At 36.1% G+C, this 57,671-nt stretch carries 53 protein-coding genes (2 of these 53 running past the window's edge); 8 read left to right on the plus strand and 45 right to left on the minus strand.

Annotation, left to right across the window (positions count from 1 at the left end; all coding sequences use genetic code 11):
* The 13 genes from H8S40_RS07175 to rho all read right to left on the minus strand — a co-directional run.
* Nucleotides 1-2,051 carry the 5' portion of a PolC-type DNA polymerase III gene (locus tag H8S40_RS07175; protein ID WP_366482336.1) on the minus strand. 2,500 nt of this gene lie to the left of the window's left edge, so the window shows 2,051 of its 4,551 coding nt (coding positions 1-2,051); its start codon is at nt 2,049-2,051; its stop codon lies beyond the left edge, outside the window.
* Nucleotides 2,024-3,079, minus strand: coding sequence for a flavodoxin-dependent (E)-4-hydroxy-3-methylbut-2-enyl-diphosphate synthase (gene ispG, locus H8S40_RS07180; RefSeq protein WP_118723636.1), 1,056 nt, complete (start codon nt 3,077-3,079; stop codon nt 2,024-2,026). Before ispG ends, H8S40_RS07175 begins: the two co-directional genes overlap by 28 nt.
* A gap of 81 nt (nt 3,080-3,160) precedes the next feature.
* Nucleotides 3,161-3,613, minus strand: a complete 453-nt coding sequence (locus tag H8S40_RS07185; RefSeq protein WP_118737248.1) for a hypothetical protein — start codon at nt 3,611-3,613, stop codon at nt 3,161-3,163.
* 70 nt (nt 3,614-3,683) lie between these two features.
* Nucleotides 3,684-4,193, minus strand: a complete 510-nt coding sequence (locus tag H8S40_RS07190; RefSeq protein WP_022075398.1) for a COG2426 family protein — start codon at nt 4,191-4,193, stop codon at nt 3,684-3,686.
* Nucleotides 4,194-4,196: 3 nt separating this feature from the next.
* Nucleotides 4,197-5,273 carry a histidinol-phosphate transaminase gene (gene hisC / locus H8S40_RS07195; RefSeq protein WP_186864928.1) on the minus strand — a complete coding sequence of 359 codons (1,077 nt, stop codon included), beginning with the start codon at nt 5,271-5,273 and terminating at the stop codon, nt 4,197-4,199.
* Between the two features lie 15 nt (nt 5,274-5,288).
* On the minus strand, nt 5,289-6,479 hold the full coding sequence (locus tag H8S40_RS07200; RefSeq protein ID WP_186864929.1) for a pyridoxal phosphate-dependent aminotransferase: 1,191 nt from the start codon (nt 6,477-6,479) through the stop codon (nt 5,289-5,291).
* A 12-nt stretch (nt 6,480-6,491) separates the two neighbouring features.
* A complete protein-coding gene (locus H8S40_RS07205) occupies nt 6,492-7,388 on the minus strand; it encodes a DUF2156 domain-containing protein (RefSeq protein ID WP_186864930.1) in 897 nt (298 codons plus the stop codon).
* Between the two features lie 107 nt (nt 7,389-7,495).
* Complete coding sequence (locus H8S40_RS07210) at nt 7,496-8,062, minus strand: flavodoxin family protein (RefSeq protein WP_022075402.1); 567 nt, start codon at nt 8,060-8,062, stop codon at nt 7,496-7,498.
* A 52-nt stretch (nt 8,063-8,114) separates the two neighbouring features.
* Entirely contained in the window at nt 8,115-9,188 is a 1,074-nt protein-coding gene (prfA, locus tag H8S40_RS07215) for a peptide chain release factor 1 (protein ID WP_118723632.1), read from the minus strand.
* Nucleotides 9,189-9,234: 46 nt separating this feature from the next.
* Complete coding sequence (gene prmC / locus H8S40_RS07220; protein ID WP_186864931.1) at nt 9,235-10,092, minus strand: peptide chain release factor N(5)-glutamine methyltransferase; 858 nt, start codon at nt 10,090-10,092, stop codon at nt 9,235-9,237.
* 43 nt (nt 10,093-10,135) lie between these two features.
* Entirely contained in the window at nt 10,136-11,071 is a 936-nt protein-coding gene (locus tag H8S40_RS07225) for a DUF1385 domain-containing protein (RefSeq protein ID WP_186864932.1), read from the minus strand.
* Nucleotides 11,072-11,273: 202 nt separating this feature from the next.
* Nucleotides 11,274-11,474, minus strand: a complete 201-nt coding sequence (gene rpmE, locus H8S40_RS07230; protein WP_022075962.1) for a 50S ribosomal protein L31 — start codon at nt 11,472-11,474, stop codon at nt 11,274-11,276.
* A gap of 100 nt (nt 11,475-11,574) precedes the next feature.
* Nucleotides 11,575-12,924, minus strand: coding sequence for a transcription termination factor Rho (rho, locus tag H8S40_RS07235; protein ID WP_118723629.1), 1,350 nt, complete (start codon nt 12,922-12,924; stop codon nt 11,575-11,577).
* 265 nt (nt 12,925-13,189) lie between these two features.
* On the opposite strand from rho, the gene H8S40_RS07240 reads away from it, so the two are divergent.
* Genes H8S40_RS07240 through H8S40_RS07250 form a run of 3 tightly spaced genes read left to right on the plus strand, consistent with a single transcriptional unit; the run spans nt 13,190 to nt 15,769 of the window.
* On the plus strand, nt 13,190-14,338 hold the full coding sequence (locus H8S40_RS07240) for an NAD(P)-dependent malic enzyme (protein WP_186864933.1): 1,149 nt from the start codon (nt 13,190-13,192) through the stop codon (nt 14,336-14,338).
* The gene (gene mnmL / locus H8S40_RS07245) at nt 14,338-15,264 is read left to right on the plus strand and encodes a tRNA modification radical SAM protein MnmL/YtqA (protein ID WP_022075959.1); all 927 of its coding nucleotides are present in this window, start codon (nt 14,338-14,340) and stop codon (nt 15,262-15,264) included. Before H8S40_RS07240 ends, mnmL begins: the two co-directional genes overlap by 1 nt.
* Nucleotides 15,257-15,769 carry a DUF4364 family protein gene (locus H8S40_RS07250; RefSeq protein WP_022075958.1) on the plus strand — a complete coding sequence of 171 codons (513 nt, stop codon included), beginning with the start codon at nt 15,257-15,259 and terminating at the stop codon, nt 15,767-15,769. The genes mnmL and H8S40_RS07250 overlap by 8 nt, the downstream gene beginning before the upstream one ends.
* Here the strand turns inward: H8S40_RS07250 and H8S40_RS07255 are convergent.
* The 3 genes from H8S40_RS07255 to H8S40_RS07265 all read right to left on the minus strand — a co-directional run bounded on the left by H8S40_RS07255 (nt 15,746) and on the right by H8S40_RS07265 (nt 18,775).
* Entirely contained in the window at nt 15,746-17,062 is a 1,317-nt protein-coding gene (locus tag H8S40_RS07255; RefSeq protein ID WP_118737242.1) for a replication-associated recombination protein A, read from the minus strand. The two genes, H8S40_RS07250 and H8S40_RS07255, sit on opposite strands and share 24 nt — an antisense overlap.
* Nucleotides 17,063-17,114: 52 nt before the next feature.
* Nucleotides 17,115-17,858 (minus strand): polysaccharide deacetylase family protein, encoded by a 744-nt coding sequence (locus H8S40_RS07260; RefSeq protein WP_118723625.1) that lies wholly within the window; start codon nt 17,856-17,858, stop codon nt 17,115-17,117.
* An 83-nt stretch (nt 17,859-17,941) separates the two neighbouring features.
* Complete coding sequence (locus H8S40_RS07265) at nt 17,942-18,775, minus strand: AraC family transcriptional regulator (protein ID WP_186864934.1); 834 nt, start codon at nt 18,773-18,775, stop codon at nt 17,942-17,944.
* A 194-nt stretch (nt 18,776-18,969) separates the two neighbouring features.
* Here H8S40_RS07265 and H8S40_RS07270 point away from each other — a divergent pair, with 194 nt between their 5' ends.
* Entirely contained in the window at nt 18,970-20,139 is a 1,170-nt protein-coding gene (locus H8S40_RS07270; protein WP_022075954.1) for a galactokinase, read from the plus strand.
* Nucleotides 20,139-21,632 carry a UDP-glucose--hexose-1-phosphate uridylyltransferase gene (galT, locus tag H8S40_RS07275; protein ID WP_186864935.1) on the plus strand — a complete coding sequence of 498 codons (1,494 nt, stop codon included), beginning with the start codon at nt 20,139-20,141 and terminating at the stop codon, nt 21,630-21,632. Before H8S40_RS07270 ends, galT begins: the two co-directional genes overlap by 1 nt.
* A gap of 73 nt (nt 21,633-21,705) precedes the next feature.
* On the opposite strand, the gene H8S40_RS07280 is transcribed toward galT, so the two are convergent.
* Nucleotides 21,706-22,293 (minus strand): flavin reductase family protein, encoded by a 588-nt coding sequence (locus H8S40_RS07280; RefSeq protein ID WP_186864936.1) that lies wholly within the window; start codon nt 22,291-22,293, stop codon nt 21,706-21,708.
* An 18-nt stretch (nt 22,294-22,311) separates the two neighbouring features.
* Nucleotides 22,312-23,964 (minus strand): putative manganese-dependent inorganic diphosphatase, encoded by a 1,653-nt coding sequence (locus tag H8S40_RS07285; protein WP_186864937.1) that lies wholly within the window; start codon nt 23,962-23,964, stop codon nt 22,312-22,314.
* A 235-nt stretch (nt 23,965-24,199) separates the two neighbouring features.
* Here H8S40_RS07285 and H8S40_RS07290 point away from each other — a divergent pair, with 235 nt between their 5' ends.
* Entirely contained in the window at nt 24,200-24,886 is a 687-nt protein-coding gene (locus H8S40_RS07290; RefSeq protein ID WP_022075997.1) for a S1 RNA-binding domain-containing protein, read from the plus strand.
* Between the two features lie 63 nt (nt 24,887-24,949).
* On the opposite strand, the gene H8S40_RS07295 is transcribed toward H8S40_RS07290, so the two are convergent.
* On the minus strand, nt 24,950-25,099 hold the full coding sequence (locus H8S40_RS07295; protein ID WP_022075996.1) for a FeoB-associated Cys-rich membrane protein: 150 nt from the start codon (nt 25,097-25,099) through the stop codon (nt 24,950-24,952).
* 158 nt (nt 25,100-25,257) lie between these two features.
* Here H8S40_RS07295 and H8S40_RS07300 point away from each other — a divergent pair, with 158 nt between their 5' ends.
* Nucleotides 25,258-25,623, plus strand: a complete 366-nt coding sequence (locus tag H8S40_RS07300; protein ID WP_022075995.1) for a metal-dependent transcriptional regulator — start codon at nt 25,258-25,260, stop codon at nt 25,621-25,623.
* 97 nt (nt 25,624-25,720) lie between these two features.
* On the opposite strand, the gene H8S40_RS07305 is transcribed toward H8S40_RS07300, so the two are convergent.
* The 26 genes from H8S40_RS07305 to H8S40_RS07430 all read right to left on the minus strand — a co-directional run bounded on the left by H8S40_RS07305 (nt 25,721) and on the right by H8S40_RS07430 (nt 56,689).
* On the minus strand, nt 25,721-28,240 hold the full coding sequence (locus tag H8S40_RS07305; RefSeq protein ID WP_118723622.1) for a heavy metal translocating P-type ATPase: 2,520 nt from the start codon (nt 28,238-28,240) through the stop codon (nt 25,721-25,723).
* Nucleotides 28,241-28,278: 38 nt separating this feature from the next.
* Nucleotides 28,279-28,584, minus strand: a complete 306-nt coding sequence (locus H8S40_RS07310; RefSeq protein WP_022075993.1) for a metal-sensing transcriptional repressor — start codon at nt 28,582-28,584, stop codon at nt 28,279-28,281.
* 150 nt (nt 28,585-28,734) lie between these two features.
* Nucleotides 28,735-29,565: an Mrp/NBP35 family ATP-binding protein gene (locus tag H8S40_RS07315; RefSeq protein ID WP_118723621.1), complete on the minus strand. Its 831-nt coding sequence runs from the start codon at nt 29,563-29,565 to the stop codon at nt 28,735-28,737.
* A gap of 52 nt (nt 29,566-29,617) precedes the next feature.
* On the minus strand, nt 29,618-30,121 hold the full coding sequence (locus H8S40_RS07320) for an NUDIX hydrolase (protein ID WP_186864938.1): 504 nt from the start codon (nt 30,119-30,121) through the stop codon (nt 29,618-29,620).
* 113 nt (nt 30,122-30,234) lie between these two features.
* Nucleotides 30,235-30,579 carry an Hpt domain-containing protein gene (locus H8S40_RS07325; RefSeq protein ID WP_186864939.1) on the minus strand — a complete coding sequence of 115 codons (345 nt, stop codon included), beginning with the start codon at nt 30,577-30,579 and terminating at the stop codon, nt 30,235-30,237.
* A 12-nt stretch (nt 30,580-30,591) separates the two neighbouring features.
* Nucleotides 30,592-31,791 (minus strand): molecular chaperone DnaJ, encoded by a 1,200-nt coding sequence (gene dnaJ / locus H8S40_RS07330; RefSeq protein ID WP_022075989.1) that lies wholly within the window; start codon nt 31,789-31,791, stop codon nt 30,592-30,594.
* Nucleotides 31,792-31,977: 186 nt separating this feature from the next.
* Complete coding sequence (gene dnaK / locus H8S40_RS07335) at nt 31,978-33,843, minus strand: molecular chaperone DnaK (RefSeq protein ID WP_022075988.1); 1,866 nt, start codon at nt 33,841-33,843, stop codon at nt 31,978-31,980.
* A gap of 49 nt (nt 33,844-33,892) precedes the next feature.
* Complete coding sequence (gene grpE, locus H8S40_RS07340; protein ID WP_118723619.1) at nt 33,893-34,528, minus strand: nucleotide exchange factor GrpE; 636 nt, start codon at nt 34,526-34,528, stop codon at nt 33,893-33,895.
* Between the two features lie 17 nt (nt 34,529-34,545).
* The gene (hrcA, locus tag H8S40_RS07345; RefSeq protein WP_118723618.1) at nt 34,546-35,601 is read right to left on the minus strand and encodes a heat-inducible transcriptional repressor HrcA; all 1,056 of its coding nucleotides are present in this window, start codon (nt 35,599-35,601) and stop codon (nt 34,546-34,548) included.
* A gap of 211 nt (nt 35,602-35,812) precedes the next feature.
* Nucleotides 35,813-37,003 carry a radical SAM family heme chaperone HemW gene (gene hemW / locus H8S40_RS07350; RefSeq protein WP_186864940.1) on the minus strand — a complete coding sequence of 397 codons (1,191 nt, stop codon included), beginning with the start codon at nt 37,001-37,003 and terminating at the stop codon, nt 35,813-35,815.
* A gap of 1 nt (nt 37,004) precedes the next feature.
* Complete coding sequence (gene lepA, locus H8S40_RS07355; protein WP_118723616.1) at nt 37,005-38,819, minus strand: translation elongation factor 4; 1,815 nt, start codon at nt 38,817-38,819, stop codon at nt 37,005-37,007.
* Nucleotides 38,820-38,888: 69 nt separating this feature from the next.
* Nucleotides 38,889-39,869, minus strand: a complete 981-nt coding sequence (holA, locus tag H8S40_RS07360; protein WP_186864941.1) for a DNA polymerase III subunit delta — start codon at nt 39,867-39,869, stop codon at nt 38,889-38,891.
* A gap of 5 nt (nt 39,870-39,874) precedes the next feature.
* On the minus strand, nt 39,875-42,181 hold the full coding sequence (locus H8S40_RS07365) for a DNA internalization-related competence protein ComEC/Rec2 (RefSeq protein WP_186864942.1): 2,307 nt from the start codon (nt 42,179-42,181) through the stop codon (nt 39,875-39,877).
* A 2-nt stretch (nt 42,182-42,183) separates the two neighbouring features.
* Complete coding sequence (locus H8S40_RS07370; protein WP_118723613.1) at nt 42,184-43,113, minus strand: GerMN domain-containing protein; 930 nt, start codon at nt 43,111-43,113, stop codon at nt 42,184-42,186.
* Between the two features lie 29 nt (nt 43,114-43,142).
* Nucleotides 43,143-44,597 carry a sensor histidine kinase gene (locus H8S40_RS07375; protein WP_366482344.1) on the minus strand — a complete coding sequence of 485 codons (1,455 nt, stop codon included), beginning with the start codon at nt 44,595-44,597 and terminating at the stop codon, nt 43,143-43,145.
* Nucleotides 44,575-45,264 (minus strand): response regulator transcription factor, encoded by a 690-nt coding sequence (locus tag H8S40_RS07380; RefSeq protein WP_186864944.1) that lies wholly within the window; start codon nt 45,262-45,264, stop codon nt 44,575-44,577. The genes H8S40_RS07375 and H8S40_RS07380 overlap by 23 nt, the downstream gene beginning before the upstream one ends.
* A 77-nt stretch (nt 45,265-45,341) precedes the next feature.
* Entirely contained in the window at nt 45,342-45,968 is a 627-nt protein-coding gene (locus H8S40_RS07385) for a helix-hairpin-helix domain-containing protein (protein ID WP_186864945.1), read from the minus strand.
* Nucleotides 45,969-46,079: 111 nt separating this feature from the next.
* Entirely contained in the window at nt 46,080-46,511 is a 432-nt protein-coding gene (locus H8S40_RS07390; RefSeq protein WP_186864946.1) for a DMT family transporter, read from the minus strand.
* Between the two features lie 63 nt (nt 46,512-46,574).
* Nucleotides 46,575-47,759, minus strand: coding sequence for an aspartate aminotransferase family protein (locus tag H8S40_RS07395; RefSeq protein ID WP_186864947.1), 1,185 nt, complete (start codon nt 47,757-47,759; stop codon nt 46,575-46,577).
* Nucleotides 47,746-48,648, minus strand: a complete 903-nt coding sequence (gene argB, locus H8S40_RS07400; RefSeq protein WP_118723609.1) for an acetylglutamate kinase — start codon at nt 48,646-48,648, stop codon at nt 47,746-47,748. Before argB ends, H8S40_RS07395 begins: the two co-directional genes overlap by 14 nt.
* Nucleotides 48,649-48,664: 16 nt before the next feature.
* Nucleotides 48,665-49,888, minus strand: coding sequence for a bifunctional glutamate N-acetyltransferase/amino-acid acetyltransferase ArgJ (argJ, locus tag H8S40_RS07405; RefSeq protein ID WP_186864948.1), 1,224 nt, complete (start codon nt 49,886-49,888; stop codon nt 48,665-48,667).
* Nucleotides 49,889-49,916: 28 nt separating this feature from the next.
* Nucleotides 49,917-50,366, minus strand: coding sequence for a GNAT family N-acetyltransferase (locus H8S40_RS07410; RefSeq protein WP_118723607.1), 450 nt, complete (start codon nt 50,364-50,366; stop codon nt 49,917-49,919).
* A gap of 11 nt (nt 50,367-50,377) precedes the next feature.
* The gene (gene argC, locus H8S40_RS07415) at nt 50,378-51,418 is read right to left on the minus strand and encodes an N-acetyl-gamma-glutamyl-phosphate reductase (protein WP_022075972.1); all 1,041 of its coding nucleotides are present in this window, start codon (nt 51,416-51,418) and stop codon (nt 50,378-50,380) included.
* Between the two features lie 209 nt (nt 51,419-51,627).
* Nucleotides 51,628-52,878, minus strand: a complete 1,251-nt coding sequence (locus H8S40_RS07420) for a glutamate-5-semialdehyde dehydrogenase (protein WP_186864949.1) — start codon at nt 52,876-52,878, stop codon at nt 51,628-51,630.
* Nucleotides 52,850-53,830, minus strand: a complete 981-nt coding sequence (proB, locus tag H8S40_RS07425) for a glutamate 5-kinase (protein ID WP_186864950.1) — start codon at nt 53,828-53,830, stop codon at nt 52,850-52,852. The genes H8S40_RS07420 and proB overlap by 29 nt, the downstream gene beginning before the upstream one ends.
* 132 nt (nt 53,831-53,962) lie before the next feature.
* Nucleotides 53,963-56,689, minus strand: coding sequence for a translation factor GTPase family protein (locus H8S40_RS07430; RefSeq protein ID WP_186864951.1), 2,727 nt, complete (start codon nt 56,687-56,689; stop codon nt 53,963-53,965).
* A 254-nt stretch (nt 56,690-56,943) separates the two neighbouring features.
* Here H8S40_RS07430 and H8S40_RS07435 point away from each other — a divergent pair, with 254 nt between their 5' ends.
* Nucleotides 56,944-57,671, plus strand: the 5' portion of a protein-coding gene (locus H8S40_RS07435; protein ID WP_118723603.1) for an argininosuccinate synthase. It continues 499 nt past the right edge of the window; the window shows 728 of its 1,227 coding nt (coding positions 1-728); it begins with the start codon at nt 56,944-56,946; its stop codon lies off the right edge, out of view.

Below are 57,671 nucleotides of genomic sequence, written 5' to 3' on the forward strand. Positions count from 1 at the left end.
TTGTAACGCCCAATATCATTTTTTGCCAGAATGATGATATGATGTGTTGGAAGCTTTCGAATCGCATTTGGATTCATATCACCGAATTGATTAATTCCTTTTAATGTTGTTATATTGCGCTCTTTCAACATTTCAACAAACTTTACAAAGATTTCTGCGGTTGCTCCTGCATCATCTACTGCTCGATGATGATTTTCTAAAGAAATTCCAAGTGCTTTTGCCACAATATTTAGTTTATATTTTGATAAAGTTGGAAGGAGCACTCTGGCAAGAGCCACTGTATCTACAGATATAAACTTTGGTTCAATATCCTGATAACGGCAGTTTTGTTCAATGAATCCAACATCAAAGCTTGCATTGTGGGCAACAAGTACTGCGTCTTTTGCAAATTCCAGAAATTGTGGGAGAATCACTTCAATATTTGGATACTCCATAACCATATCATCTGTAATACTTGTTAGTTTAGTGATTTCAAAAGGAATTGGTCTTTCAGGGTTTACAAAAGTACTGAATTTATCAACAATTTTTCCGTTGACAACCTTTACAGCTCCAATCTCGATGATTTTATCTTTTATGGCACTAAATCCTGTGGTTTCAATATCAAACACAACATAAACATCATCCAGTGTTTCATCTCCTGCTCCAACAGCAATTTCTGTTAGATCATCTACAACATAGCCTTCTACACCATACAGTATTTTAAATGGATCATCTTTATCCAATCGTTCTATAAAGTGATTTGCATCAGGGAAAGCTTGTGCAATACCATGATCTGTAATGGCAATTGCAGCATGTCCCCAATCGTGGGCACGACGGACAATATCCTGTGTTTCAGATACCCCATCCATATCACTCATTTTTGTATGGCAATGCAATTCTACACGCTTCACGGGACTTAAATCTTCTCTTTTCGTGGTAAAATCACCGATTTTTTTAATTCCGGTAACCGAACCGATAGATAATTCGCCATCATAACGATCAATTGTTGTTACACCTTTGATTTTTATATATGAACCCTTTTTTAAATCTCCAAGCAAATCTGAAAGTTGATCGTTACGAATAAACATTTTTACCATAATAGTATCGGTAAAATCTGTTACAGCAAACATTAAAATAGATTTTTCATTTCGGATTTCTCGAGTTTCAAAAGTAATAATCTTTCCATGAAATGTAATTTCACCCATTTCTGTCTCGACGACATCCAATCGGATTGGTTCATCCTCAAAATCCTTACCATAGATGAGATTTGGATCATTCCCTTGTTTTAACGGACGTATATAACCTTTCTTAAAATCAGATTTAAAGCTTTTACGTTCACCACTATCATTCCCATTGTCCTTTGGTTTCTTATCAACAACAGACTTTTGAGAAACAGGTGTGGCTTTCTTTTCAGGACTGGATTCACCAGACTCTTTTTCCCTCTCTTCTCCATGAAGTTTGCGGTTTCTTGCAAAGATAGCATCTATTTCCCTCTGAATACGCTGTTCATCATATTCCAGGTTTTGGTCTTCTTTTTCTTTTTCCCGATATTCTATACGAATATCCGTCGGAATATGAAAACGTTGATTAAAAATCTCATCCAGTAACGATACAATTTCCTCTTTTCGTCCTTCTGAAACAATTGTATTTAATAATTCAAGACGCATAATTGAATTTGCTTCAAAGTGAATTTCTGCCTGTTCAAACATGCTTGCTGCAAGCACACTGACTTCTTTTAATTCTAATAAAATACTGTCATGGTATTCTACCATTAGTGCTTCTGGCGTATATTGTTCAGAAAGCTGATAATCCTCCTCAATTTTTATCGCTACAGAGGTCTTCCCAAACAGCTGCTTTTTAATGTGTTCTTCCATTCGTTTGATATAACGTTTTTGAATTAGATGCAGACTGAATAGATGAATATTTAAAAATTCTCTTGAAGAATTTGTTGTAATTTTTTTAATCTGCACATCTGCAAATAATTCTTGTATATCTTTTTCAACTTTTAACGTTGGAAATACCTCAAAAAATCTTTTGGCATTACTTACTTGTTCCAATTGTCTAACTCCCATCGAAGTGTATTCAAAAGTTCTGTTTCCGGCACTTTCTTTATAATTTCACCTTTTTTGATCAACAAGCCTTCTCCGATACCACCGGCAATGCCAAGATCAGCCTCTTTTGCTTCTCCTGGTCCGTTTACAACGCATCCCATAACTGCAACTTTAATATCAAGCGGATATTCTGAAACCATGGTTTCAACTTGATTTGCCAATTCAATCAAGTTGATTTTTGTACGTCCGCAGGTTGGACAAGATACAACTTCAATTCCGCCTTTACGAAGTCCTAAGGTACGAAGAACTAATTTTGCAGTTTTAATTTCTTCTACAGGATCTCCAGTCAATGAAACACGAATTGTATTTCCGATGCCTTCGTGTAATATAATACCAAGTCCTACAGAAGATTTGATATTTCCTGAGTAAAGTGTTCCCGCTTCAGTAATTCCGACATGTAAAGGGTATGGGCACTGACTGGCAATTAATTCGTGTGCTTTCACGCACATTAACACGTCCGAGGATTTAATGCTGACAACGAGATTGTCATACCCCATATCTTCTATCATTTTTACTTTATCTAAAGCACTTTCAACAATTCCTTCTGCTGTAACACCGCCGTATTTCTCTATTAATGGCTTTTCAAGTGAGCCACTGTTTACACCTACACGAATGGGCACATGATATTCTTTTGCCTTGTCGACAACAGCTTGTACACGATCTCTTGACCCAATATTTCCAGGATTGATTCGTATTTTATCTGCACCATTTTCAATGGCCGCAATTGCCATACGATAATCAAAATGAATATCCGCTACAAGTGGAATATGGATTTGTTTTTTTATTTCCTTGATAGCCGCTGCTGCTTCTAATGTTGGAACCGTACATCGAATAATCTCACATCCTGCTTTTTCCAGACGTAAAATCTGTGCTACAGTTGCTTCTACATCTTCAGTAGGTGTATTGGTCATAGACTGAATTGCGATTGGGTGATTTCCACCGATTATTACATCTCCAATTTTAATTTCCTTTGTCTTTTCTCTTAACATAGTTCCTCCTTTTTGAAATATCCCTCGTTTTATTTCACGATAGAAAAAACAGGGACGTTTCATATTCATCCCTGTTTATCTTTACTCTTTTTCAAATATTAACTGGCTGCCATATTCCCGGTCTGTCAGTGTCAGTTGATTCTGTTCCATATTGTAATCATAGGTTCCATCTAACCGATCTAACGCCTGAGTAATCACATCTTCTGATATGCCTTCCGAATCAGCTGCCTTTTTTACAGCATCTGTATTGAGACGTAAACTAAAAGTTTTGGTTTTAGAATCAATATCATAATCCATGGAAACTGCAATTTGATTGTCATCAAATTCATCCGGCCATTTTATAATTGCTGTGTTATTCCCTTTGATTGTCATAATTAAATCACTGTCCTCGTAATCCCATGTTCCTTCCAATGGATTCATTGTGAACATACGAACCAGGAAAAATACTGCAATCAAAATAATTACAACAGATGTGACAGACATTACGCTTCGCCAAATAATACTTCTTGTATGATCATCATTTTTTGCGAGCATGTTTTCTTCTCCTCTAATTTGTTCTTCTTTAATTATACGGATTCTCGTATTTTATGTCAATCTAATTTCATTAAGCAAATATTGTTCCGAGAACGGTATAGGATAATATAGTCATAATAACTGTTGCCACTACAAGACCAAGAACAATGGCAGGAAAAGCCTTTCTAAAACGAATTCCCAATAATGCAGCAATCAAAGCTCCTGTCCACGCTCCTGTTCCCGGAAGTGGAATGCCTACAAATGCTACTAGTCCCCAAAATTCATATTTTTCAATATTGGCACTCTGGTTCATCGCTTTATGTTCCAGTTTTTCAACTAAAGGTTTTAGTTTCTTTGTTCCTTTCATCCAATCAAAAATCTTTGTGATCAATAATAAAATGAATGGTATTGGAACCAGATTCCCAATAAAGCAAATAGGAATAGCCTGCCACATAGGTACATCTAAAAGTGCCGGTCCTGCTGCAAGGAGTCCACCTCTAAGTTCAAGAATTGGTACCATAGAAATCAAAAAAATGATGAATTCTTTCCCGACCTTTCCGCTAAGCCCTGCAATTAATCCATTTATTAATGCTTCTTTCATCTACTATCTTCCTCCATGTTCGGCAATATATTGTCTTAAGAAAGAAAAGAAAGTTTCCATCTCTTCTTTCGTACCAATTGTCACACGCAAATATTGTTCAATTCTCTCGCTTCCCCAGTATCTGACGTAAATATTGGCTTTTTTCAAAGCTGTAAATAGTTGTTTTGCATCCAGCTTTGGGTGAGTTACAAAAATAAAATTGGCTTGAGATTCTGGATATTCAAATCCTAACTCTTTAAACTGCTCTTTGGCCCATTCTCTTGTTTCAACAATTTTATTTACAGTTTCTTTGAAATAAGTTTCATCTTTTACTGCTTCTGCTCCGCAAACAAGAGAAGTCTGGTTCATTGTATAAGAGTTAAACGAATATTTCACATCATTTAAATATTTAATCAAAGTCGGGTTACTGATGGCATACCCAATTCTCATACCAGCCATAGAACGAGATTTTGAAAATGTCTGAACAACAATCAAATTATCGTATTTTGAGATTAATTCCAATGCAGACTTTCCGGCAAAATCAATATATGCTTCGTCTACAATTACAATGACATCCTGATTATGTCTAATGATATCTTCTACAAAATCCAGATTTTCATAAATTGCTGTAGGTGCATTTGGATTTGGGAAAATAACGCCCCCGTTTTCTTTATAATAATCTTCTTTGCAAATATGAAAATCAGCATCTAATTTCTGACATTCATATGGAATGCGATATAAATCAGCCCATACTTTATAAAAAGAATAGGTAATATCCGGAAAAAGAATTGGCTTATCTGAATTAAAAAAAGTCAGAAAACACATGGATAATACATCATCTGAGCCAACCCCTACAAATACCTGATCTTTATCCACTTTGTATCGATCAGCCAGAGATTGTGTAAGTAATTCTGCTGTCGGATCCGGATATAAGCGAAGTCGATCTAAATCCATTGACTGAAGTGCCTGTTCAACTCCTGGTGCAGGAGCATAAGGATTTTCATTTGTATTCAATTTAATTACTTTATTTTGTGGCTGTTCGCCTGGAATATAAGGCTCTACCTGGCGAATATTATTTCGTATATTTTCATTTAATCCCATGATTCTTTCCCTTTCCTATAGATTATATTGTTTAGCGAGTTCGGCAAATTTAGGTAGTGAATTAACAATTGTCTCGTAGGATACACAATAAGCCATTCTTACATATCCAGGACATGCGAATGAAGACCCTGGTACAATCAGTATATTATATTTTTGGGCTTCATTACAAAATTCTTTTTCATCAGCAATCGGAGATTTTACAAATAAATAAAAGGCTCCTTCCGGTTTGATACAATCAAACCCTAGATTTTTTAATCCGTTATATAATGTTTCACGATTACGGTCATAGTAAGAAATATCTGTTTTTTCATTTAAACATGCTTTTACAACTTTTTGTTGTAAAGTCGGAGCATTTACAAAACCAAGAATACGTGTTGCCACATTAACCGCCCCGATTAGCTTTTCGCTGTCAGATGCTTCATCTGGAATTACAAGATAGCCGATACGTTCTCCTGGAAGAGAAAGAGATTTACTGTATGAATAACCTACAATTGTATTTGCATAGTATTTTGTAAGGTAAGGTACTTCAATTCCGTCATATGCTAATTCACGATATGGTTCATCTGAGATTAAATAAATGTCTGTTCCATATTCCTTCTGTTTTTTCTCTAAAATAGCGGCCATTTTCTGAATTGTTTCCTCTGAATAAACAACACCCGTTGGATTGTTTGGGGTATTTACAATTATGGCCTTTGTTTTTGGAGATATTTTCTGCTCGAATTCATCTAGCTTAGGTTGAAAATCAGTAGTATTAGGAGAAACTTCTACAAGGACACCATCATAATTATCTGTATAACTGCGATATTCTCCAAAATATGGAGCAAATGCGATGACCTCATCGCCTGGATTGATCAAGGATTTCAAAATAACATTTAGTCCACCGGCTGCTCCTACGGTCATGGTAATATTCTTGCTACAAAAATGTGTGCCAAAGCGCTCATTCAAAGAATCTGCGATAGCTATTCTAACATCTTCATATCCGGCATTACTGTTTGTATAACCATGTAAAACTACAGGATCTTCCTCGTCTAAAAGTTCTTTGATCGCATATTTAACTGCATCCGGAGCCGGAACATTTGGATTGCCAAGGCTAAAATCAAATACATTTTCAGATCCGTATATCTTTGCCAATCGGTTACCTTCTTCAAACATTGCCCGGATTGCAGAACTATTTGCAACCATATTTTCCATTTTTTTTGAAATCATCTTTGTATCCTCCTATTTCTTTGTGACGAATCCTTTTTGTACCATAAATGCAGGCTGATAAGATAATTTAGCTTTTCGAAGTCCGGCAGAACCGGCATCGTCTTCTCTATTTATATATGCATAATCTGTACATTCATGCTGAACAAACTGCTGATTGATCATTGGATAAGCACCATCTACATCCGCAAAAGCTTTTTCGATATGAACAACAAATGTATCTTCACACATTGGCTCTCCAATTGTAAATGCTACAATATTTCCTTCTGCACGAAGAACACCACCTATAAGACCAAGTTCTTTATACAGGCGTAAGGAATTTAATGTTACACACATTTCTGCATTTTTCTCCATATCCTCATCGCATCCATTTTGCGTACGCCATTTTAAAGCCATTTGAAAACATTCTTCCACATTATCGTCGTTTAATTGTTCATAGCTCCAGTCTTCATGCAGGGATTTAAATTTATTAATATGATTTCTTTTCCCATGTAGTTTCTTCCCTGCAAGGGTCATAAGTTTTTCTGAATCATATACATAATCAGCCTGATCTGGGTCGTATTGTATTTTATATACACCTGGATACCAGCATTCTAGCTGTGCAAAGTTTTCTTCTGTTACATTATAAAACATAAGTGGAGCATTTTTGGTATCACTATATTGATTTAACCATTCAATTGCTTTGTGAATAGAGTCATCATCTCCTGCAGGATAGGCAAAAAGAGCCTTTTCGGAATTATCCTTGAAAACTAATGCGCCTTCAATAATGGCATACTCTACTTTATAGTGTCTGGACCAAAGATAAACATTTGCAAAAGTACGTTCACAGCTTCGGCTTGGTGATTTCTCAAAATAAGAGTGAATAATTTCCTGGTCTTCTAATTCAGGTCGTTTAAATTGGATTTTATCCATTAAAAAAATCCTTTCTTTTTGTGATAGCCACAAAATTTGTGGCCGGTAGTTGTTTAGTTTATTGTCAAGTGCAAAAAGCAGCGGAATTTCCGCTGCTTAAAATGAGCTTATCGGATAAAGTTTGTTTTGATTTTTTCTTCATCCACCGGCATTTCAATACCTGCTTTTTTTCCGGCCTCAAGGCATTTCAAAAGCCATGCCATATTATTACCTAAAGTTCTCATAATCTGAATTCCCTCGGCATCCTGCTGTACTTCATCCGGTGTATTACCATGTACCATTGTCCAATAATTAGACGATACGACCGGCATCTGATGGTATGTAAAATATTTCATGATCACATCCAATGTAGCAGTTGTTCCGGCTCTACGTGCAGATGTAACGGCCGCAGCTGGTTTGTGCAACATATCTTTTCCGGCACACGAACATAATTTATCCATAAATTCAATAATCTGGCCAGATGGAGATGCCCAATAAACCGGAGAACCAACAACTAAAGCATCTGATTCAGCCATCTTCACTGCTGCTGCTTTTACATTTTCCATATCAGGATTGCCTGCCTGAAAAATTTCTGTCTCAATTCCCTGTTTCTCAAGTGCTTCTGCAACAACTGTCAGAGCTGTATATGTACAGCCTGCTTTTCTTGGACTTCCGTTTAATAATAATACTTTCATTCTAGTTCCTTCTTTCCAGTCTTATTTGTTTATTCCGATTTAAGTTGTTTGTTTAATCTTCATTCATTTTTGCAAGTTTTGCAGTCTGGTCTGCAGCAATCAGACTATCAATGATTTCATCAAGATCTCCATTTAAAATGGAATCTAATTTATGCAAAGTTAATTTGATTCTGTGGTCTGTTACACGTCCTTGTGGGAAGTTATAAGTACGGATCTTCTCAGAACGATCTCCTGTACCTACCTGGCTTTTACGTGCTTCTGCTTCAGCATCATGCTGTTTTGCAAGTTCAAGTTCATAGAGACGGGCACGAAGTACTTTCAATGCTTTATCTTTATTTTTCAACTGTGATTTTTCATCCTGGCATGAAATTACAATTCCTGTCGGGATATGTGTCAGACGTACAGCAGAGTCTGTTGTATTAACGCACTGTCCACCATTACCTGAAGCACGGAACACATCGAATTTACAGTCGTTCATATCCAATTCTACATCCACTTCTTCTGCTTCTGGCATGATTGCAACTGTAATAGTAGATGTATGGATACGCCCGCCACTTTCTGTCTCTGGAACACGTTGTACACGGTGTACACCACTTTCATATTTTAATCTTGAATATGCACCCTGTCCTGAAATCATAAATACACATTCTTTAAAGCCACCGATTCCATTTTCATTAAGTGAGATCATCTCCACTTTCCAACGGCGTCCTTCTGCATAATGTACATACATACGATAAATCTCAGCTGCGAATAAAGCCGCTTCATCCCCACCGGCACCGGCACGGATTTCCACGATAACGTTCTTTTCATCGTTTGGATCCTTTGGAAGAAGTAAAATCTTCATCTCTTTTTCCAGTTCTTCTATTCGATTCTTTGATTCATTCAATTCTTCTTTTGCAAGTTCACGCATCTCTTCATCTGATTCTTCTTCTAACATCATCAGACTGTCTTCTACATTCTGCTTGCACTGTTTATATTCTTTAAATGCTTCAACAATAGGAGCCAGATCACTTTGTTCTTTCATTAAATTGCGGAAACGAGTTGCATCGTTTGCCACATCCGGTTCCTGAAGTTCTCCCATTACTTCTTCATATCGGATTACAAGATCCTCTAATCTATCAAACATAATTTCCTATATCCTTTCTAACTTCTATCATATCTATACAGATAATTCACCTCTTCGTATCATACACGCCTAATACAACCCGGTCAAGACCCGCAAGGTCTTTTTTTATCAGGACATCTCTAAATCCGGCATCTTTCATCATATTTGACACGTCTAAGCCTTGATCATGTCCAATTTCAAATATCAAATATCCATCGGCTTGTAAATATTTTTCACTTTCAGAAATGATTTTCCGATAGAAATATAATCCATCTTCCATTCCATCTAACGCAAGCATCGGATCATGTTCTCTTACTTCTTCTTGAAGTGTTTTAATTACATCACTTCGAATATATGGTGGATTCGATACGATCATCGAATATTTGTCTGTTATTTTGTCAAACAGATCGCTTTGAAGAAAATCGACAGACAAACCCAGCGATTTTGCATTTTTCCTTGCCACTTCAAGTGCTTTATCAGAAATATCAACACCGGTTCCTGTAATTTGTTTCTTATTTTTCATGTAATACAAAATGCTAAGTAAAATACAGCCCGAACCGGTACACATATCCAATAGATTTACGGGGGACGAGATTTCTTTTAGTTTTTCTAAAGCAGTTTCCACGAGTATTTCAGTATCTTGTCTTGGAATTAATACATGTTCATTTACATGAAATTCCAACCCCATAAACTCCTGAACACCTGTTAAATGTTGAAGTGGAATATGCTCTGCACGTTTTTGAATCAGTTGCAGATATTGTTTTTGATGATTTTTGGGTACTGTCTGCTGTGAATCAACAAAATAGCGTGCACGGGTAATACCTGTAACATATTCTAATAAATACCATGCATCCAGAGAACTTTCTTGAATGGATGCATTTTTTAGTATGTCAGTTCCTGTGTTATACAGCTCTTTTAATGTCATCTTTTTTCTCCAATTGTATCTCTCACTGTTATTTTCATCAATTTTACTTTAAATCCATTTTAAAGTTATCTTTCAAATATGCTTTCCAGTCAAAGACAGCTTCTACAGCCTGAATCGCAACCTCGATCATGCTGTCATCCGGCTCCTTTGTTGTCAGATTCTGTACCCACATGCCAGGACGACTGAGAAGATTTATAATCGGATTCTCACTATTGCCTGCCAGACGGATGATTTCAAATGAAACACCGGCAATTACCGGCATCAATGCGATTCGAATTATGACACGAAGAACCTGGGATTTTGCAGTAATAAAAAAGCAAAAAATGATACTGACAATCATAACAAAAAACAAAAAGCTTGTTCCGCAACGTTTATGTTGCTTGGAACTCTTTCTAACATTATCAACATTTAGCTCCATACCGTGTTCTATACAGTTGATACATTTATGCTCTGCTCCATGATACATAAATGTGCGTTGAATATCTTTCATATGTGATACGAGTGATATGTACGCAAGAAATATAGTCAGGCGGATAATTCCTTCAATTACGGTCATCATAAAATGTGAGGTAATATAATTTTTCAAAAAATTGCTGAGAAAATATGGAAGAACCATAAAAATAGCAACCGCGAGTACAACTGAAATAATGATTGTCAGGTTCATAAAAATCTGGTCTTTTTTTTCTTGTTTGCGAATTTCTTCTGCTGTCATTACTTTTTCATCTGTCTCTTCATCTTCATAAAAAGATGCTGAATAAGTAAGAGTTTTCATTCCTAAAACCAGTGAATCAACAAAACTAAAAATTCCTCGTATAAATGGAATCTTCTTACCTGTTTCCCAGGGAATCACGCTTTTATATTTTTCTACGTTTACTTCAATTTCCTGATTTGGCTTTCGGACAGCAACCGCATATTTATCTCCGTTTCGCATCATAATCCCTTCAAGAACGGCCTGCCCGCCGATATTGGATGATTTCATATCATTTCTCCTGTCTGTTCTGTTGCTGTTACTTATATTATTGATTAAAATAAACAACACGACTGATAAATTTTGAAAAAGTCAGTCGCTTCTATGGAAGCCGCTGACCATAAGGGCTGTTGTTTACAAAACACTTGCAACAAATTATTTATAAAATGATAAGAGGCTGAGATATATCTACCTCAGCCTGCATAACAAATTCTTATTTCATACCATATTTCTTGTTGAACTTGTCTACACGTCCGCGAGCCTGTGTAGCTTTCTGCTGACCTGTGTAGAATGGATGACATTTAGAACAAATTTCTACGTGAATGCTTTCGTTTGTAGATCCTGTTACAAATGTATTACCACAGTTACAAGTTACTGTTGCCTGATGGTATTCTGGATGGATTCCTTCTCTCATGATTTTCACCTCTCTATTTAAAATATAGTTATTTACTCTCTAAACAGCTATCTCAGTATAACATAACCTTTTTGCTGTTGCAAGTTTTTTTTGTAAGTTTTTAAATAAATTTCTGACGGATTACTTTTTGTACTAATTCGGCGTTATTCGCTGTTCTGTCAAATGTATTTAGCAGGTTGTCCACTGCCTCATCTGCTTTTAATCCATTTAAGGCTTTTCTTATAATATATACGGCATCCTGTTCTTCTTTTGTAAGTAAAAGATCTTCTCGTCTTGTTCCTGATTTTGGAATGTCAATTGCAGGGAATACACGTTTTTCCTGAAGCTTACGATCCAAAACCAATTCCATATTACCAGTTCCTTTAAATTCTTCGTATACAACATCATCCATTTTACTTCCTGTTTCGACCAATGCTGTTGCAAGAATTGTAAGACTACCGCCCTCTCTCATATTTCTGGCAGCACCAAAGAAACGTTTTGGCATATGCAGGGCAGCAGGGTCAAGACCTCCTGACAGTGTTCTTCCTGATGGCGGTACTGTAAGGTTGTATGCTCTTGCAAGTCGTGTAATACTATCAAGAAGGATCATAACATCTTTTCCGTGTTCTACTAATCGTTTCGCACGTTCAATTACCATTTCGGATACACGTTTATGGTGCTCCGGCAACTCATCAAATGTAGAGTAGATTACTTCAACATTTGGTCCGGCAATTGCTTCACGTATATCTGTTACTTCCTCAGGACGTTCATCAATCAATAAAATTAACAGGTGCATATCTGGTTCTGATTTCTGAACAGACAGAGCAACTTCTTTTAATAATGTTGTTTTTCCGGCTTTTGGTGGAGATACAATCATACCTCTTTGTCCTTTTCCTATTGGAGAAAGAAGGTCAACAATTCGCATTGCGGTGCTGCTTGTTGCTTCCTCTAACTGGATTCGTTTATTTGGAAAAATCGGTGTTAAATCTTCAAAATTCGGACGCTTTGCAGCTTCAGCAGGTCGAATTCCATTAATTGTGGAAACATAAAGCAGGGCACTGAATTTTTCTCCCTGTGTTTTAATTCGTGTGTTTCCAGTTAGAATATCTCCGGTTTTTAAATTGAATCTACGTATTTGGGATGGAGAAACATAGACATCATTTTCACCTGGAAGATAATTTTCGCAGCGAATAAATCCGTAGCCATCCGGAAGCACCTCTAAAATTCCATTGGCGGCTTTTCCGCTATCCAGCTGTTCAATGTCGGTTGTTTCCTTTTTCTCTTTTAGTTCTTCTTTGATTTCCTCTTTTGCCTCTGTGTTTGCAGCCTCTTGTTTATCCGCAACATCCTGTGAAAGCATAGCGTCAATCAAATCACTTTTCTTCATTGTAGAAATACCTTTCATATTTCTGGCTTTTGCAAGTTCTTTTAACGTTGCCAACGGCAATGATTCGTATTTTTCTCTTGTCATAAATACAATCCTTTCTTTTCATATAAAGTATAAAAATATGTTTTAAAAATACGTCTTTTGTATTAAATATTTGCTTTTGTAAATTTTCGGGAACTTTGGTCTGAATCGACTCAAATGAATTAAAGCTATTGTTAGTATACATCAACTGTTGCAAAAATAAAAGAGTTTTTTCAAAATTTAGAAAGGATTCATCTCTTGCGTCTATTCTATAAGAGTGATATGATAATTTTCAGATACTATTATAATAAAGAAGAGGTACAAAAATATGACAAACAGCGAAAAAGCATTACAGATGCATGAACAGTGGAATGGTAAGATTGAAACAATAGCAAAATCGCATGTAAATTCAAGAGAAGATCTTGCCATCGCTTATACTCCGGGTGTTGCAGAACCTTGTAAAGTAATCGCACAAGATCCGGAAGCTGCATATAAATACACGATCAAATCCAATACGATTGCCGTTGTTTCTGACGGAAGCGCAGTACTTGGACTTGGTAATATCGGTGCTAAAGCTGCTATGCCGGTTATGGAGGGAAAAGCAGTTTTATTCAAAGAATTCGGTGGAGTGAATGCAGTTCCTATATGTCTTGATACACAGGATACAGAAGAAATCATTCGTACAGTAGTAAATATTGCACCTGCTTTTGGAGGAATCAATTTGGAAGATATTTCTGCTCCTCGTTGTTTTGAGATTGAGGAACGTTTAAAAGAACTTCTTGATATCCCTGTTTTCCATGATGATCAGCATGGAACAGCTATCGTTGTACTTGCAGGTATTATAAATGCGTTGAAAGTAACCGGTAAAGAAAAAGAGAATTGCCGTGTTGTTGTAAATGGAGCAGGTTCTGCAGGAGTTGCAATCACAAAACTTCTTTTAACATATGGTTTTCCTAATATCACAATGTGTGATATCAATGGAATTATCGGAAAAGACTCACCGAATTTAAATTGGATGCAGAAAAAAATGGTTGAAGTTACAAATTTGGAGAATAAAAAAGGAACTCTTGCTGATGCTTTAGAAGGTGCTGATATCTTTGTCGGAGTATCTGCTCCTAATATTGTTACAAAAGATATGGTAACTTCTATGAATAAGGATGCAATTCTTTTTGCAATGGCAAATCCTGTACCTGAAATTATGCCTGATATTGCAAAAGAAGCCGGTGCAAAAGTTGTTGGAACCGGACGTTCTGACTTTCCAAACCAAGTAAATAATGTTGTTGCTTTCCCTGGAATCTTTAAAGGTGCTTTAGAAGGTCGTGCAACACAAATTACAGAAGAAATGAAACTTGCAACTGCTAATGCAATTGCAGGACTTGTTGCGGATGATGAATTAAATGAAAATAATATTTTGCCAGAAGCTTTCGATCCACGTGTGGCAGAAGTTGTAAGTAAGGCTGTAAAGGACTTGATTTAATGAATCGCTGGGGTGAAAAACGTTATCATTCTATGGATTATGATTTAAAAGAACTTTATGGAGAAAAAGTATATAAGATTACACTTAATGGTGGAATGACTTGTCCAAACAGAGATGGAAAAGTTGGGCATGGTGGCTGTATTTTCTGCAGTGCTGCAGGCTCAGGTGACTTTGCCGGGTCTGCCACCTGCTCTATCACAAAACAACTTGCCATGGGAAAAGAAAATTTAACAAAAAAAAGACCGGTTCATTCATATATTGCCTATTTTCAGGCATTTACGAATACGTATGCTCCTGTAGAATATTTGAGACAGATTTATATGGAGGCAATTCAAGATCCGGATGTTCAAATTCTTTCTATTGCAACGAGACCGGATTGTCTGCCAGATGATGTACTTCAATTATTAGAAGAAATCAATCAGATCAAACCGGTTTGGGTTGAACTTGGGCTTCAGACAATTCATCCACAAACTGCAACCTATATTCGTCGTGGATATCCGTTAGAAGTATTTGAAGAGGCAGTAAATAATTTGAGAAAACGAAATATTTCTGTGATCACACATACAATTTTAGGACTTCCGGGAGAAAATGAAGATATGATGCTTGAGACAATAGATTATCTTAACAAAATGGATATACAAGGGATTAAGCTTCAATTGCTTCACATATTAAAAGGAACAGATCTTGCCCTCGACTATGAAAAACAACCGTTTTGGAGTCCTACTATGGAGGAATATATTTCTCTGCTTGGAAAGTGTATTGCAAGCCTTCGTCCGGATATAACCATCCACAGGTTAACTGGTGACGGGCCAAAAGAATTACTTATAGCACCATTATGGACAAGTCAGAAAAGGACCGTATTAAATACGCTGCATCGTTATCTGAAAGAACAAGATATCTGGCAGGGAAAGGAGTATCATGTCTGAATCATTTACATTATACAAATTAATCATTCTTTATATGTTGGAAAAGGTAGATTTTCCATTAACCACATCCCAAATATCTGAATTTATTTTGGATAAGGGGTATACGAATTATTTCAAACTTCAAAGTACGATTTCTGAAATGCTGGATTCACAATTGATTTTGGCAGAGAATACTCACAATCGTACCTTATATCACTTAACAGAAGAAGGCAGTAAAACAATCGAATTTTTCCGCAATAAAATTTCACCGGAGATTCAACATGATATTGATGATTTTCTGGAAGAAAAAAGTTATGATTTGAAAGAGGAAGCTGCGGTAAAAACAGAGTATTATCTGACACCGAACCACGAATACGAGGTGCGATGTCAGATTGTAGAAAATGATTCCAGCCTCATTGATCTGAAATTGACTGTTCCCACAAAAAAAGAGGCTGAAACCATTGCAAATAACTGGAACATGCAAAGTCAGAGTGTTTATGCATCATTGCTCGCGAAGCTTTTGTAACCATTCTTTTGTTTGCTTTTCATGACCAAGATTGCCGGGTTCATAGAACCTGGCATTTTTTATCTCATCTGGTAGATATTGTTGATGCACATAATGATTTTTATAGTCATGTGCATATTGATAGCCTATACCATGTCCCAATTTTTGAGAACCTTTATAATGAGCATCTTGAAGGTGTGTCGGTACTGTTGTTTTTATATTACGCACAGATTCATTTGCCAGCATAATAGCATTCACTGCAGAATTACTCTTTGGTGCAGATGCCACATATAAAACAGCTTGTGAAAGTATAATCTGGGATTCCGGCATTCCGATCCTTTCCACCGCCTGAGCGGCAGACACTGCAACTGTCAAAGCCATTGGATCAGCATTTCCCACATCTTCTGCTGCGCAGATCATAATTCGTCTGGCAATGAATTTAACATCTTCACCTGCGTAAAGCATTTTTGCAAGATAGTAAACAGCGGCATCAGGATCCGATCCACGCATACTTTTAATAAATGCTGAAATTGTATCATAATGATTATCCCCGGTTTTATCATAACGCACTACTCTCTTTTGGATGCATTCTGATGCGACATCTAGTGTAATATGGATCAACCCATCTTCACTTCGCGGAGTTGTCAAGATACCAAGTTCTACTGCATTCAAAGCACTTCTCGCATCACCACCGGCAATGTCAGCTAAAAACTCAATTGCATCTTTATCAATATCTGCTTTATAGCTTCCCATTCCTTTTGTTTTATCATACACGGCGCGATGAAGCAGTAATTTGATATCTTCTTTTTCTAAAGCATGTAATTCAAATACACTTGATCTGGATAAAAGAGCTCCATTTACTTCAAAATAAGGATTTTCTGTCGTTGCCCCTATCAAGGTAATGGTTCCATCTTCTACAAAAGGCAACAGATAATCTTGTTGACCTTTGTTGAAACGATGAATCTCATCGATAAATAATATTGTTTTCTTTCCATACATGCCGAGTAAATCTTTGGCTTCTTTTACTACCTCTTCCATGTCTTTTTTACCAGCTATTGTTGCATTGATCTGTTTAAATTCAGCACTGGTGGTATTAGCAATTACTTTGGCAAGTGTTGTCTTACCTGTTCCGGGTGGCCCATAAAAAATAATTGAACCTAATTTATCAGCCTTGATCGCTCGGTATAATAATTTGTCTTTACCGATGATATGCTGTTGTCCGACTACTTCATCTAATGTTGTCGGACGCATTCTGGATGCAAGAGGAGATTCTTTTTCTTGTTTGTTTTCTCTCATATAATCAAATAAATCCATATATATCTTCCTTTCACTTCTATACAGATGAATTTCTAAATGCAGAAATGTTTTAGTTTAGAAGTAATTTATCTACAGTAACAAACTGATATCCTTCTGCCTGAAGCAAATCTACAATTCGAAGTGCTGCGATTACAGAACTGTTGTAACAGTCATGTAACAAGATAATATCATTTTCTTTTGTTTCCGTCACTACTTTGTTTACAATTTCATCCACATTTTCTGTAGTCCAATCTAACGGATCTACAGTCCACAACACTGGAATAATCATCAATTTTTTCTCTAAATTTCTTTGCCAGCTGCCGAAAGGAGGTCTCATATATTCCGGTGCTTTTCCTATAATACTTTCGATAAGATCATTTGTGCTTTTTATTTCTTCATAAGCTTCTTCATCACTTAGCTTTGTAATCTCTAAATGACGATATGTATGATTTCCTATTAAATGTCCTTCCTCATACATTTGTTTTACAAGGTTTCGATTACTATTTTGTTCAATATTTTCGCCAATCAAAAAGAAAGTGGCATGCACATTTCTCTGCTTTAACCCTTCTAATAATTTAGGTGTAAACTGAGCATTTGGTCCATCATCAAAAGTTAATGCAATCATGGGCTTCTCCATCTGTTCTTGTAAGGCTGCTTTGGTTTCCTCAAATTGTTTTGGAATTTCTCCTTTAGTTTCACTTGACTTTAAATTGAATTGTATAACGCCAAAATATTGTGAGATAAAAAGTACAGTAATAAAATAGCTGATACTGATTATTTTCGAAAAAATTTTTTCATATCTATTTATATGCATACATCGTCCTTCTCGAACACATCTGTTGTAATTATATGCAAGATATTTGGCAACTCATGATTCATATTGGTGTAAAGCAGTTGTTATATTTGATTTTTTCTATACTCAGATGGTGTCATTTTCATTTTACTTTTAAATGCCTTGGAAAAATAGAGATTATTTTCAAAGCCTACGGAATAGGCAATACTCGCAATAGACAATGATGTTTCGCGTAGTAAATGTCTGGCCCGCTTAAGTCGATATTCAATTAAATACTCTTTCGGAGACTGATTTTGTATTGCCTGAAATGAACGGAAAAGATAACTTCTGCTAATTCCAACATAAGATGCAACATCTTCTACGGTAACTGGATAAGAATAGTTTGTCGAAATATAATCTTTTGCCTGTTCTACATAAACCATTTGGCTGTTTTGTACGTCTTCTTCATGTTGCGCATAATGCATAAAGGTAGACAATAATGTGTAAAGTGCTCCGGTCATTGCAACTGCTGATTCATAATCACTTCCTTTTACATCATAGATAATACCAAGTTGTTCCTGGATTAGATTATTTGGAAGTGTACCCTTTTTTATCCAGGGATGCTTTCGCCTGAAATCAGTTGCTCTGATAATGGTGTCTGCATCTTCTCCCATAAATCCAACCCATGCATATTCCCAAGGATTTTGGCTGTCAGCATAATAACGTACTTCTGTGTCGGGATATAGTATAAAGGTATCTCCTGCCGATAATTGAATAACTGTTCCATTTACTTCATACCAACCGGTTCCTGAAATGATATGATGGATACAATAATGGTTTCTTACTCCGGGACCCCACTGGTATTCCGGTTCGCACAACTGATGACCTACATTATATACAGATAACGATCCCAGTAACTTTTCTCTTGCTTTAAAAGAATATTTATATGTGTTTAACATTTTAACACCTCTTTCTACTACTTCTTATTATAAACGCTCTCCTCCTGCCAAAGCAACATTTTTACATATTTTTGCACGGATTTTTTATATACTTTTTATCGATAGACCAGTATAATAAAATTAACACGAAAACAGAAAATATATGTTTTGTAAAACGATTCTATCTGTTATAACGAAAGTGAGGATACTATATTATGCAGGAAAAACTTTTTGAAAAATTTGAAGAACTTTTTGGGGATACATCGGATGCACACCTTTACTTTTCTCCAGGACGCGTTAATCTCATCGGAGAACATACAGACTATAATGGGGGACATGTATTCCCATGTGCATTAACAATTGGAACCTACGGTGCTGCAAAAAAAAGAAACGACAACAAAATTCATTTTTATTCTATGAATCTGGATAATTTTGGTGTGATTGAAGTAACTCTTAAGGATCTTTCATATCATGCAGAATACAATTGGGCAAACTATCCTTTGGGTGTTGTATGGGCGTTTGCAGAGAAAGGATATACGCTGGATACAGGATTTGATATGGTAATCTGGGGAAATATTCCAAATGGTTCAGGATTATCCTCTTCCGCTTCTTTGGAAGTCCTTACAGGAGTTATTTTAAGAGATTTATATAATATCGATGCATTAACAATGACAGATCTTGCACTGATCGGACAATACTCAGAAAATAATTTTAATGGATGTAATTGTGGTATTATGGATCAGTTTGCTGTTGCAATGGGTAAAGCCGATAACGCAATATTTCTTGATACAAGCACATTGAAGTTTGAATACGCTCCAGTTAAATTAAAAGATGCTAAAATCATTATTACGAACAGTAAGGTGAAACATAGTCTGGTTGATTCAGCATATAATACACGTCGTCAGGAGTGTGCTGATGCACTTGCTGCATTACAGACAGTAGTTTCTATCGAGTCTCTTGGAGATTTGGATATGGAAACATTTGAAAAATATAAATCTGTGATTGGTGATCCAATTAAAGAGCAGCGTGCGAAACATGCGGTTGCTGAAAATCAACGTACGATTGATGCAGTTGCAGCGTTAAAAGAAGATAATATAGAATTATTTGGTCAATTGATGAATCAGTCTCACATTTCTCTTCGTGATGATTATGAAGTTTCATGTGAAGAAATAGACATTCTTGTAGATCTCGCATGGAATACTTCCGGAGTGATTGGTTCTCGTATCACAGGAGGCGGATTTGGCGGATGTACTGTCAGCATTGTTAAAAATGATGCTATCGACACATTTATCGAAACAATTGGTACAGCATACAAAGAAAAAGTAGGACACGAAGCCGAATTTTATACTGTAGAAATCGGTGATGGGGCAAGGAGGCTTGTATAATGGCTTTATATGAAAACATAAAAAAATTGGTACAATATGGTATTAATACTGGAATCACACCAGAGTGCGAACGAATTTATACAACGAATTTAATATTAGATTTATTTCATGAGAATAATTATGAAGATATGGATTGTGATTTAAGCAATCTAAATCTCGAAACAATTTTAAAAGAGCTATTAGATGAAGCATGTTCTCGAGAAATAATTGAAGACAGTATTACATATCGAGATTTATTTGACACAAAACTTATGAATTGTCTTCTTCCGCGTCCGGCACAGGTTCAACAGACATTTTGGCAGAAATATCAGATTTCTCCTGAAACTGCAACTGATTATTATTATAAATTCAGCCAGGATAGTGACTATATTAGAAGATATCGTGTATCAAAAGATATGAAATGGACTGTAGATACAGAATATGGTACTTTAGATATTACAATTAATTTATCCAAACCGGAAAAAGATCCAAAAGCTATTGCCGCTGCTCGCAATGCTGCTACTGTTTCTTATCCGAAATGTCAGCTTTGTATGGAAAATGAAGGATATGCCGGACGTACAAACCATCCTGCGCGTGAAAATCATCGAATCATTCCAATAACAATAAATGATTCAAAATGGGGATTCCAATATTCGCCATATGTATATTACAATGAGCATTGTATCGTATTTAACGGGGAACATACACCAATGAAGATTGATAAAAATGCGTTTATCAAATTATTTGATTTTATTAAGCAATTCCCTCATTATTTCCTTGGTTCAAACGCGGATCTCCCAATCGTTGGCGGTTCTATCTTAAGTCATGATCATTTTCAGGGAGGTCATTATACTTTTGCAATGGCAAAAGCTCCAATTATTAAGCATTTTACAGTTGCCGGATATGAGGATGTGACGGCGGGAATTGTTAAATGGCCATTGTCTGTCATTCGTTTACAGTGTGCTGATGAAAAACGCATTATTGAGCTTGCTGATCATATTTTGAACGTATGGAGAGGTTATACAGATGAAGATGCATTTATCTATGCCGAAACAGAAGGACAACCACACAATACGATTACTCCGATAGCTCGTAAACGCGGTGATTTGTATGAACTTGATCTTACTTTGAGAAATAATATTACAACAGAAGAGCATCCTCTGGGTGTATACCATCCACACGCAAATCTTCATCATATTAAAAAAGAAAATATTGGATTAATTGAAGTAATGGGACTGGCTGTCCTTCCTGCAAGATTGAAGGGGGAACTTGAAACTTTAAAACAATATATTTTAGAGGGAAAAGATATTCGTTCGAATGAATCAATTGAAAAACATGCAGACTGGGTAGAAGAATTCCTTCCTAAATACACAGATGTTAATAAAGATTCAATTGATGAAATTTTACAGCAGGAAGTTGGAAAAGTCTTCTGTCAGGTTCTTGAAGATGCCGGTGTTTACAAGTATAATGAAGATGGATTAATGGCATTCCATCGTTTCATTGAAGCGTTATAAACATTAAATAGTACTGTGATATCATAAAAATATCCGGATAATTTGTGAACAACAGATTATCCGGATATTGATTTTATTTCTTTTTATTTTTTTTTGCTTTTTTTCTTATGCTATATCCAAATGTTCCGAGTTTTTTACCTAACCCGAGATATTCTCCATGTGAATATGCCAACAGACCGGTATTATTCAGTTCAAACTTATTTTGTTCATTTAGATATGCCTCGTCTGCATGAACTGCTGTAACATTTGCTAAGAACATATGATGGCTTCCCAATTCTTTGATTTCAACTACTTTACATTCAATATTTACAGGTGATTCTAAAATCAAAGGACTATATTCCAGTGTTTCGGCCTTTACTTGATGTAGATTCATTTCCTTCCATTTCTCTACATCGCGTCCAGATTTTACTCCACAATAATCCGTAGCTTTTACCAATTTTTCTGTTGTCAGGTTGATGACAAACTCTCCGCTTTCTTTAATCATCTGATACGAATAACGTTCCGGTCGTACCGAAATATATACCATTGCCGGATTCGTGCAAATTGTGCCCGTCCATGCAACAGTAATAATATTTGTTTCGCCTTGTTTATTTCCAACACTAACCATAACAGCTGGAAGTGGGTAGAGCATATTCCCAGGTTTCCAAAGTTGTTTACTCATTATTATGTCTCCTTTTATTTACTGTTGCAATGCCTCAACAATTGCAGGTACGAGTTGTTTCTTTCTTGACACAACCCCTTTTAAATATAATGTATCTGATTTTCCGTTTAAGTCAAAAGCACTGATTGCCTTCTCTCTCGCTTCTGGACCCACACACAGCAATTCTGATGATTCTGTCATAATATTGGTAAGCATGAAGAAAATCATATCCAGGCGATGATTTTGCCTGATTTTATCTAATTCGGATTCAATTTGTGTTTTAATCTCCGTCAGCTCTTTAGCACTCATAGAGTTCACCTGACCAACGCCAAATACAGTGTCATTTACTGTAAACTGTTTGAAATCAAGGAAACAAATTTCTTCTGCACTTTTGCCCTGAAGATTGCTTCCCGCCTTAAACATTGCCTGAGCAAGCTCTTCCATGTTAATGCCGGCAACCTCTGCAAGTTCTTTTGCCGCATCTTCATCTAATAAAGTACAAGTTGGAGAACGGAATAATAAAGTATCAGAAATAATTGCAGAACAAAGTAATCCGGCAATTACAGGATTCACAGGTTTATTATATTCTTGGTACATCTGATAAATTATGGTTGCAGTACATCCTACCGGCTGATTACGGAAAACAACAGGACCGATTGTCTGAATACTGTTTAATCTGTGATGATCGATAATCTCCAATACATCAGCCTGCTCAATTCCATCGACAGCCTGGCTTTCCTCATTGTGATCGACGAGGATCACCTGTTTTTTACGGCAATTTAACAATCGTCTACGAGAAATAAATCCTTGAAAATCTCCATTTATATCTACGACAGGGAAATCACGATATTTTTTACGTGCCATAACTTCTTTTACATCATCCACATAATCTTTTGGATAAAAAGTAATCAATTCATCTTTTGTCATAAACTGGCGAACAGGAATACTTTGATTGATTAAACGTGCAACAGTAAATGTATCATGAGGGGATGCGATTACAACAATTTCTTTTTCTTTAGCCTGTTTGAGAATTTCATTTGGAATTCTGGCATCACCACAGACCACCATACAGCTTACATTGATATCAATAGCAAGCTGCTGTGCTTCGATACGATCTCCAAGGATTACCAAATCATCTTCATCAACAAAATCTGACATCAACTGGCGACTTGATGCTGCGATAGCGACTTTTCCCTTTGATACATAACTGTGTTCATTTCCGGAAATAATCTTGCCATCTATCGTTGATGCAATATTCCGATATTGTGTCTTTGATCTTGCAAGAATATTACTATCATATACATCCATATAAGATCTGGCAATATCTCCTACTGTGATCAAGCCTTCGAGTTTATTATTACGGCCAATAGGAAGGGTTTTGATATTCAGTTCTTTCATTTGTGCCCAGGCTGTTTTTATAGATACTGAACCATTTAAATTCTCAGCTCGTCTTAAATCTACATCTCTTACCTGTACACGCAGATCAGAAAGCAACTTAGGAACTTCAACTCCAAAATATTCTAATACATATTGTGTTTCTTCGTTTAAACGTCCTGCTCTTCTTGCAACATAATGCTTTCCTGTCAATTCTTTTTTTAATGCTGCATATGCAATTGCAGAACAAATAGAATCTGTATCCGGGTTTTTATGCCCTACGACATAGATTTTGTTTTCATTCACTTCTTGTGACATAAAATTCCTCCAGTTTTTACGTTCTTTTATTCATATTCTATCACGATTTTTTTACTACAACAACCGGAAGACATAAATCTGAGAGATGTTTTTCATTAGGTACAATCCGTTACAAAGAAGTTGTAATAATTGAAATAGCTTATTCACAGAGATTGTATTTTCTTTTATAAATATGATATACTTAAGATAATCTAATCGTATTTATTGCGAATTTAAAGAAAAAAGAGGTGCTACAATGAGTGAAGAAATGAAAGTAAATGAAGTGCAAACAGAAGAAACAATGGCTGATTACGAAGAGCATTTTGATGATGCCAATCCATGGAATCGTGTTTATAATTATTTGGAAAATAAAACCGTACTTCATGTAAAAGTAGAAGGAATTGTTAATGGTGGCGTTATCGTTATGATAGAGGGACTTCGTGGATTTGTTCCTGCATCAAGACTTTCTTTATCTTATATTGAAGATTTGGAAACATTTTTATTAAAAGACATTGATGTTCAGGTGATTGATGTTGATCAGGCAAATAATCGTCTTGTTCTTTCTGCCCGTGAACTGCTTAAAGCAAAAGAGAAAGAGGAACGTGAAGCACAACTGGCTTCTGTGCAAATAGGATCTGTTATGAAAGGTGTTGTAGAGACACTTCAGAATTATGGAGCTTTTGTTAAATTAGAAAATGGTTTGTCCGGATTAGTTCACATTTCTCAGATATCACAAAAGAGAATCAAGCAGCCTTCAGATGTCCTCAGTATTGGCGATGAAATCGAAGTGAAAGTAATTGGCATTAAAGATGGAAAAATTAGTTTAAGTAAGAAGGCTTTAGAAGAGATTGAAGAGGAAGAAGTGGAGGAAAATGTAGAAATTCCAGAAGCAGAAGAAATCGGAACCAGTCTCGGTGATTTATTTAAAAACATTCAGTTATAGGCATAGCCCTAAAAAGAGATACCCATATTTGTACAGTGTGTACTAATATGAGTATCTTTTTCTTTATTCATGTTTATGATTGCAGTGCCCACCGCAATATTTACAATCGCCTCCACATTGAATTGATTTTCCATTCTTTTTATCTTTTATCATACTCTTAATAATTGCAATAACAACACATAATAAAATAAGACCTACAATTGCTGTTCCCATAGCTATACCCTCCTAATAATCTTATATTAAAAAAATATTTTTTATTTCTTTATAAGGTTAGCATACTCTAACTATTGTAATATGTCAAGTACTGTTTACAATTCCCACTAATTCATGCTATAATTACTGTATATTATAAAAATCAGAGGTGAGTTATTATGATACATTCAAATGAATCTGCTGAAAATTATTTAGAGACAATTCTCGTACTTAGCAAAACTCTTCCTGTGGTACGTTCTGTAGATATAGCAAATGAGTTAAACTTCAAGAAATCAAGTGTCAGTGTCGCAATGAAAAAATTACGTGAAAGCGAACATATTACAGTAACTCCACAAGGCTATATTTATCTCACAGAAACCGGAAAGGAAGTTGCAAACAAAATTTACGAGCGACATTTATTGCTCTCTTCATGGCTGGAACGACTGGGTGTTTCTCCGGAAGTTGCTGCTGAAGACGCATGCCGTATGGAACATGTTATCAGCACCGAAAGCTTTGAGGCTTTAAAACGCCATATCGCTCGATAGGCAAATTTTTATAATGGGAGCTTTCCTGTTATATAAAAGATACTCAAATCAATTTCCGAATAGAACAGGAATTTGATTTGAGTATCTTTTTTACAATCTACGCAACAGAAAGTACTTTATAATCTTTATCTTCTACTGCTTTTGTTAAAATTTCATCTGAAACATCTGCGGATAAAGTAACAATTGCAGTTCCCGATTCATGACTTACCTCAGCCATCTCAACCCCATCCAGTGCCTCTAATGCTTTCTTTACAGCTGCTTCGCAGTGTCCGCACATCATTCCTTCGATTTTCATTGTTTTCTTCATTTCTTTTTTCTCCTTTATTATTTTATTTTTTTGTTTCTTTTTTTTATCTTTTCTTGCATCGTAAATATTTACAAAATTTAGTCGCAACGCATTTGTTACCACACAAAAGCTTGATAAGCTCATAGCGGCTGCACCAAACATCGGATTTAATTTCCACCCAAAAACAGGATACCATAAACCTGCCGCTAATGGAATTCCAATTATATTATAAATGAATGCCCAAAATAGATTTTCATGAATATTTTGAAGTGTCGCCTTACTCATTCGAATTGCAGCAGGTACGTCTGTCAGCTTACTCTTCATCAATACCACATCCGCTGCATCAATAGCAATATCTGTTCCTGCACCAATTGCAATACCAACATCTGCTCGTGTCAATGCCGGTGCGTCATTAATTCCATCTCCTACCATAGCGACTTTTCCGTGTTGTTTTAATTTGCGGATGACTGCTTCTTTTTCGTTTGGAAATACATCTGCTATAACACGGTTGACTCCTGCCTGTTTTCCGATTGCCTTTGCTGTTCGTTCATTATCGCCAGTCAACATAACAACTTCAATCCCCATATTCTGCAATTCTTTTACTGCTTGAGGACTATCTTCCTTTATTACATCTGCAACAGCTATTATGCCAATAAATTGATTGTCACTGCAGAAAAACAAAGGTGTTTTTCCTTCTTCTGCAAATGTCTGTGCCTTTCGTTTTATGTCTGTAGAAATAATTGCATGAGAATTGATGAATTTTTCATTTCCGCCTGATACGAGTTTTCCGTTTAATTTTGCTGTTAATCCATTGCCTGGAACAGCTTCGAAATCTTCTACATTTTGAATCGGAATACTATATTCTTTGCTTGCTGATAATATTGCATTTGCAAGGGGGTGTTCACTTTTTGCTTCCAGTGCAGCTGCCTTTTCTAATAATTCGGTTTCTGATATGCCATCAGCAGTGATGATATCAGTTACGTGTGGTTCTCCACATGTAATGGTTCCCGTTTTATCCAACGCAATTATGTTAATTTTCCCGGTTTCTTCCAAAGAAACCGCCGTTTTAAACATGATTCCATTTTTTGCTCCGATTCCATTTCCTACCATAATAGCAACCGGAGTCGCAAGGCCAAGAGCGCAAGGACAACTAATTACAAGAACGGATATTCCTCTTGCTAAAGCAAAGCCGATATCTTGTCCGGCAAACAGCCAGATTATTGTGGTTATAATAGCAATGCTAATTACTGTTGGAACAAAAATCCCAGATACTTTATCAGCAATCTTAGCAATTGGAGCTTTCGTGGCTGCCGCATCGCTAACCATCTGTATAATCTGAGAAAGCGTTGTATCTTCACCGACTCTTGTTGCTTCACAGGTAATAAAACCAGATTGATTTAATGTTGCAGCAGATATTGCATCTCCTTTTTCTTTGTCTACAGGGATGCTTTCTCCTGTTAAAGTTGATTCATTCACTGCACTACTTCCACTGATTATTATACCATCTACAGGTATATTTTCTCCGGGACGAACAACAAATATATCGCCTTTTTTTACCTGATCAATGGATACTTCCTGCTCTGCACCATCAACTAAAATAACTGCCTTTTGAGGAGCGAGCTTCATAAGGCTTTTTAATGCATCTGTTGTTTTTCCTTTCGAATGTGATTCTAGCATCTTTCCTACAGTAATTAATGTTAAAATCATGGCTGCAGATTCAAAATAAAATTCATGCATCCATGACATTACTGCATCCATATCCATACGGATTTGTGCATCTGTCATTGCAAATAATGCAAATGTACTATACGCAAAAGATGCTCCGGATCCCAATGCGACAAGTGTATCCATATTTGGTGCTCTGTGAAGTAATCCTTTAAAACCACTGATAAAGAATTTTTGATTGATTACCATAATTGCAATAGTAAGTAATAATTGTATCAGTCCCATTGCGATGTGATTTCCATTAAGCCATGTTGGAAGCGGCCAGTTCCACATCATGTGTCCCATAGAAAGGTACATGAGCGGAATTAAAAAACAAAGGGATATAATAAGACGTTGCCGTAGCTTTGGGGTATCTCTGTCTTTTAAAATGTCGTCTGCATTATCAACAGTATGTTTCCCCTTTTCACTTCCTTTTTTTGATGCCCCATATCCTGCATTTTCTACTGCTGAAATTATCTTTTCAGCGGATGCTGTACCTTCTACACCCATTGAATTTGTAAGTAAACTTACTGAACAATTGGTAACACCCGGAACCGCAGACACTGCTTTCTCTACTCTGGAACTGCAGGCAGCACAACTCATTCCTGTAATATTATATTGTTCCATACCTTTTCACCTCTCGTTGTTGTAAATCCATTGTTCAATCATTTCATCAATTTCTGTAATGTATTTACCAGTTCATTTATCGTTTCATCTTTACCTGCACGTATATCATCTGCTACACAAGTACGAATATGATTCGAAAGGAGTACTTTATTAAAGCTGTTAAGTGCTGCATTTGCCGCAGATACCTGAATTAATATATCCGGACAATACGCATCCTCTTCTACCATTCTTTTAATTCCACGAATCTGACCTTCTATTCTACTTAGTCGATTGATTAAATCTTTATATTCTTTTTCACTACGCTCTTTTGTCTTATGGCAACAGCATTCGTTTTTTTCATCCATATATATCATCTCCTTTACATCTCTACAAAGATTATATACCCCCATATGGTATATTGCAAGTCCTAAAAATATTTTTGATCGAAATAAAAAAGCATAGATTATAACTTTATCGAAATAATCCATGCTTTTTATAATGATTGGTAAATAAAATTAAAGTTCAATATCTTTTATATACGGATTTGTTATATCATAGAAACGCTCTTCTTCAACAGCTTCAGCCATTTTTGTATCAATTGGCATTTTTCCTAATACTGGTACACCATATGATTCTGCAATCTCATCTATATGACTTTCTCCAAATATTTTGATTTCCTTACCACAATCCGGACATTTAACATAACTATAATTTTCCACAATACCTAATACTGGTATGTTCATTTGTTTTGCCATACCATAAGCTTTCTTTACGATCATCTGAACTAAGTCCTGTGGAGATGTTACAATTACGATTCCGTCAACTGGGAATGACTGAAATACAGTCAATGGAACATCACCTGTTCCAGGTGGCATATCTACAAATAAATAATCAATATCATCCCAGATTACATCTGTCCAAAACTGTTTTACAACACCTGCAATAATTGGTCCCCTCCAAATAACAGGAGCTTCTTCGTCATCTAATAAAAGATTAACAGACATAATCCGAGTTCCGTCTTTTGCAAGTGCCGGGAAGATTCCCTCTTCGCTTCCTTTAGCCTGCCCATGAATACCATACATTTTTGGGATGGATGGTCCTGTAATATCAGCATCTAAGATACCGACATTATAGCCTTTTTCTCTCATCATACGTGCAAGCGAGGCTGTTACAAAAGATTTTCCAACCCCGCCTTTTCCACTAACAACACCGATTACACGCTTCACACTTGAATATGGATTTGCCGGTTCTCTCATATCAGTTTTTTTACTGCTGCACCCATCTGCATGTGCACAAGTAGCACATGACTCTTCTGAACATCCCTGCGCCTTTGTCTCTTCTGACATATCATATACCTACACTTTCTTAAAAATATATATGGCATAAAGCCATTGTATCTTAATCTTCAAATATTTGACGTATACTGTCATAATGAAGAAAGATTCCTTGTTTTGCATATTGTTTTACTTCATCAATTGTTGCAATTGAAAATTCTGACACTTCTTTATCTTGAACTTTTATATCTTTATCGTCAAAATCTAAAATAAATTTATAAATATCTACGAAATAATTATTTTTCTCTTCTGGGTTGATGCGCTTATAAGAAAAAGCGTAACCACCATCTGCGCTGGAAACATCAATACCGGTTTCTTCCTTAATTTCTCTTATTATAGCATCCTTGGATTCCTCTCCTGCGTTCACTCCACCGCCTGGAACCTCCCACCATCCTGCGGCCCATTCTTTATCCATACGACGACGAGTGATCAGATATCTTCCATCCGATCTTTGCAATACTCCAAGTACGGTTAAATGAAATTCATCTGGCTTCATATTCCAGTCATTTCTTTTCATTGTCTGACCAGTTTTTTCTTTCTTTTCATTATAAATATCCCAAAATTCCATGCTTGATCTCCTCTCGTCTGTTGGTTTATAATCTGCCTTATTATATCACAACGAGCATAAAAAAACCACTGGTAGCATTAAATCTAACAATGGTTTTTATCATTGAAATCACTTTATAATGACTGAATTGCCAAAATTGTTACCTTGTAATCCTCATCTAATTTCTTCAACATTTCAGCCGTAACATCCTGCTTTCCATCACGAAGAGCTTCTGTTACAGCAATACTTGATTCACTTAAATATCCGAGTCCTAAATTCTGACATACACCCTTCAAAGTATGTGCAGCACGAAAGGCTTCGGAATAATTCTGATTATTCAAATTTTCATGTAACTGCTCATAACTTTTGTCATCTAAAAACTTGCCTAAAAATCTTCGTATCAAGTTTTCACTCTGCAATCTTCTTAACACATCCTGATAATCACCGCCACATGATGTGTAACATTCTTCTAATGTCATTACTTGTCTCCTCTATTCCTCAAAGGCCTCTTTCACTTTGTCCATGAATTTTTTCTTGCTTTTCCCTTTATTCTTGTCTGTAGCATCCGTATTTGCAGACTCTTGTTTTAAAGTATTACCGGAAAGCATATCGAATTTTCGCAAAGCTTCTTTTGCTTCAGCACTAAGTTTTTCAGGAGTCTGAATCACTAATGTTACATAATGATCACCTCGTACCTGAGCATTTCGTAAAGAAGGAACGCCTTTTCCTTTTAAACGAACCTTAGTATCTGTTTTCGTTCCAGGTTTTACTGTATAAATAACATCACCATCTACAGTAGGAACGCGAATATCTGCTCCTAAAGCAGCCTGAGCAAATGAAATAGGAACTGTTGAGAAAATATGCATATCTTGTCTCTGGAAAATAGGATGGCGAGATACATTTACTTCCACAAGTAAATCTCCTCTAGGACCACCATTTACACCTGGTTCGCCTTTTTCACGAATTCGCACACTTTGACCATTGTCGATACCGGCAGGAATCGTAACTCGGATTTTTTTCTTGCTTGATGTATATCCTGTTCCAAGACATGAAGAACATTTTTCTTTAATAATTTTACCCGTTCCATTACAATTTGGACATGTCTGCACATTCTGCACAGTTCCAAAAAATGATTGTGACGAATAGACAACCTGACCTTTACCGCCACATTTTGGACATGTTTCCGGAGATGTTCCAGGTTTTGCACCGGTTCCGTTACATGTAGTACAAGGATCCTTTAATACTAATTCCAATTCTTTTTCACAGCCGGAAATTGCCTCTTCAAAAGTAATTCGAATGCTCTTGCGGATATTTGCACCTTTCATTGGACTGTTTGAGGCACGACCACCTCTTCTGCCACCACCGAAAATATCTCCAAAGATATCTCCAAAGATATCTCCAAAATCAGCTCCATTAAAATCAAAGCCACCAAATCCACCGCCGGCTCCACCTGCACCGCCTTCAAATGCTGCATGACCAAACTGATCATATTGACGACGTTTATCTGCATCACTGAGGACGGCATACGCCTCAGAAGCTTCTTTAAATTTCTTTTCAGCTTCAGCATCTCCAGGATTCATATCTGGATGATATTTTTTTGCCAGAACACGATATGCTTTTTTGATTGCTGCATCATCTGCATCTTTGCTTACGCCAAGCACTTCGTAGTAATCTCTTTTTGATTCCGCCATAATCTATACTACCTTTCATTTCTCTTACTAAGTTACATAAACGTTTACAATCTACCACAAACTACAACAAATTGCAACGTGAAAATCTACGAAACCATTTGACCGGTTTCGTAGATAAAGTGTTACTGTCTACAAAATCTGTAAACAGTAACACAATGTGTTTATTTAAATGTGTCATACATTTTATTAAACTTCTTTATAATCTCCATCTACAACATCGTCACCCTGGAATCCTTCAGGAGCCGGACCTGCTTCTGGTGTAGGGCCTGCCTGTGGACCTGCCTGACCAGCTGTCTGTTCATACATCTTTGTAAAGAGCTTCTGAGCGCTTTCCATCAATTTATCTTTTGCAGCTTTAATTTCTGCTACCTGCTCATCTGTAGTCTCTTCTGGAGTAGATTTAGCAAGCAAATCTTTCAATGCCTGACAATCAGCTTCTACAGCTGCTTTATCAGTTGCATCTAATTTGTCTCCGACTTCTTTAATCGCTTTTTCTGTCTGGAATACCATAGAATCAGCTTCATTTCTTGTGTCGATAGCTTCTTTACGTTTCTTATCCTGTGCTTCAAACTCAGCTGCTTCTTTTACAGCTTTATCGATATCAGCATCTGACATATTAGAGCCTGCTGTAATTGTAATATGCTGTTCTTTTCCAGTTCCAAGATCTTTTGCAGATACATTAACAATACCATTTGCATCAATATCGAATGTAACTTCAATCTGTGGGATTCCACGTGGAGCCGGAGGAATTCCATCCAGTCGGAACTGTCCGAGTGATTTATTATCTCTTGCGAACTGTCTTTCACCCTGTACAACGTTGATATCTACGGCTGTCTGATTGTCTGCTGCTGTAGAGAAAATCTGACTCTTCTTTGTTGGAATTGTTGTATTACGCTCAATCAATCTTGTAGCAACACCACCCATTGTTTCGATTGACAATGACAATGGAGTTACATCAAGAAGAAGGATATCTCCTGCGCCAGCATCTCCTGCAAGCTTACCTCCCTGAACAGAAGCACCAAGTGCTACACATTCATCTGGGTTCAGAGATTTGCTTGGCTCTTTACCTGTCAGACGTTTTACTTCTTCCTGTACTGCTGGAATACGAGTAGATCCACCTACAAGAAGAACCTGACCTAATTCAGAAGCTGTGATTCCTGCATCGGAAAGTGCACGACGTACAGGTTCAGCTGTTTTTTCAACTAAATCACGAGTTAGTTCGTCAAATTTAGCTCTTGTAAGATTCATATCAAAATGTTTTGGACCTTCTGCTGTTGCTGTAATAAAAGGAAGGTTAATATTTGTTGTTGTAGCTGAAGAAAGCTCTTTTTTTGCCTTCTCTGCTGCTTCTCTTAATCTCTGAAGTGCCATCTTATCTGTAGATAAGTCTACCCCTTCTTTTGCTTTAAAATCAGCAAGCATATAGTCTGTAATCTTCTGGTCGAAATCATCTCCACCAAGTCTGTTATTTCCGGCTGTAGATAATACTTCAATAACTCCATCACCAATCTCGATGATAGATACATCGAATGTACCACCACCTAAATCGTATACCATGATTTTCTGCTCTTTTTCGTTATCAAGACCATAAGCAAGTGCTGCTGCTGTAGGCTCGTTGATAATACGTTTAACATCAAGTCCTGCAATTTTACCGGCATCTTTTGTAGCCTGACGCTGAGCATCGTTAAAGTAAGCAGGTACTGTGATAACAGCCTCTGTTACTTTTTCTCCAAGATATCCTTCTGCATCAGCTTTCAGTTTCTGAAGAATCATTGCAGAAATCTCCTGTGGAGAATACTTTTTGTCATCAATTGTTACTTTGTAATCTGTACCCATCTCTCGTTTGATTGAAGAGATAGTTTTGTCTGCATTTGTTACAGCCTGACGTTTTGCAGGTTCACCAACAAGACGTTCTCCTGTTTTTGTAAATGCAACAACAGAAGGTGTTGTTCTTGCTCCCTCTGTATTTGCGATAACAGTTGGCTGACCACCTTCCATTACGGCAACACAACTGTTTGTTGTACCTAAGTCAATACCAATAATTTTTCCCATGATATTTGTCCTCCTAATTTATCATTCTAAATTTACTGATTTACTACTTCTAATTTGCCACTTTTACCATGCTGTGTCTTACAACACTGTCACGATATGTGTAACCCTTCTGGAACTCTTCCACGACGATATTCTCGCCGACTTCCTCATCTTCTACGTGCATAACTGCATTGTGAAAATCAGGATTGAATTCCTGACCAACAGCCTCGATTGGTTTTACGCCTGCTTCACCGAGCGTTGTCATTAACTGTTTGTAAATTTTATCCATCCCTTCCATGAAAGGATGTGATTTTTCTTCCTCTGGCACAGCTGCCAGTCCGCGTTCAAAATTGTCCACGACTGGAAGAATTTTATCTATGATATCTTTCGCTCCTATTTCGTACATCTGTTTTTTCTCTTTATCTGTACGCTTGCGGAAGTTATCAAACTCAGCCATTTGACGAGTGAGACGATCTGTTAATTCTTCAATTTTTTCGTCTTTCTTGTCTTTCTTGTTCTTTTTACCAAATAATTTTTTCTCAGATTTTTCTGTCTCTTCTAATGCTTCATCTTCTAAAATTTCTTCTTCGGATCCATCAGCTTCAACAGCCTCTTCTGTTACCTCTTCAGATTCTTCCTCAACAGTTTGTGTGGCTTTTGCTTTTGCCTCTTCTACTGCTTCTTTTACCATATCTTCCTGACTCATTTTTTCCTCCACCAATTTTATTCTATATCCCGTTCGCTTAAATCTCTACGATTTAAAGTGTCCAGTTCATTCTTCAATGTCTGCAATGTTTTCATTACATGTTCATAATCCATACGCTTCGGACCAATAATACCGATTGTTCCACGCATTCCTTCACCTAGCTCATAAGTAGCTGTTACAACACTGCAATCTTTCATTGTCTTGACTGGAGTTTCATCGCCAATATAAACCTGTATTCCTGTATTCTCTTCATTTGAAAGAGTTTCTGTAACCAGTTCTGCAAGCTGTTGTTTTTCCTCAAAGGCACTTATTATTTCCTGTGCACTCTGTTTATCGCTTAATTCCGGATACTTAAAAATATTTGTCGCACCACATGTATAAATTTCCATATCATCTTCTACATGAATAATATCTGCAACAGCATCCAGCACATCGCTGATTACTTTACTGTGAATACCTGCCTGATCTTTTAATCTGGCGATCAGCCCAAGGTTAATTTCCTCAATAGACATGCCATTGAGGGAAGTGTTCAGAAGCATATTCAACTTTAGCATCGTCTCATTGCCTAACTCTTCATCAACTTCGATAATCTTGTTTTTGATTACATTTCCCGTCATTACAATAACTGCAACAATCTGTTCTGGATCCACCTGTGATAATTGAATGAATTTCAATGTATTCTTATGGTTGATCGGAGCAGAAATCATGGTTGCATAATTTGTATTATTTGCAAGTACTCTCGCTGCTTGTTTTAATACTTTATCAACCTTATCAGATTTTTCTAAAACAACATTTTTCAAATCTGATAATTCTTGTTCCTTATCGGCCATCAACATATCTACATATAACCGATATCCTTTATCCGAAGGAATTCTTCCGGCAGAAGTATGTGGTTGGAAAATATATCCCATATCCTCTAAATCTGCCATCTCGTTTCGAATTGTTGCTGAACTTAAATTCAAGTCGGTTGATTTCGAAAGAGTTCTTGAACCTACCGGCTCTCCGGTTTCAAGATAATTCTGGATAATTGCTTTAAGTATAATATGTTGTCTATCTGTTAATTCTATATCCATCTTCTTAAAACCTCCTCTCTCTTCGCTATTAGCACTCCACTTATTTGAGTGCTAACACCTTACAAGTAATAAGATAGCACCTTGATTTCCGTTTGTCAACACTGTTTATCATTTTTTTATAGAAATAAAAATTTATTATATATTTCTATAAAAAAGAAAAAACTCTGACATAAACAATCAAAGTTTTTCTTACTTTTATTAGTATTTGATTTTATGAAAGTAAAAATTCAGATAATACATAATTGCTGATATCCATTCCTCTGTGAGTAAGCATGAGATTATCTTCTTTACTTATTATCAATTCATCTTCTTCCAACCTTTTTATTATATTTCCATAAACTTCCCCAATTTCTTTACCAAAAAACTTGTGAAACTTATTTTTTGAAATTCCAGCTGTTTTTCTCAATCCCAAATACATAAATTCTTCCATTTGATTTTCTAATGTTAAGTATTCATGTTCTATTTCAATCGCTTGTTTTTGATTAATGGTTTGAATATATTTATCTCGATTCTTAACATGATTGAAACGGATTTGTTCTTGTATTTCTGAAGTATTTTTATTTTGAATGGAAATCAGAGAGGCTGCACCAGCACCAATTCCAAGATATTCCACTCTGTCCCAGTATCCAAGATTATGCCGACACTCTTTTCCCGGATATGCATAATTGGATATCTCGTAGCGGTGCATTCCACAACTTTCTAACATTTGAATGGTCATCTCTCCCATTGTATATTCATCATCTTCGGAAGGAAGTTTCCAGTCACCCGCATCAAATTGACCTTTACAATACCACTCATAAAAGTTCGTTCCTTCTTCTAATATCAAACTATATGCAGAAATGTGTTCAGGGTTAAGTGTTAGAATTTTTCTCAGTGTATTTTCCCAGCTTTTTAAAGTCTGTCCAGGAAGTGCTGACATCAGATCAATATTTCTATTCTTAAATCCTACTTGTTCAACAGCTTCCCATGTATTTAAAAAATCTTCGTAAGTATGAATTCTTCCCAACATTTTCAATTCTTTATTTTCTGTTGATTGCAATCCGATACTCACACGATTGATACCTGCCTGTTTATAGCTTCTTAATTTTTCAATGTTTACAGTTCCTGGATTCATCTCCATTGTAATTTCTGCAACAGGATCGATGGTAAAAATTTGATTTAGATTTTCAAAAATTAGTTTCATCTGATCTGCTGTCAAAAGAGACGGTGTTCCTCCTCCGAGGAAAACCGTCTTTACTATATATTCTTTTGCAAAATCTTTATAACGATTAATTTCTTTACATAAAGCCTGAACATAAGCATTTAATTCTTCTTTTGTTCCACTTGCAGAAAAGAAATCGCAATAATTACACTTTCTTACACAAAATGGTATATGGAGATATAATTCTAATTCTCTCTTCATATTAATCTTCATCTAATTTCAATACACTCATAAATGCTTTTTGTGGGATATCTACATTTCCGACTTGACGCATTCTCTTCTTACCTTCTTTTTGTTTTTCGAGAAGTTTTTTCTTACGTGAGATATCACCACCATAACATTTAGCAAGAACATCTTTTCGCATTGCTTTAACGGTTTCTCTGGCAATTACTTTTCCACCAATCGCTGCCTGAATCGGGATTTCAAACATTTGTCTTGGAATTTCCTGCTTCAATTTCTCACACATTTTGCGTCCACGTTCATATGCATTAGAACTATGGATAATAAATGAAAGTGCATCCACTTCTTCTTTATTAATAAGAATATCCAATTTGACAAGTTCTGAACGCTCATATCCTAACATTTCATAATCAAAAGATGCATAGCCTCTGGAACGAGATTTTAATGCATCAAAGAAATCATAAATAATTTCATTAAGTGGAAGGTGATACGTTAATACAGCTCGTTTTTCTTCAATGTATTCCATTCCCTGATATACACCGCGGCGTTCTTGACATAAATCCATAATTGCGCCTATAAATTCAGAAGTTACCATTATTTCAGCTTTTACAATTGGTTCTTCCATATAGTCGATCTCAGACGGATCCGGCAGGTTCGTTGGATTTGTGAGTTCTATTAAATCACCATTTGTCTTATGCACTTTATAGATTACACTCGGTGCTGTTGTAACCAAATCCAGATTGTACTCTCTTTCTAAACGCTCCTGGATAATTTCCAGATGAAGTAATCCCAAGAAACCACAACGGAATCCAAAACCTAACGCAATAGACGTTTCCGGTTCAAATTGTAATGCTGCATCATTTAACTGCAACTTTTCCAATGCATCTCTCAAATCAGGATATTTTGCTCCATCAGAAGGATAGAGCCCACAATATACCATTGGATTTACTTTCTTATAACCTGGCAAAGGTTCTGCACATGGATTTTGCGCATTTGTAATAGTATCTCCAACACGAGTATCTTTAACATTTTTCAAGCTGGCTGTAATATATCCAACCATTCCGGCTTCCAGTTCATCGCAAGGGATGAACTGACCTGCACCAAAATACCCGACTTCAACTACATCGGCCACAGCTCCTGTAGCCATCATCTTAATCGGAGTACCTTTTCGCACACTACCTTCTTTGATTCGGCAAAATACAATAACTCCACGATAAGAATCATATACAGAATCAAAGATCAAGGCCTGTAAAGGTGCCTTGGCATCACCTACCGGGGCTGGTATTTTCTCAACAATTGCTTCTAAAACATCCTCTACATTAAGACCTGTCTTTGCTGAAATCAAAGGTGCATCTTCAGCTTCAATTCCAATTACATCTTCTATTTCTTCTTTTACCCTCTCCGGCTCTGCACTCGGAAGATCAATTTTATTAATAACCGGCACAACATCAAGATCATGATCCAGTGCAAGATATACATTTGCCAATGTCTGTGCTTCTACTCCCTGTGCTGCATCTACAACCAAAATAGCACCATCGCAAGCTGCCAGACTTCGAGACACTTCATAGTTGAAATCCACATGCCCCGGTGTATCAATCAAATTGAAGATATATTCTTCCCCATCCTTTGCCTTGTATACTGTTCGGACGGTCTGTGCCTTGATCGTAATACCGCGTTCACGCTCCAAATCCATATTATCCAAAACCTGTGCCTGCATCTCACGATCTGTTAAAAGACCTGTTTTTTCAATAATACGATCTGCCAACGTAGATTTTCCATGATCTATATGTGCAATAATGCAAAAATTACGAATTTTACTTTGTTCTATTCCTGACACTTTTCTTCCTCCAAATTTTATTTATTTTGTAAAATATGATGTCGCAGTTATATTCTTTTATTAATACAATTATTTTGATGAATATTTTATTATAAACAACTCCACTGCCAGATTATCCGTTAACAATCCTGTTTTTACACGTTGTTCGATATCTGCACTGTATTCCATAACCATTCTTAGTTCAGATGTCTTAAAATATTTTGCCTGATCCATATATTTTCCAACTGCAAATGGATGTAACCCTGTTTTTGATGCAATTTCCTTTTTGCTATATCCTTTATTTGCCAAATGTTTTACCTGAAACAATATACGATATTGTCTGGTCATCAGAAAAAGGATTCGCATAGGGGGCTCTTTTAATGCAAGCAATTCGTAGTATAAATCCAAGGCTTTTTTTTGTTGCTTTTCAGCCACTGCATTGACCATATCAAAAATATGATTGGCAATTTGTGTAACACAGATTGCATCGACATCTTCTTTTGTAATGTCTGTTTTCTCCATAGTATAACTGAATAATTTTTCCAGTTCTTTTGTGATATTTTCCATATCTGTTCCGACTTTATTTAAAAAATAAATTATCGTCTGCTCTGTAACCTGTTTGTTTTCATTTCGAATCTTTCCTGCGACCCAACGTTTTAACGTATTTTCATCCTGAAATGGGAGTTCGACAACACGGCCTTTTGATTTTACTGCCTTAAACAGTTTACTTCTTTTATCTACCTCATCTTCGACAAAGATATAGTATGTGGTATCGGGCATTTCTTTTATATAATCTGCCAGATCTGCACCTGCACTTTTAAAAAAGCCGGTATTGTCAAATACGATTAATCTTCTTTCGGCAAAAAAAGGTAATGTTTCAGATAAATCAATCACGGATTTAACATCCACTCCTTTTCCTTCAAAATGTGCAAAATTCATCGTGTCGCCTTCTGGAAGCAATGCTTTTGTAAGGCGAGCCCGGTATTGTTTTTTTAAATATGCTTCTTCCCCATATAAGAGATATATTTGTTTAAATTGTCCTGTTTTTAAATCTTCATTTAAGCTTTTCATAACTTCTATATTATATCGGAAATACCTACTTTTTGCAAAACATTTATTCTCAAGTTTTTTCCATTTGTTTTTATATGTATTGCTCCTTGATGTTGTGTATTATAGATAGTACGTTTTTCCTTATTTAATCGTTCAAGAGTTTCTTGATGTGGATGCCCGTATCGATTCCTTACTCCTGCTGAGATTAACACAACGGAGGGAGAAGTTATTTCCAGGAACTTTTCAGGTGTAGAATTTTTCGAACCATGATGTGCAATTTTTAATATATCATACTTTCTTAAACTTCCGCTCTCGATTAATTGTGTTTCTCCTTCTCCTTCTAAATCCCCTGTAAATAGCATATCAAATTCATCAAATTTTAAATCTAAAACCATAGATGCTGCATTCCCATTTTCACCACTATAATTTTTTACCGGTCCTATACACGTTAATGTGAACGACATATTTTTTTTATATTCTACGAATTGCTGCCCCGCCGACATGATGATTACTTTAGTGTGATTTTCTTCTGCTGTCTTAGACAAATCTTTTAGTTTATCATCCCACACTTCCTTTACTGGTAATACCAGTGCTTTTATTTTTATATTCAATTTCTGGCTTTCCAACATCTCTTTGACTCCGTTTATATGATCTTCATCCCCATGCGATATGAAAATATAATCTAAACATCCAACACCTTTTGATTCCAAAAAAGGAATCAGGCGATAAAGACCTACCTGAGATACATCTGTGCTGCCTCCATCTATAAGACAGTTTGTTCCATTTGGGGTGCGGATAAAAATGCCATCCCCTTGTCCGACATCCAACATCGTGATTTCCAAATTTCCTTTTTTATGGTAGGACAGACAAACAATTCCACATAATGCAATTATACAAACTACACTTCTTATAGCAAAATATCTGCTTTTCAAACAAATTCTTTGGCTTTCTTTTTTTTCTGTTTCTATAAGATCTTTTCTACTTTTTGATTTATATTTCTGCTTTTCGGCCTGAATATCCCAATATTTCCATATAAAATAACTTATCAATAATATTATATAATATGTCAGCATTATCCATATCGAGGGCTTTCCTGTCACAATCCTGCCAAACGGAACATCTATCATAAACATACACAACTTTTCATATCCCCATAAAATAGCCTTACAAAATTGTAAAATCAAGTTACCGATTGGATAAAAAATGAATAAAAATAATATGCCTACAATCCCAACTCCAATTAAAATCGACATACAAGGAATTACAATTATATTTGTCAGCACTGACCATGTAGGAATTTCAAAATAGAAATACATTGTCATTGGAAGAAGCATTACTTGAATCGCAATTCCAGGACAGAATATTTTAGGTATGCATGAAGTTTGTTCAAAAAGCGAATTTATTAATATCATCGCTAAAACTGCACCAAATGAAAATAAAAAACCTGCATCAAACAAATATAACGGCTGCCATAAAACAATTACTACAGTAGCAATTGACAGAGAAGTTAGTAAATCGTAATCTCTTCCTAAAATTTCCGCTCCCATTCGTATAATGTACATAATGATAGCTCGAAGACTAGATACTCCGATTCCAATCATCATCGTATATAAAAGCAAAAAGAATATTCCGATTATTCCCGAAGCCGAAAAACCGAGTCCTATTTTTCTTAACACTTGATACATCCCGATTCCTATAAAAGACATATGCAAACCGGATATTGCAAGAATGTGTCCAATTCCCCCTTTTTGATATAATTGTTTTATAGTTTGATCTAAATCTTTTTTATCCCCAAGTAATATTGCTACCATACTGTTTCCAGCATCTTTTCCAAGACTATGCAATAACATATTTTTTATAGATTCTCTGATTTCAAACAGATTCTCTTTTAACAAATCAGTTTTTTGATTATTTATTTGGATTTGAGTAGACCATATTTGTGCATGAATATGTTGTTTTTGATAATAGAATTTTTGATTAAAATTTCCGGGATTCCGGTTTTCTTGAAAAAAATATATTTTCCCAGCTGCCTGAATAATATTTCCAACCATAATTGAATCAGAATCTTTTACATTCACAAGAACTCTTTCACGGTTTATTTTTACCCAGGTGCTTTTCCGATATACTTGTATATCTTTTAGATAATAAACAGAATAAGAAGTACGTTTGTCTACATCATATACGTTCCCTTTAATTATTACATTTTCATTTTCCAGATAATTTTGTTCTAAATAGGATGGTTTCAAATCTCTGGATATTTGAAACCATCCTACCAAAACAAGTTGAATTAAAAGAATCGCTATCGCTAAAAGACAGCAGGGTCTTTTGAACATTTTTATTCTTCCGCATGTTGTATTAAGTCCAAATCCTGTTGTAATGGCTGAGATAAATCAATTGTATTCATGTATAAAACATTTTTTTCACCATTCACCATAATTTGCACCTTATTTACCGCTGTTCCCTCAATCAGCGAATTTACAATGGAATAAATTGTTATTTCCGGTTTTATGTCATGAGCACTTGCCAGAAATTCTGAATCAAAATTCACATAGCAAATATTATCTTTTACTGTCACGCTTAATAGTGTACAAGTAGAAGATATTGTTGGATGCACACTCTCATCCTGAGGACCATGCATCAATTTCTCTACAATCAGTTTTTCTTTTGAAGTATTTGTACTATATTTCACCTGTACATTTTGTTTTACAAGCTTATCACCGGATTCATTTGCGAAATATAATGCGAGCTCTGTTTCTTCATATGAACTCAATGAACTTCCGTTATTTTGAACAAAATCATCTTCATTTATAATTCCAGCTGGATTTCCTTTATCATCTTTCAATTCTTCTCCATCCACTGTAACGTAAATAGCACTGATTTTAGGAATTTTTACGATAGACTGTGTCATTGATGCAAGAATTAATTTTTGCTCTACAACAGGTAATTTCAAATATGCATCATTCAAATCTATATATACGATCATATGTCTGATTTCACATTGTTGTATTTTTATTTGTTTCGGAATTGTAGTAGAATAATTAATCTCTTCAGCCGGTTTTTGTAATTCTTTTATAACATTGTTCACTTGCTCTTCCGTCGTTTTTCCTCGAAAATCATAATTGATTTTTACTAATCCGTTTCTTTCTCCGTTTACGCTGTATATGAACGAATCATCATTTTTTACTTCTGTACGTTTAGCACATCCGCACAACATACATAAAACAAACAGGAGAACTGTGATATATACCTTACTTTTTTTCAACATAAAATCCTCCCTGCCAATGGTTACATCTATCAAGTAGATACATATATAAGTGGAATTCGAACCGTAAATGTTGTACCTTCTTCTGGCTCACTGTAAACTTTGATTGACCCACGATGCATAATGACAGCATTTCTTGTAATTGCAAGACCAAGGCCTGTTCCCCCAATCTCTCTGGAATGAGACTTATCTACACGATAAAATCTTTCAAAAATATGATCTTGATCTTCTTTTGGAATTCCAATGCCTGAATCTGATACCTTTACATAAAAATATTTGTGGTCTGCATTCAATGAAACATGAACCCAGCCTTCATCGTGATTATATTTAATTGCATTTTCTACCAGATTGGATATCGCAAGTGTCATCTTCACTTCATCAATTTCTGCCGTCACTGGACGAAAACTTTCCAAAACAATCTCAATCTGCTTCTTTTCAGCAATTGGTCGAAGCCTTTTCAAAATCAATTCAAGCAGATCATTTACGTTTACTTGCGAAATGTTTAAATTCTGTGCTGTTTTGTCCATTTTAACCAGGGTTAAAAGATCGTTTATAATATCATTTTCACGATCAATCTCTTTTGCAATATCTCCCATAAATTCCTGATACAACTCGATTGGAACTTGATCCTGTGTAACAAGAGAATCTGCCAGCACTTTCATTGATGCCAATGGAGTTTTTAATTCATGTGAGACATTAGATACAAACTCTTCTCTTGAATCATCAAGTACCTTCATCCGACCTAACATTTTATTAAAAGCATCTGAAATATTCTTTGTTTCTGTAAATGTATTTTCATGCAGTACCTCTACAACATATCCTTCTGTTACCCCTTCAATATCAGCTGCAATTTTTCTGAGCGGTCTTACGATACAATCGGCCAGTAAAATTGCCAATGCAATAACAATTGTCATAATCATTCCAATGATTGCACCGCCTTTTGTATGAAAGATATGCAAGCTATCCTCGATTGAATCCGTAGAAACACTTGCAAGTATCACTCCAACGGCTTTCCCGGTATTTTTATCTGTAATCGGAGATGTCACCTCTATAAAATGATTTTTTTTATCATAGTAATTTGTACTTTCACCTTTTAAACAACGAATTACATTTTCTGATACAATCGTTTTTCCCTCATCCAAAGCATATGTATCCGTCATGACTTTTAATTCTGCGTTTACAAGCATAACTCGTCCATTATAAATATTGGTAAGCTGGGTTAAATTTGCATTGATTACTTCGGATGAATTATCCTCAAGATAATTATAATTGTTCAATTGATCACAAAGAATCGTGCATTGATTCTGTATCTCTGCTGTTCGCAGAGATACTGCACGCGATTCGTACGCCTTAATAATCGCTATATGTGCGACTGTACATGGTATAAGACCTGCACATACAATGATTAGAATAATACGAAATCTCAGACTTTTTATTACATTTTCTTTTAGTTTGTTTCGAAATTTACCCTTGGAAATAATAACCAACTCCCCACTTTGTATGTACGTATTGCGGCTCGCTTGGATTCTTTTCAATCTTCTCACGTAGTCTACGGATATGTACATCTACTGTTCTTGCATCTCCCGGATAATCTGCTCCCCAAATTAAGTTTAATAAATTTTCCCTACTGTATACTTTATTTGGATTCATTGCGAGTAATTCTAACACATCAAATTCTTTTGCGGTAAGATTAATCTCGCGTTCACCTATAAATACTCTTCTGCCTTCGCAATCTATTTTCATAGTTCCCTTTACTAATAGAGTTTTCGGAGCAGGTTCTTCTCTTTTTGATGTCCGTCGCATAATGGCTTTAATTCTTGCTTTTACTTCCAGAATATTAAATGGTTTTGTAATATAATCATCGGCACCATATTCTAACCCAAGAATTTTATCCATGTCTTCACTTTTTGCAGTCAGCATAACAATCGGCATATCCGAAAATTCACGAATCTGCTGACATACTTGAAATCCATCAAGCTTCGGAAGCATTACATCCAGCAGAACCAGATCATATTCACAATTTTTTGCATATTCTAATGCCTCTGCACCATCATATGCACAATCCACTTCCATTCCATCCTGTTCCAGGCTAAAACGGATTCCTTTCACAATTAACTTTTCGTCATCAACTACTAAGATTTTTTTCTTGCTCATTCTACTTCTACTCTTTCCTTTTACTTCCTGTCTTATTCTGCTTTCATATATTGTAAAATATATTATTATCCTGTTTTCTATAATGCTATCTGATCTTTAATTTTTAGATAAATGCCTTCCTTGATTCCCTCTACATTCATCAACTCTTCAATACTCTGAAAAGCACCATGTGAATCCCGATATGCCAAAATGCTTTCTGCTCTGGATTCTCCAATGCCGGATAAAGTTTTTAGCTCATCTTTTGTCGCAGTATTCAGATGTACCTTTCCATCAGAAGAATCCGTTGATGATGAAACCGTCATTTCAGAAGTAATCCCTGCATTATACTCTTCCTGTGTCGGAATATAAATCTGTTGTCCGTCACTTACATACTCTGCCTGATTGACTGCAGAAAGTGCTGCATCCTCACGTAATCCACCCGCACATTCAATTGCTTCATATATGCGGGCATCTTTTTTTAATTCATACACTCCCGTGTTATTTACAGCACCACATACATAGACATAAACAGATGTAGTTTTTGTTGTGTCATGAATTTCTTCTGTTTCTTTATTCTTTTCAGTTTCATTTAAAGATTGTTCTGTCTCTTGAAGTGTAACTTCTTGAAAAGCTTCTCCTTTTTGCCCACACCCCGTTCCAAAACAGAATACAAATAAACAGAAAGTAATTAGTAATTGTCGTTTCCATAAATTTCTGACTTTCATATATTCTCCTTACGTTAATGCCGTAAGCCCCTTTATGTCAGATAGTAATATTGTATCTAATCAGAAAACAAATTACAATAGCATTTTCATTTTTATTTCCATTTACGATTTTTATTTCCATTGAAAAATAGAAATTCCTATCAAAGCTAAAACTAATCCTCCTATTTTCCGCCAGCTGAAGGGTTCTTTATCTACCCCAAACATTCCAAATAATTCTATTAAATATGCAACGAACAACTGTGCGATTACAATCAGAAGTGCTGCCTTAGCCGGTCCTAATGCATCCATACTTTTTATAACTGTCAATGTTATACCTGCTCCAATCACACCTCCAAGCAAGAGATATCTAGGCTCAACTTTTCCAATTGACAGAATATCATCCCTTCCTGCAATAAGCCAGCCTAAAATACATACAAGAAATGCTGTTAATTGCACCCATACATTAGAAACCCACATTCCTGTAGTTTCCGTTACTTTGGTGTTAAATACACCTTGTACACTCATTAAGGCTCCCGACAATAACGCAATTAAAAAACCAATCATCAAAAACATACCTCCACCATCTTCTTTCTTACATGGTATGTCCTGATAATTGGTTTTTATGCACTATTTTGCAAATGCAATTTCTAATTTTTCAATCATTTCATCTATCTGTTCTTTTGTAATTATAAGAGGCGGTACAAAACGAATTGTATTTCCCTTTGCTGTAATGATCAATAGTCCTGCTTCGTGAGCTTTTGTTATTATATCTCCGGCTGGTTTTGTTAATTCAATCCCCTGAATCAGTCCCTTTCCTCTGCATTCTTTTACAAAGTCATATTTTTGGACTAATTTTTCCAGACAAATTGAAAGATATTCTCCCATTTCCTTCACGTGATCAACAATCTGTTCTTTCTGGAAAATATCAATAACTGTTTTTACAGCTGTACAGGCAAGTGGATTTCCACCATAGGTAGAACCATGATCTCCTGCTTCCATGGAGTATTTTGCAACTTCCTCAGTCATAGCAAATGCTCCTACCGGTATTCCGTTTCCAATTGCTTTCGCCATTGTCATGATATCAGGTTTAATATTGTACTCCTGCCATGCAAACATATATCCTGTTCTTGCCATTCCGCATTGAATTTCATCGCAGATCATCAAAATGTCATTTTTACTACAAAGTTCACGGATACCCTCCATAAATTCTTTTGTCGCTGGATAAATTCCGCCTTCTCCTTGCAGTGGTTCAAGAATGATCGCACATGTTTTATCATTTACTAAAGCTTTAACGCTTTCCAGATTGTTATATTCTGCAAATTTAACTCCCGGAAGCAATGGTTCAAATGGGGTGCGATAATGTTCGGTCCCTGTCACTGAAACTGCTCCTATGGAACGTCCATGGAAAGAATTCTGCATTGCTATGATTTCATATCTTCCTGATTCTTTTGTATATGCATATTTTCGTGCGGATTTTAAAGCTCCTTCAATTGCCTCTGTTCCACTATTCGTGAAAAATACACGATCCATTCCGGAAATTTCATTTAATTTCTTTGCAGCTTCACCACAACTTTCATGGAAATATAAGTTAGACGTATGACATAACAAATCTATTTGTTTTTTTAAGGCATCTTTCAATTCTTTATTACTATATCCAAGACCACAAACTGCAATTCCTGCAGCAAAATCCAGATATTTTTTACCCTCTGCATCATATAAATAAACGTCTTCTCCGTGATCTAATATGATTGGAAAACGATTATATACATGTAAAAGATTTTCTTCTGCTTCTGCTATTTTATTGTTCACCATGATAATACTTGCTTTCCTCCCCATCCAAAATAGCTGTGCCAATTCCTTTATTCGTAAATATTTCAAGAAGAACACAGTGTGGAATTCTTCCATCTAAAATATGTACTCTGGATACACCATTTTCAATTGCTTCAATACAGTTATTTAATTTCGGAAGCATGCCGCCTCCGATATATCCATCAGAGATTAATTTTTTTGCTTCTTTTACCGTTAATTCAGATATCAATGTTTTAGGATCCTCAGGATTTTTATAAACACCTTCAATATCTGTTAAAAATGCCAGTTTTTCAGCTTTGACAGCACGAGCTATTGCACATGCGGCATCATCGGCATTAATGTTATATGTATTGTATTCATCATCCAGACCAATCGGACAGATGATTGGAAGAAAGTCTTTTTCTAAAAGATCGTATAAGATGTCAGCATTTACTTTTTTAACATCACCGACAAATCCAATATCCTCTCCATTTGAATATTTCTTTTCTACTTTTAAAAGACCGCCATCTTTGCCACTGATTCCAATTGCACGTACGCCAAGTTCTTCGACAAGCTGAACAAGACTTTTATTTACTTTTCCAAGAACCATTTCAGCTACTTCCATTGTATCTTCATCAGTCACACGTAATCCATTGATAAATTTGGGCTCCATTCCTACTTTTTCAACCCATTTACTGATTTCTTTTCCCCCACCATGTACAATGATCGGTTTGAAACCAACTAATTTTAAAAGTGTAACATCTTCGATTACTTTCTTTTTCAACTCTTCATCTACCATTGCACTTCCGCCATACTTAATAACAATGATCTTACGGTTAAAACGTTGGATATATGGAAGTGCTTCAATTAATACGCTTGCTTTTTCCAAATATTGATTCATATTTTCATTCATAGTGGTTTCTCTCCTTTTAGCTTCTGTAATCTGCATTGATGTCTATGTAACCATGTGTTAAGTCGCAGCCCCAGGCTGTTGCTTGTTCATTTCCTTCTTTTAAGTCTGCAATTGCGGTTACTTCCGGCTCAGAAAGAATCATGGTTGCTTTTTCTTCATCAAAATCAAGTCCTACACCATCCTTGATAAGCTGAATCTTTCCTGCCGCACTTTCAAAGAACAAGTCAACCTTATCCTGTTCAAAATTTTCACCGGAATATCCCATTGCACATAAGATTCTTCCCCAGTTTGCATCATGTCCTGCAATAGCTGTTTTGGTCAGATTGGAACATACAACAGATTTTGCAAGTACCTTTGCCTGTTTTTTTGATTTTGCGCCAACTATTTTGACTTCAAATAATGCTGTAGCACCTTCTCCATCACCGGCCATTTTCTTTGCAAGGGTTTCATTTACAAAATGAAGAGCTTCTAAAAACAACTGATACTCTGCTGTACCACAATGGATTTTTGGATTCTTTGCCATTCCATTTGCAAGTACAAGAACGGTATCATTTGTAGATGTATCTCCATCTACAGAAATCATATTGTAGGTATCTTTTACATCTGCCTTTAATGCCTTTACCAGGGCTTTTTTTGTAATTGCGGCGTCTGTTGTAATGTAAGAAAGCATTGTGCACATATTCGGATGAATCATACCAGAACCTTTTGCCATGCCACCGACTGTGACTGTTTTTCCACCAATTTCAATTGTAACGGCAATCTCTTTTTCTTTTGTATCCGTCGTCATAATTGCTTTTGCTGCCAAATGTCCTGCCTCTCGGGTCGCTTGTTTTGTATCTGCAAGTTTTTCAATTCCAGCAGTTACTTTATCCATCGGCATCTGCATTCCTATAACCCCGGTAGAACCAATCAGAACTCCATTTGCATCTACGCCCATAACTTCTGCTGCTTTTTTAGCTGTTTCACTGCAATAGCGAAGCCCTTTTTCGCCGGTACATGCATTTGCAATTCCTGAATTAACCACAACAACATGTGATTTTACACCACTTTCCACAACCGTTTTATCCCAGATAACCGGAGCTGCCTTTACCAGATTTGTTGTAAATGCACCTGCTGTTTTACATGGCTTTTTACTATAGATCATAGCCATGTCTGTTCTTCCCTGATATTTAATTCCTGCTGCTGCAGAAGCTGCTTCAAACCCTTTTGCAGATGTTACACCGCCATCTATAATCTTCATGTGTCTTCCTCCTCATATATAAGTGCATTTACTGTTCATTGAATGCCGTTATATTTTCTTCATTTAATACAAATTCATAATAATTTAAATCTTTTCGTTCAGTCCATTCTATTGTATTCCAGAACGCATTTCCGATATCATTAACAGTAAATGCGATCAATGAGACTTTATTAATCTTCTCCCTTTTTAAAGCCTGCATAGCATATACAACCATTGCTTTTCCAATACCGTGGCGACGATATTTTTCATCCACGCAAACATGATAAAGACAACCACGTCGTCCATCGTGCCCGCATAAAATACTACCCACGATTTTGTTATCTATTTCTGCTACGACACTTGTAGTCGGGTTACGTTTTAAAAAACGTTCTACCCCTTCTTTTGAATCATCAATACTTCGTATTCCAAAACCTTTAATTGTCATCCAAAGTGCATGAACCTGCTCAAAATCTTCTATTGTCATTGTGCGGATTGTCATCTTCGTACCTCCTATGGAAACATTGGAACAAGTTCCAAGCCTTCTGACTCTTTTAAACCGAACATCAGGTTCATATTCTGAACCGCCTGTCCAGCGGCTCCTTTTACCAGATTGTCTATTGCTCCCATCATAATAATTCTGTTTGTTCGCGGATCAATTTTGAAATTAATATCTACATAGTTGCTTCCTTCTACCCATTTTGTTTCAGGGCATACATCTTTTTCCAACACTCGGATAAATTTCTCATTTGCATAATATTTATCATATATTGCTTTGACTTCGTCATAAGTTACATCTTTTGTTAATTTTGCATATTCTGTTGCAAGAATCCCACGATTCATCGGAACAAGATGCGGTGTGAAATTCAAGACAACTTTCTCACCAGATGCATATCCAAGCTGTTCTTCAATTTCTGGTGTATGTCTATGCGTTGCAACTCCATAGGCTTTCATATTTTCATTTACTTCACAAAATAGATTTGCAACTTTTGCGCTTCTTCCTGCACCGGATGTACCTGATTTTGCATCTATGATTAATGTGCTCATATCAATAATGCCCTCTTTTGCCAGTGGGTAGGCAGTTAAAATGGAACATGTTGTGTAACACCCTGGATTTGCTACCAATCTTGCATTTTTAACATCTTCTCGATTAATTTCACAAAGCCCATATACAGCTTCTTCAATAAATTGCGGACTTTTATGCTCGATTCCATACCATTTTTCATATGTAGCAACATCTTTGATTCGGAAATCTGCACTTAAATCAATAATTTTTACTTTTGAAAGTATGTTTTCATTTACTAACGATGCACATAAGCCTTGCGGTGTTGCTGTAAAAATGACATCGACCTGGCTTGCAAGTTTCTCCATATTATCATCCATACAAGTTGCATCAACAATCTGAAACATATTCTGATAAACAGACGCATATTTTTGATCAATGTAACTTCTTGAACCAAACCATTTAATCTCCGCCTCTTTATGTCCTGTCAAAATTCGAACTAATTCTCCGCCTGCGTATCCTGTTGCACCAATAATTCCTACTTTTATCATGAATCAACCTTCCTTCCTTTATCCTATAATGTTCAGATATTTATCTCTCGCCTCATTTCCAAGCAAATGAAAACATTATTATATGCATATTTATTTTGAATTTATGCATAAGTATACACCTGTTATGTATAATATGCAAGGGGAAAAATCAGATTTATTGTTTTATATATAATGACTAAACAATAAATCCAACTTTCCCCCTTTTTTTGTTATTTTCGAATTTGTCCATTTCCGAAAATAATATATTTTGTTGTAGTTAATGCTTCTAATCCCATAGGTCCGCGTGCATGCAATTTTTGCGTGCTGATTCCAATTTCTGCTCCAAACCCAAACTCAAATCCATCTGTAAATCTTGTAGATGCATTTACATAAACAGCTGCAGCATCAATTTCATTTTGGAATTGTAAAGCATGTTCATAATTTTGCGTAATGATTGATTCTGAATGTCCTGTATTGTAGCGGTTTATATGTTCAATTGCCTGATCCATTGAATCCACAATCTTCATTGAAATGATAGCATCCAGATATTCTGTTCCCCAATCTTCTTCTGTCGCCGGCCAAATATCATCACTGATTTTTTGTGCACGTTCATCTCCACGCACTTCAACACCATGATTTTTCAGGCACTGCACAATTTGTGGGACAGCAAGTTCTGCAACTTTCTCATGGATCACAAGTGATTCACATGCATTACACACACCCATTCTCTGAGTTTTTGCATTTTCAATGATTTCTGTTGCCATATTTAAATCAGCACTCTCATCTACATATATATGACAATTTCCTGTTCCTGTTTCGATAACAGGAACAGTGCTGTTATTAACAACATTTGCTATTAATCCGGCACCACCACGAGGAATTAATACATCGATCAGACCATGTAATTTCATCATATCTGAAACAACTTCTCGACTTGTATCTTCAACAAGCAAAATCAAATCCTGTGGCAGTTTTTCTTTCATCAAGCCTTCTTTAATTACCTTTACAATTGCGAGATTCGAATGGATTGCATCACTTCCGCCTCGAAGAATCACCGCATTTCCAGTTTTAAAGCATAAACCAAATGCATCAGCTGTCACATTTGGCCGGGATTCATAAATAATTCCGACAACTCCAAGAGGCACTCTTTTCTTTCCAATTTGAAGTCCGTTTGGTCGTGTTTTCATGCCCAAAACCTCTCCAATAGGATCTTCTAATGCTGCAATCTGGCACAAACCTTCTGCCATTGCTTCTATTCTCGATTCAGTTAACTGCAAACGATCTATTAAAGATTCTTTTACGCCTTTTTCTTTTGCAGCTTCTACATCTTTTGTATTTTCTTCCAACAAATATGCTTTTTGTCGAATCAGTTCTTCAGCTACAGTAATGAGTCCTCGATTTTTTGCATCTGTTCCTAATTTAGCCCCTTCTCTTGATGCAGATTTTGCACGTCTACCAAGTATTTCCATATAATTTTCCATAATTACCTCCCATGTGCTCTTCGTTTTGAATGAGCTCTGTAGTTTTATGCTCCTCTGACTTTCCTTCTGATTTCTTAAAATTCTTTACTTGCCGACGAAACTTCGCCCTTTCTGGAGCTAGTTCATTTTCCATCAGTTTTCCATGCTCTTTTGAAAGAAAAAGAGTTCCTATTTTTTTCCCTGCCATAATATCATTAATTGCATAAATATTATCCCCATTTGCAATAATCATATCTGCTCCGGCACTGGTTGCAATTTTAGCTGCATTCACCTTTGTCATCATACCCCCAGTTCCAAAATCACTTGCAGAACCTCCTGCCATTGCTTCCAATGACTCATCAATTTCAACTACTGTATGAATAAACCTTGCATTTTGATTCTTTTTTGGATCCGCTGTATACATGCCCTCAATATCAGACATAAGAATTAATAAATCCGCATCAACAAGTTCCGCTACATTTGCCGCAAGCGTGTCGTTATCTCCAAAATTACCATATGCCAGTTCATCTACTGAAATAGCATCATTTTCATTTACGATTGGTACAACATTCATTCGAAGTAATTCATCAAAAGTCTGCCTTGCATTCTTTCGACATTCTTTATTTGTGATAGATTCTTTCGTCAACAGAACCTGTGCTGTCAGTTGGCTATATTCGTTAAATAATTTTTCATAAATCATCATTAATCTTCCTTGTCCTACTGCCGCACAAGCTTGCTTTGCTGCCTCCGTTTCAGGCTTGTGTTCCATACCAAGGGCCTTTCGACCAACTCCTACTGCACCGGAAGATACAACGATTACTTCTTTCCCTTTATTCCTCAAATTAATTAATATTCTTACAAATTTTTCCAATTTATCCAGGTTTATATTGCCTGTTTCTTCATAGGTAATTGTTGTTGTCCCGACTTTAATTACGATTCGATTTTTCTCATCCAGTATTTGCTTTCTATCCATACCAATTCTCCGTTTGTGGATTCCCAACATCCATTCCTTCTATATTATATTCTACTTCTTTTGTACTTTACTCTGTTAAACTCTACTCTTACAAATTCTTACTCACATTTCTCTATTTGTCAAGTAGTTGTATTATTTTTTCTTTTTTTGCTCTGAAATATTGATTCCCAATCGAACCTCTTCCATTTGCCTGGCTGTATCTTTATCCAGATATTGAAACAAATAGTTTCTCTCGAGTGATGTATCTTCAGAATAATATTGTCTTAATTCCTTATTAGCAAATTCGACCTCTTCTTTTAACTCTTTCGCAGACAGAAGATGGCAGCCTTGTCCTCTTATAATCACTTGTTCTGTGCCATCTGAAGTAGCAACGGTGACAAGATATTTTCTTCCAATTTCATGAGCTACTTTCTCAATATATTGATCTGCAGTTTCAGCTTCTTTTGTATACACAACATGTATATTATGATATTTCTGTATTTCACCAGAAAAACCTTCTACTTTATAAGCATCAAATACTAATATCAATTCACATTTTTTGATTCCTTGATAATTGCACAACACATCTTGTAAACACCCTCTGGCAGCATCCATATTTACTTGTGCCAGTTCATTGAGTTCTTCCCATGCAAATATAATATTGTATCCATCTACTAATAAATATTCCTTTTGTTTCTTCTTATTAGAATACGATTTTGTACTGCTATTTACTGCTATTTTCTCATTTGAAAAATCTTTTCGATAAGCATAACTTTTCCGTGCAGCTTCTCTTTTGCGTCGTGAAGCTTCCACCATCGCATCCAGTTCTTTTCGATCTTCTTCTGTCATTTCCAGATATGTCGATGCACGACGTGCCGCCGCAGTCGGGAAAATCAATTCTTCATCAAGAGATTCCTTTGATTCCAGAGTGCTTTGCAGATGCATATAATTTTCTACTTCATCCCATTTTACAACAAACCCGGCTCCATGTGCGCAAAATACTGAACCGGTCGGATTGTCCAAATCTCGTTCTGAATCATATTCAACTTCTTTTACTACTTCTTCTTGATTGTGACATGGTTTATATCCTTCCAAAGTACAAGATAAACGACCACGCCCTTTTGTATAACTGATCACTTCTGTCTGATAGTCCCGCATAGTCACAACAGGCGCACTCCCTGTCAGAATAGCACTCTCCCCATCCTGAAGCGGAGTATCAAAGCTTCCGTTCATACGTTGGATATCTGTCATTGCACGACCGACCATATCGGCAGGTACTTCCAAACGATAGCTATAATATGGTTCAAGCAAAATGCTTTCGGCTTTCTTGAGTCCTTGACGCACTGCACGATACGTTGCCTGCCTAAAATCTCCTCCTTCTGTATGTTTCTGGTGTGCTCTACCTGCTATTAATGTAATATGCATGTCAGTAATTGCTGAACCGGTCAATACACCACAATGCTCTTTCTCTTCAAGATGAGTTAAAATTAGTCGTTGCCAGTTTAAGTCAAGTTCGTCCTGACTACAATTTGTAAAAAAATGTAATCCACTTCCGGATTCTGCAGGTTCCAAAAGTAAGTGTACTTCAGCATAATGTCTTAAAGGTTCAAAATGACCAACACCTTCTACGGATTGACGAATTGTTTCCTTATATACAATATTTCCCACGCCAAATTCCACTCGTACATGAAAGCGTTCCCATATTAAATTTTTTAACACCTCAATCTGAACTTCCCCCATCAATTGAGCGTAGATTTCTCCCAACTTTTCATTCCATATAATATGTAATAAAGGCTCTTCCTCTTCTAATTGACGAAGTTTTTCCAACATAGAATGTACTTCGCAATCCTCTGGCAGAAGAATTTGATAAGTAAGTACAGGTTCTAGAATCGGAATATCAGAATCCTTTTCTATTCCCAGTCCTTCTCCCGGGTACGTCTGAGTAAGACCTGTAATTGCACATATTGTCCCTTTATCTGCCTGATTTACGGTTTCATATTTCGCACCAGAATAAATACGAATCTGGTTTATTTTTTCTTCCCACCTATCGTCTTTTTGTTTGTTTTGTCCTGTCAGCAAATCTTTTACTTTAATATTTCCACTTGTCACTTTGATATATGTAAGTCGATTTCCTTGTTCATCTCTGCTTATTTTATATACTTTTGCACCAAACTGCTGTGTTGAAGTATCTGACAGCTTGACTGATTCTGAATATTCTACAATACCTTGCATAAACTCATCTACACCTATTATCTTCAAAGCAGATCCAAAGTAACATGGAAACAGTTCTCTTCTTTTAATCATTTGGGAAATCTGTTCTGTCTCAATTGTTCCCTTTTCTAGAAAATCCTCTAATACGTATTCATTACATATTGCTATAGATTCATTAAACCCATCTATATCTGAGGAACTGAAATCTACACAGTTTTCATTTAGTCGCTTTTTTAATTCTTTTATAAGTTTATCTTTGTCCGTTCCTGCCTGGTCCATTTTATTTATAAAAAGAAAAACAGGAATCTGGTAACGTTCCAATAATCTCCACAAAGTTTCGGTATGTCCCTGAATGCCATCCGCTCCGTTAATAACAAGAATTGCATAATCCAATACTTGGAGTGTCCGCTCCATCTCTGCTGAAAAATCTACATGTCCGGGAGTATCCAAAAGTGTAATGTTTAAATCTCCGATAGAGAGTTGAGCTTGTTTAGAGAAAATCGTAATTCCCCTTTCTCTTTCAAGTTGATATGTATCTAGAAAAGCATCTCCTTTATCAACACGCCCCAGCTTTCGGATACTTCCGCTTTGATATAGCATGCTTTCTGAAAGCGTTGTCTTCCCGGCATCGACATGTGCTAAAATTCCAATTACAAGTTTTTTATCCATAAGGTATGTTTCCTTCCTTTTCTATTCCCTTCCACAATTTTATCATAGAAAATTTTTCCAGACAACATTTCTCAATACCATAAAGTATCTTTTTACTGCTTTTATGTATATTTGCTTTATATTCTCACCAGTTTATACAATAAAATGTATATTTAACTGTTAAAATGAATTTTCATATATTTTCTATTGCATAATTATAAAAATAGGTGTATAGTAATTTTAAGTTGCTGAAGAAGTATTAGGAGGTAATAAAAATGAGTAAAGAAAAAGTTGTATTAGCATATTCTGGTGGTCTTGACACGACTGCTATTATCCCATGGTTAAAAGAAAATTTTGGTTATGAAGTAATCTGTTGCTGTATCGATTGTGGACAGGGAGAAGAATTAGACGGATTAGATGAACGTGCAAAATTATCCGGAGCTTCTAAATTATATATTGAAAACATTGTAGATGATTTCTGTGATAATTATATTGTACCTTGTGTAAAGGCCGGCGCTGTATATGAAAACAAATATCTGCTTGGAACTTCTATGGCTCGTCCTGCAATTGCAAAAAAATTAGTTGAGATTGCACGTAAAGAAGGTGCTGTTGCTATCTGTCATGGGGCAACAGGAAAAGGTAATGATCAGATTCGTTTTGAACTTGGTATCAAAGCACTTGCTCCTGACATTAAAATTATTGCTCCATGGAGAATGACGGATGTATGGACAATGCAGTCACGTGAAGATGAAATTGCATATTGCCAGCAGCATGGAATTGATCTTCCTTTTGATGCAAAACACAGTTATAGCCGTGACCGTAACTTATGGCATATCAGCCATGAAGGTCTCGAACTGGAAGATCCTGCAAACGAACCAAATTACGATGATTTGCTTGTACTTGGAGTTTCCCCGGAGAAAGCTCCTGATGAAGGCGAATATGTAACAATGACATTTGAAGCCGGAGTTCCAAAATCAGTAAATGGTAAAGAAATGAAAGTTTC

The organism is Ruminococcus hominis (assembly GCF_014287355.1).
Lineage (GTDB): Bacteria > Bacillota > Clostridia > Lachnospirales > Lachnospiraceae > Schaedlerella > Schaedlerella hominis.

What these genes read in the sequence shown, in the direction of transcription:
- ispG (WP_118723636.1), bottom strand. Translation starts at nt 3,079, where the DNA reads ATGTTAAGAGAAAAGACAAAGGAAATTAAAATTGGAGATGTAATAATC.
- H8S40_RS07185 (WP_118737248.1), bottom strand. Translation starts at nt 3,613, where the DNA reads ATGCTCGCAAAAAATGATGATCATACAAGAAGTATTATTTGGCGAAGC.
- H8S40_RS07190 (WP_022075398.1), bottom strand. Translation starts at nt 4,193, where the DNA reads ATGAAAGAAGCATTAATAAATGGATTAATTGCAGGGCTTAGCGGAAAG.
- hisC (WP_186864928.1), bottom strand. Translation starts at nt 5,273, where the DNA reads ATGGGATTAAATGAAAATATACGAAATAATATTCGCCAGGTAGAGCCT.
- H8S40_RS07200 (WP_186864929.1), bottom strand. Translation starts at nt 6,479, where the DNA reads ATGATTTCAAAAAAAATGGAAAATATGGTTGCAAATAGTTCTGCAATC.
- H8S40_RS07205 (WP_186864930.1), bottom strand. Translation starts at nt 7,388, where the DNA reads ATGGATAAAATCCAATTTAAACGACCTGAATTAGAAGACCAGGAAATT.
- H8S40_RS07210 (WP_022075402.1), bottom strand. Translation starts at nt 8,062, where the DNA reads ATGAAAGTATTATTATTAAACGGAAGTCCAAGAAAAGCAGGCTGTACA.
- prfA (WP_118723632.1), bottom strand. Translation starts at nt 9,188, where the DNA reads ATGTTTGATAGATTAGAGGATCTTGTAATCCGATATGAAGAAGTAATG.
- prmC (WP_186864931.1), bottom strand. Translation starts at nt 10,092, where the DNA reads ATGACATTAAAAGAGCTGTATAACACAGGAACTGACATACTAAAAAAT.
- H8S40_RS07225 (WP_186864932.1), bottom strand. Translation starts at nt 11,071, where the DNA reads ATGAAATCATCCAATATCGGCGGGCAGGCCGTTCTTGAAGGGATTATG.
- rpmE (WP_022075962.1), bottom strand. Translation starts at nt 11,474, where the DNA reads ATGAGAGAAGGAATCCATCCAGAATACCATCAGGCAACAGTAACTTGT.
- rho (WP_118723629.1), bottom strand. Translation starts at nt 12,924, where the DNA reads ATGACAAGAGAAAAATACGAATCATTGCCGTTGGCAACGTTAAAAGAA.
- H8S40_RS07240 (WP_186864933.1), top strand. Translation starts at nt 13,190, where the DNA reads ATGACAAACAGCGAAAAAGCATTACAGATGCATGAACAGTGGAATGGT.
- mnmL (WP_022075959.1), top strand. Translation starts at nt 14,338, where the DNA reads ATGAATCGCTGGGGTGAAAAACGTTATCATTCTATGGATTATGATTTA.
- H8S40_RS07250 (WP_022075958.1), top strand. Translation starts at nt 15,257, where the DNA reads ATGTCTGAATCATTTACATTATACAAATTAATCATTCTTTATATGTTG.
- H8S40_RS07255 (WP_118737242.1), bottom strand. Translation starts at nt 17,062, where the DNA reads ATGGATTTATTTGATTATATGAGAGAAAACAAACAAGAAAAAGAATCT.
- H8S40_RS07260 (WP_118723625.1), bottom strand. Translation starts at nt 17,858, where the DNA reads ATGCATATAAATAGATATGAAAAAATTTTTTCGAAAATAATCAGTATC.
- H8S40_RS07265 (WP_186864934.1), bottom strand. Translation starts at nt 18,775, where the DNA reads ATGTTAAACACATATAAATATTCTTTTAAAGCAAGAGAAAAGTTACTG.
- H8S40_RS07270 (WP_022075954.1), top strand. Translation starts at nt 18,970, where the DNA reads ATGCAGGAAAAACTTTTTGAAAAATTTGAAGAACTTTTTGGGGATACA.
- galT (WP_186864935.1), top strand. Translation starts at nt 20,139, where the DNA reads ATGGCTTTATATGAAAACATAAAAAAATTGGTACAATATGGTATTAAT.
- H8S40_RS07280 (WP_186864936.1), bottom strand. Translation starts at nt 22,293, where the DNA reads ATGAGTAAACAACTTTGGAAACCTGGGAATATGCTCTACCCACTTCCA.
- H8S40_RS07285 (WP_186864937.1), bottom strand. Translation starts at nt 23,964, where the DNA reads ATGTCACAAGAAGTGAATGAAAACAAAATCTATGTCGTAGGGCATAAA.
- H8S40_RS07290 (WP_022075997.1), top strand. Translation starts at nt 24,200, where the DNA reads ATGAGTGAAGAAATGAAAGTAAATGAAGTGCAAACAGAAGAAACAATG.
- H8S40_RS07295 (WP_022075996.1), bottom strand. Translation starts at nt 25,099, where the DNA reads ATGGGAACAGCAATTGTAGGTCTTATTTTATTATGTGTTGTTATTGCA.
- H8S40_RS07300 (WP_022075995.1), top strand. Translation starts at nt 25,258, where the DNA reads ATGATACATTCAAATGAATCTGCTGAAAATTATTTAGAGACAATTCTC.
- H8S40_RS07305 (WP_118723622.1), bottom strand. Translation starts at nt 28,240, where the DNA reads ATGGAACAATATAATATTACAGGAATGAGTTGTGCTGCCTGCAGTTCC.
- H8S40_RS07310 (WP_022075993.1), bottom strand. Translation starts at nt 28,584, where the DNA reads ATGGATGAAAAAAACGAATGCTGTTGCCATAAGACAAAAGAGCGTAGT.
- H8S40_RS07315 (WP_118723621.1), bottom strand. Translation starts at nt 29,565, where the DNA reads ATGTCAGAAGAGACAAAGGCGCAGGGATGTTCAGAAGAGTCATGTGCT.
- H8S40_RS07320 (WP_186864938.1), bottom strand. Translation starts at nt 30,121, where the DNA reads ATGGAATTTTGGGATATTTATAATGAAAAGAAAGAAAAAACTGGTCAG.
- H8S40_RS07325 (WP_186864939.1), bottom strand. Translation starts at nt 30,579, where the DNA reads ATGACATTAGAAGAATGTTACACATCATGTGGCGGTGATTATCAGGAT.
- dnaJ (WP_022075989.1), bottom strand. Translation starts at nt 31,791, where the DNA reads ATGGCGGAATCAAAAAGAGATTACTACGAAGTGCTTGGCGTAAGCAAA.
- dnaK (WP_022075988.1), bottom strand. Translation starts at nt 33,843, where the DNA reads ATGGGAAAAATTATTGGTATTGACTTAGGTACAACAAACAGTTGTGTT.
- grpE (WP_118723619.1), bottom strand. Translation starts at nt 34,528, where the DNA reads ATGAGTCAGGAAGATATGGTAAAAGAAGCAGTAGAAGAGGCAAAAGCA.
- hrcA (WP_118723618.1), bottom strand. Translation starts at nt 35,601, where the DNA reads ATGGATATAGAATTAACAGATAGACAACATATTATACTTAAAGCAATT.
- hemW (WP_186864940.1), bottom strand. Translation starts at nt 37,003, where the DNA reads ATGAAGAGAGAATTAGAATTATATCTCCATATACCATTTTGTGTAAGA.
- holA (WP_186864941.1), bottom strand. Translation starts at nt 39,869, where the DNA reads ATGAAAAGCTTAAATGAAGATTTAAAAACAGGACAATTTAAACAAATA.
- H8S40_RS07365 (WP_186864942.1), bottom strand. Translation starts at nt 42,181, where the DNA reads ATGTTCAAAAGACCCTGCTGTCTTTTAGCGATAGCGATTCTTTTAATT.
- H8S40_RS07370 (WP_118723613.1), bottom strand. Translation starts at nt 43,113, where the DNA reads ATGTTGAAAAAAAGTAAGGTATATATCACAGTTCTCCTGTTTGTTTTA.
- H8S40_RS07380 (WP_186864944.1), bottom strand. Translation starts at nt 45,264, where the DNA reads ATGAGCAAGAAAAAAATCTTAGTAGTTGATGACGAAAAGTTAATTGTG.
- H8S40_RS07385 (WP_186864945.1), bottom strand. Translation starts at nt 45,968, where the DNA reads ATGAAAGTCAGAAATTTATGGAAACGACAATTACTAATTACTTTCTGT.
- H8S40_RS07390 (WP_186864946.1), bottom strand. Translation starts at nt 46,511, where the DNA reads ATGATTGGTTTTTTAATTGCGTTATTGTCGGGAGCCTTAATGAGTGTA.
- H8S40_RS07395 (WP_186864947.1), bottom strand. Translation starts at nt 47,759, where the DNA reads ATGGTGAACAATAAAATAGCAGAAGCAGAAGAAAATCTTTTACATGTA.
- argB (WP_118723609.1), bottom strand. Translation starts at nt 48,648, where the DNA reads ATGAATGAAAATATGAATCAATATTTGGAAAAAGCAAGCGTATTAATT.
- argJ (WP_186864948.1), bottom strand. Translation starts at nt 49,888, where the DNA reads ATGAAGATTATAGATGGCGGTGTAACATCTGCAAAAGGGTTTGAAGCA.
- H8S40_RS07410 (WP_118723607.1), bottom strand. Translation starts at nt 50,366, where the DNA reads ATGACAATCCGCACAATGACAATAGAAGATTTTGAGCAGGTTCATGCA.
- argC (WP_022075972.1), bottom strand. Translation starts at nt 51,418, where the DNA reads ATGATAAAAGTAGGAATTATTGGTGCAACAGGATACGCAGGCGGAGAA.
- H8S40_RS07420 (WP_186864949.1), bottom strand. Translation starts at nt 52,878, where the DNA reads ATGGAAAATTATATGGAAATACTTGGTAGACGTGCAAAATCTGCATCA.
- proB (WP_186864950.1), bottom strand. Translation starts at nt 53,830, where the DNA reads ATGGATAGAAAGCAAATACTGGATGAGAAAAATCGAATCGTAATTAAA.
- H8S40_RS07430 (WP_186864951.1), bottom strand. Translation starts at nt 56,689, where the DNA reads ATGGATAAAAAACTTGTAATTGGAATTTTAGCACATGTCGATGCCGGG.